This is a genomic window from Leucobacter sp. UCD-THU (assembly GCF_000349545.1).
Classification (GTDB): Bacteria; Actinomycetota; Actinomycetes; order Actinomycetales; family Microbacteriaceae; genus Leucobacter; species Leucobacter muris.
Genome location: NZ_KB714599.1, coordinates 156,953 through 213,773, shown reverse-complemented (window position 1 = coordinate 213,773; position 56,821 = coordinate 156,953). Strand labels below are relative to the sequence as shown.

The following is a 56,821-nucleotide window of genomic DNA, read 5'->3' as shown; positions in this document are numbered from 1 at the left end:
CGTCGCCGAGGTCGGCGAGCGCTACCCCGAGGTCGAGGTCGACTACGTGCACGTCGACGCGATGTGCTTCCACCTGCCGCTCGCACCCGAGCGCTTCGACGTGGTCGTCACCGACAACCTCTTCGGCGACATCATCACCGACCTCGGCGCGGTCATCCAGGGCGGCCTCGGCGTCGCCACGAGCGCCAACCTCAACCTCGACGGCAGCGCCCCGAGCATGTTCGAGGCGATCCACGGCTCCGCGCCCGACATCGCCGGCACCGGCCGGGCCAATCCCGCGGGCGCGATCCTCTCGCTCGCCCTCATGCTGGGGCACCTCGGCGAGGGCGACGCCGCGCGCGCCGTCGAGGCCGCCACCGTGGAGGTGCTGGGCGGGCTGCCCGCGCTCTCCGGCGCGGAGATGGGGCTCAGCACCCCCCAGATCGGAACCCGGATCGCGCAGATCGTGCGCGAGGGGCGCGCCGACGCGTCCCTCGTGCCCGACTCGCTGCTCGGCGTGCTCGCCTCGCTCGAGCCGTCGCGCCTCTGAGCGAGGGCTCCGGCCCCGCACCGGGGCCGATCCCGGCGATCCTCCGCTACCGCGCCTCGGGCTTCCTGAACCGCAGCCGCGCCACCGCCGCGAGCACCGTCACCACGACCGCACCCCAGATCAACCCGAACACCGCCGACAGCCCGCTGTCGATCAGCCAGATCACCAGGCCGGGCGCGTGCACCGAGTGGGTGATCGTGTGCAGCAACTCGTACGGCCAGAGCACCCCCACCTCGGCGAGGTTCACGATCAGGATGTGCCCGCCGACCCACAGCATCGCGACCACGCCGACCACGCTCAGCAGCCGGAACACCACCGGCATCGCCTTCACGAGCCACGTGCCGAGCACCTTCACCCAGCGGGGGCGACGACGGCGCATCCAGAAGCCCACGTCGTCCATCTTCACGAGCAGCGCCACGCTGCCGTAGACGATGGCGGTCATGAGCACACCCACCACGACCAGGATCGCGAGCCGCATCAGCCACGAATCGGCGTCGATGTTGGCAAGCGAGATCAGCATGATCTCGATCGAGAGCACCAGATCGGTGCGCACCGCGCTCGCGACGATCTGCTTCTCGTCGGTCTGCGTGCGCTCGACGATCTGCTCGACGGTGTGCTCGTCGCCGTGCCCGCGCAGCCTGCCGATCCAGTGCCACACCTTCTCGGCGCCCTCGTACGCGAGATAGGTGCCGCCCACCAGCAGCAACCACGGGAACACCCACGGCGCCCAGATGCTGAGCAGCATGATGCCGACGATGATGCCGGCCTTGTTGAGCAGCGATCCGCGCGTGATCTTCCACACCACGGGCAGCTCGCGCTTCGGACTGATGCCCTGCACGTACTGCGGCGACACCGCGGCGTCGTCGATCACCACGCCCGCCGACTTCGCCGAGGCCTTCGCCGCGCCGGCCACTACGTCGTCGACCGAGGCGGCCGCCGCCCGCGCGAGCACGGCGATGTCATCAAGCAGGGCGAAGAAGCTACCGGCCACTGGGATTCCTTGCTGGTCTCGGAGGACGTTCGCGGCGCGCCTGCGGCAGCGCACCCCGCACGGGCCTCTCTGCAGTTGAGGGGCGGATCGCCGATACGATCCGCCCCTCAACTCTAGGGCCAGAAACCCTCAGATCGCCGCTACTTCTCCTCATCCGGCGTCGGCGTCTTCTCGCCGGTCTCGGGATGCCGGACCAGACCCGGATCATCCATACCGTAGCGCGGGTTGTCGACCTTCGCCTCCCGACCGTAATCGACGGTGGATCCGTCGAGGATCGGGCGGTCCTGCGTGCCGCCCTTCGGCGGCGATGCCGCCGTGCCCTTCCCGTTGCTGGCCTCGGTCGCGGTCTCCTCGTGGACTTCGTTCTTGTCCGCCTCGGACATCTCTGCCTCCATCTCTATTCCTCTAGCCTGGGGGCCCACGCTACGCGGACGCGCGCGACGGAGAACACCCCGTTGACTCCGCGAGCAGCAGAGGTTACAAGACGAACGGGCGGCGGTACCGCCGCCCGGCTACGCGCGTCGGTACTCCGCGGTGATCGGGCAGTCGAACGGGTCGCGCGCCGCGAGGCCCACCCGGTTGAGGTAGTCGACCACGATCGCGTACGAGCGCCACAGCGAGGTCTCGGTGTAGGGCACGTCGAGCGTGCGGCAGTGCTCGCGCACGATCTCGCGCGCCTTCGACAGGTGCGGTCGCGACATGCTCGGAAAGAGGTGATGCTCGACCTGGTAGTTGAGGCCGCCCATGAGCCACGTCGCCCACCAGCCGCCGCGGATGTTGCGCGACGTGCGCACCTGCTTCGTGAAGAAGTCGAGCTTCGCGTCGTGCGCGATCACCGGCATGCCCTTGTGATTGGGAGCGAACGACGCGCCCATGTAGACCCCGAACACGGCCAGCTGCACACCCACGAATGCGAAGGCCATGCCGAGCGGCAGCAGCAGGAACACGGGCACGAGCACGACCGCGAAGCGGGCGGCGATGATCCCGAGCTCCGTCCAGCGGCCCTTCACCGGGCCGCGGCCGAACAGGTGCTTGAAGCTGTGGAGGTGGAGGTTCAGGCCCTCGAGGGTGAGCAGCGGGAAGAAGAGCCAGCCCTGCCGCTTCGTGATCGCGCGACGCAGACCCCGTGCCTCGACGGCATCCTCCTCGATGAAGGAGATCGTGTCGACCTCGATGTCGGGATCCTTGCCCACGCGGTTCGGGTTGGAGTGGTGACGGGTGTGCTTCGAGTCCCACCACGAGTAGCTCATGCCGATCAATCCGGCGAGCAGTCGCGCGAGGCGGTCGTTCGCCGGGCCGAGGGAGAGGATCTGCCGGTGCGCGGCCTCGTGCGCGAGGAACGCGATCTGGGTGAAGATGATGCCGAGGGCGGCGGCGATGAGCAGCTGGAACCAGCTGTCCCCGAGCAGGATGAAGCCGGTCACCGCGCCCCCGAAGGCGATCGCGATCGCCACTCCCACCATCGCGTAGAACCATGGGGCTCGGCGCAGCAGGCCCGACTCGCGCACGACCTCGGACACCCGGGTGTACGCCTTGGCGATCGGGGGGAAGTCTTCACGGCGGGCTCTCGTGGGCCGGAGGGGTCCCAGCCCGTCGAGACGGGCGGCCTGGTGGGTAGGAGCGTTCGACATGCGCGGCACCTTGTTTCTGCGTGAACCGCAGGAGAGCGATTCGGTGAAGCCAAGGGCGGTTGCCGATCGCTGCTCTCACGCTACCGGTCGCACCATACGAGGGCCTGCATGCGTCGGAATGCTCAGGGGATCCTCAGGGCGTCACTCGAGGCGATGCTCGTGGATCCCGGTGTTCAGCGCCGTCCCGCCCAGTTCGAGATACAGCTGCCCCTCGATCACCGACACCGTCATCGCGTTGCGCCGCTCGAGCTGCGCGACGGCCGCGTCGATGAAGCCGGGATCGAACGAGCGCAGCGGAATGTCGCCGATGCTGTGGATCGGCTTCCCGCGCCACGAGGCCAGCAGTCTCGACGGGTCTCGGTGGGTGTAGACGACCGCGCGGTCGGCGAGCTTGCTGCCGAAGTGCAGGCGCTGCGCGTCGGGCGCTCCGACCTCGATCCACGTCGTGATCCTGCCGGTGAGATCCCGCACCAGCACGGCGGGCTCCTCCGTCGACGAGACGCCGCCCGCCCCGAACGCGATGCCTTCCTCGTGCTCGAGGCAGTACGCGAGCAGCCGGGTCATCATGAACGGATCCGTCTCGGAGGGGTGCTTGGCCACGCGCAGCGAGAGATCCTCGTAGACCCCGCGATCCACATCGGCCAGCTGCACCTCGAAGGTGTGGATCGTCGCACCAATCGCCATGACTCAGGAGCCTACCGCGGCAGGCAAGGCGCTCGACGTCGGCCCGGCGCGAGGATTCGTCCTCGGCATCGGCCCGCAGAGGCGGGGCGCGAGGCGCTGGGCCGCGAGGCGAGTTGCTGTGAGTATTGCCGGTTTCCCCATCGGCGACGACGATCGGCGTATCGTGACGAGTATGTGGACAGTAATTCTCATCCTGCTCGTGCTATGGGCCGTGCTGTCGATCGTCGGATTCGTCTTCGAGGGCCTGCTGTGGCTGGCCATCATCGGAATCGTGCTCTTCGTCGGCACTGTGATCTTCGGAATCATCCGGCAACGCGCGAGGCGGCCGAAAGCCTGAGCGCGAGGAGCCACGCCTCCTCCGACTCCCGCGGCCGACGGAACACTTCCCCGTCGGCCTGTGGAAGCCGGCGTCTGACCGCACGGGTCAGCCCGCGGGTGCCGGATCCCGCACCTGGAGCGCCCCGCCGCGCACGCTGATCCGCACCCGAACCACGGAACCGAAACCGTCTCCGTCGAGCTCGATTCCATGGGGGCTGTCGAAGCGCGCCTCGAAGCGCTTTCCCTGTGCGTAGGCGAGCGCCTGGAGGGCGGGGGCGGATCGGAGCATCTTCCGACTCAGCCGAGACCGGCGCGCGATCCCCTGCACGGTCAAGCGGGTCCCGATCCGGGCCCACCCGAGCCTGCCCTTCGGGCGCATCATCACGACGTCGAGCAGCCCGTCATCGACCACCGCCGCCGGTATCAGCAGCATGTTCCCGGTGAGCGTCCCGCAGTTGCCGACAATGATCGTGTGGGCGCGCGTCGATCTGACGCGGCCGTCGTCCACCCGGTACTCCAGGTGGAAGAGGCGATTCGCGATGATCGACCGAGCGATCGGCGAAACGTAGGCGAGCCAGCCGAGACGTCTCTTGGCGGAGGCGCTCGTGCGCTCGGCCATCTCAGCATCCAGGCCGATCCCCGCCATGACGAGGAAGACGTGGCTGCTTCGAACCCCCGCCTCGTCTTCCAACTCGGCGACACCGACGTCGACCGCTCGGTTCGCCCCCGAGAACGCGGCGGCGACGCAGGCCTCGAGATCGTTCAGCGGCACACCGAGATTGCGGGCGAGCAGGTTCCCTGTGCCGAGCGGGACCAGGGCGACCGGGATCCCGCGCTCGTGCACCACCTCCGCCACCGCACGCACGGTGCCGTCTCCGCCCGCGACGATCACCGCAGCCGGCCCACCCGAGACCGCCTGTTCAGCGGCGCTTCTCCCTGCGTCATCGCTCCCGGTCGCATACCACCGTGTGGCGTCCCACCCGTGGCGCTGCTCCATCTCGGCGGCAGCGCGGCGTATCCGCTCGAGCGGTGTCTTGACCGGGTGGTACACCACGGCCGCATGCTTGGCCCGCATGCTTTCGAGACTATGCGACATCGCGGGTGAGCGCTGCGCACGACCGCGGCCCTCGATCCGCGAGAACCCCTCTCGCAGCGCGAAGCGCGACGCGAGCTGAGGTGCTCATGCAGACGGCGCGAGGTGACTGCGCTGCTCCATCAGCGGGCAGCTGAACACGTCTCGCTCGCCGAGTCCGACGCGATTGATGTAGTGAACGACGATCGCGTACGAGGCGAACAGCCCGACCTGCGCATACGCCACGTCGTGCGATCTGCAGTAGGCCTCGATGATAGGAGCGGCCTTTCGAAGATGCGGCCTTGGCATCGACGGGAACAGGTGGTGCTCGATCTGGTAGTTCAGCCCGCCCATCGCGGTGTCGAGCAGACGCGACCCGCGGATGTTGCGGCTCATCAGCACCTGGCGCCGGAGAAAATCGAGACTGGCGTCACGAGGCACGATCGGCATCCCCTTGTGATTCGGCGCGAACGACATGCCCATGTAGAACCCGAATATCCCGAGTTGAATCCCGAGGAACGCGAATGCGATACCGGGCGACAGCACGAGGAACACGAGAGTCGGGAACCCGATCAGGCGGATGATCAGCAGCCCGATCTCCGCCCATCGGCGCTCGAGCCGCCCCCGGGCCACCACCCGGCGGATCCCGGACGCATGCAGTGAGATCCCTTCCAGCAACAGGATAGGAAAGAAGAACACGCCTTGATGCGCGCGGATCCAGGAACGCAGACGGCCACTGGCAGCGCGGCGCCCGGGAGCCACGACGATCACCGGCAGTTCGATATCCGGATCCGATCCCAGCTTGTTCGGGTTATCGTGGTGCCGCGTGTGCTTGAACTGCCACCAGCCGTAGCTCATGCCCACCATCAGATCACCCAGGATGAGGCTGACCCAGTCGTTCCACTTGCCCGAGACGAAGATCTGCCGGTGCGCAGCGTCGTGGCCGAGAAACGCGATCTGAGTGAACAGCAGCGCGAGGAACGCGGCGGTGAGCAACTGCCACCAGGTGTCCCCGATCAGCACGAATGCTCCGAGCGCCCCGGCGAGCAGCAGCGGAAAGCCGACGAGCTTCGCCCAGTAGTACCCGTAGCGGCGACGCATCAGGCCGCTGTCGCGGATCGACCTCGCGAGTTCGGAGAACTCGTTGGGGCTCCGTCTACCCTTCGGCCGACCCTCCGCGGACGGCACCGTAGGACGGTACTCGTTCATGATGCATCTCGTCTCTTCCTGATATCACCGACGCCGTCAACGCCCGTGACCCCCTTCGTCGGCCCAGACGTTGATGCGAGCGCTCTCGTCGCGCTCGCCGAGAGAACCGTTCGACGACGGAGCGGACGCCGCGCGATCCGGGCTCGGTCTGAAACTTACTTCTTGCGCAAGAGCCGCCGCTGCAGCTGCACGGTCGTGCTCGCTCTCGGCGGTCTTCCGGAACTCCGCGGCCGCAGCCTCCTGGCGCCTTCGCACCTCGGCGGTGACCTCCGCGAGCCTGTCGGCGAGCACCCGTGCGAGCCCGTCCCGCAACTCTTCGAGGTTCGTGCCGCCGATCTCCAGGCGCCGGTCCGAGACGGTCAGCTCGACCCCAGCGTATCCGGCCCTCGTCAGCGCATCGCGCGTACCGGCCCCGAGAATACCGGCGACCTCGTCTGCTTCGGGACGTCGAGTGAACACCGCTTCTACCGTGTATCGCCGCGGCGCCCCAGCGGTCATCAATGTGGTCGGCAGGGAGTCGACCAGCACCGAACCCAGCCCCAGCGGCCCGACAGCGGTGCCGCTCGCTCGTGTGTGTGTCTCCATGACTGCACGATACGCCCGAAACATGTGGGACTCACAGCTTCGACCGAGACCCCCGTCGAGCGGCAGAGCACCGCGCCGCGGCATCTCAGGCTGGATCTGAAACTGTGGGGGTCCACATGTTGAGGGAGCATGCTTACGAGTCACAACACTATGCATGGAACGGGGCCCGATCATGAGCCTGCACGACGACACCGGCCGCAGCGATCTGGAGGCTCTGCAGGAGCGGCTCCGGAGACGCATGGAGAACGAACACCTGAACCACCCGTTTCCGGAGCCGCAAGCGGACAGGCTCGCGCGCGAGCGCCAGGAGAGATGGGACGAGGTGCTTTCCGAGACCTGGCACCCGTACGAGCCCTCGCCGGAGACCCGGCTGCGCAGACAGACCGAGCTCTTCAGGGCGGGTGCGACCGTCGAGCCACGCGCAGAATAGGGGCGCGAGCTCGGCTTCGCGATCCTGCAAAACTGCCCGGGCCGACAGCCTGCTGCGGGGAGTAACACACGAGTAGTCGGCGCACAACCGCCTTTCCCGGCGCGCCCTCGCACTGGAGACTGAGGTAGGAACAGCACCGCATGTGCGCACGGCGGATTCCGCCGGTTCTTCAGCGATCCCAAAGGAGCAGTATCGTGAAAAACTCACCCAACCGGCTCGTCGGCGTCATCTTCGGAGCGGTCTACCTGTTGGTCGGCATCCTCGGATTCACGGTCACGAGCGGCGTCGATTTCATCGCGACCGAGGGCGGTCTGCTGCTCGGACTCTTCGAGGTGAACCCCCTCCACAACGTCGCCCACCTGCTCATCGGCGCGGCGCTGCTGATCGGCGGCCTCGCAGGAGTGCGGGCCGCTAAGGCGGTCAACGGCGTCGTGGGCGCGGCCTACCTGCTGCTCGGCGTCGTGGGCTTCTTCATCGCCGACACGGGCGCGAACATCCTCGCGCTGAACACCGCCGACCACATCCTCCACCTGGGCAGCGCGCTCATCCTGCTGGGGGTCAGCATCGGAGCGGACAAGGCGCGCCTGACGGCCTCCCCCGCCGTGTGATGATCGGTCAACTCTGGTCCGCTCTTGCGGCCATCGGCTCGGGACTCGTCCTGACCGCCGTGGCCGCGGGGGCGGATCCGTGGGTGTCCGCGCTCCTGCTCGCTGCTGCCGCGCTCGAGGTCGTGTGGGGGCTGCTCGTCATGCGCGCCGGCAGGATCCTCGCCCCGGGAACCGCGATCGGCGTGTGCGCCGTGCTCGGTCTCGCCGCGATCCTCATGCTCTTCACCCGAACCATCGGGCTGGCCCCGTGCCTCGGGCTCGTCGGCCTGCACTGGATCACGGCCGTGTTCGCCGCGGTGAGCCTGCGCGGCGAACGCCGGAAGCAGCGCCCCGATCCCCGTCCGAGGGCGTTCCTGCTGACACTGACGGCTCAGGCGATGATCGTGGCGGCGATCACCACGCCCGCGCTCGCGGAGACCGAGCCCGGGGCGTCGGCCGTTCCGCACGGCGCCTCGACGCATGGCCACCACTGAGCGGCGGTCGGGCGAGGGCTCGCGGATCGCAGGAGCCTGCGCCCGCCCGCGCGCTTCTCAGCCGCGGAGGCCCCGGTTCCAGCGCCGCGACCACCAGACGACGGTGAACGAGACGACCGCGAACACGGCCGCGATGACCACGACGTAGAGCAGCACCGTCGCGTAACCCTGCTGCGGGTTCAGGAACGGATAGGGCACCCACCCGTCGGTGGCGCCCCGCACCAGCACGACAGCGGTCCAGACGACCGGGTAGGCGAGCTGCCACCATGCGATCCTCCAGGGCAGCGGCCCGCGATCCCGGGCGATCACCCAGTCGAGTGCCACGAGCACCGGCCCCGCCACGTGCATGACCCAGTTCGCCCAGGCGACCGGCACTCCGCCCGCAGCCCCGAGCGGGGCGAGCAGCACCGCGTAGACGAGGCCGACGATCACCATGCACGTGGTCGCGAGACTGCGCGATACCACCAGCCAGCGCGGCTGCGGGCCGGGCCGCAGCAGGCCGAGCAGCCCCGCGCCGATCGCCACCGCGACGAGCAGCGAGTTCGACTGAATCGTGAAGTAGCCGAAGAAGTTGAACGGGTTGACCGGGCCCCCGCTCGCGGTGTCGACGAAGGTGGCGACGATCGCGGCCAGCGTCGCGGCGCCCCAGGCGACCCTCGCTGCGGCGAGCAGGTACCCGCCGGGGTGAGACGACTGGTGCATGCCCCCAGCGTAGCGCCGCGGGTGCGGGCCCGGGCGCAGGCGCTCTCGGCCCGCGCCCTCGAGCCGGCCCCTCCCCCTCGCCGCGCACGGCGGCCGACGCGGCCTCGCGACGAATCCCGACGACGTGCTGGATGTGCAGGCCGAGAATTGGGATGATGGTCGCCATGAGGATCGCTGTTGCCGGAGGAACCGGCGTGGTGGGGAGTCTCACCGTGCAGGCCGCACGTGAGGCGGGGCATGACGCGGTCGCACTGAGCCGCTCCCACGGCGTCGATCTCGTCACCGGGCGGGGCCTGCATGCCGCAATGCGCGATGCCGACGCCGTGATCGACGCGTCGAGCATCACCACTCTCGACGGCGCGAAGGCCGTCGACTTCTTCACCGCGGCGACGGGCAACCTCCTCGCGGCTGCGCAGGAGGCCGGGGTGGGACACGTGGTGGTGCTCTCGATCGTGGGCATCGACGAGGTGCCCTACGACTACTACGCCGGCAAGCTCGCTCAGGAGCGCACGGTGGCTGCATCGGGGGCGCCGTCGACGATCCTCCGCGCGACGCAGTTCCACGAGTTCGCCGGGCAGATGTTCGAGCGAGCGAAGATCGGCCCCCTGCACACGGCGCCGACCGCGCGAGTGCAGCCCGTGGCCGCGCGCGAGGTCGCCGAGCGGCTGGTCGAGCTCGCGACCGGAGCTCCTCAGGGCCGGGCCCGCGATCTCGCGGGCCCCCGCGAGGAGCAGCTGGCCGACATGGTGCGCGCCTTCGCGCGCGCTACCGGTCGTCGCGGTTGGATCCCGTCGCTGAACGTGCCGACCCGGCAGATGAGAGGGATGCGCGCGGGCGGCGTACTCCCCGGCCCCGACGCTCAACTCGGCCGTCAGACGTTCGACGAGTGGCTCGCGCTGCTCTGAGGCGAACGTCGGCCGGCCCGCCACCCACCCACGGGGCTACGCCTTACTCAGTAGAAATTCCCGTTCAGAATATATTTTCTTTTCTGCTGGAACTGGGCTATGGTCCAGTCATGGCACATGCTTCTTGATCCACCCAGAGTCGACGAGAGGAGTTGATGTGTCCGGCAAGAACCGCGGCCAGAAGTCCGCGAAGAAGCCTGCTGCGCAGACGCTGAAGGAAAAGCGTACAGCGAAGCGGGAGAAGCTCGAAGCGGAGAACAGCCTGCTGAGCAAGCGCAAGTAGGGCGCGGCGGGTGCNGACCACCACGGTAAAAGGGTCGCGAAAAGTGCCCCCGTCAGCGATCGCGCCGCTGCTTCTTGCAAGCGAGGACGGCAGTCACGATGGCGGCAGCGACTCCGGCTGCGGTGAAGATGGTCCAGATGACGAGGGGCGCGGTCACCGCTTCACGATAGCAGCCGGCCTCTCGCCGGAGATCATCCCAGCAACCCGAACATCAGGATCACGACGCCCAGCAGCGGAAGGGCGCCCTGCTTCACCGCCGCGCCCCGCTTGCCGCGGGAAGAGAGGAACAGGACGAGGGCAGCCGCGAGCATCGATCCCGCACCTGCGAACACCAGGGCCGCACCCACCGAGGTATGGCCGCTCAGGTATTCGACGATGCCGACGCCCGTGACGATTGCGAGGAACAGGTTGTAGAAGCCCTGGTTGAACGCCAGCTCTCGAGTCGCGGCCGCCTCGGTCTCGGTGGTGCCGAACGTCGCTCTGACCCGCTCGCTCGTCCAAGCGATCGACTCCATGTAGAAGATGTAGACGTGCAGCAGGGCGGCGAGACCCGCGAGGATGAGCCCGATCATCGTCATGGGGCGAGTCTATCCGCCGTTGCCCTCCCCGGCGCCGATCGTCGCGATCCCGGATCATCAGGGCCGAACCGCCCCCGATTTCTGCGGCAGCGGGTGCGCCCGCGGATGAGCGCCGGGTCGCCGCTGAGATGACGCGACTCCTGCGACCGCGCGAACAACAGTGCATGATGAGCGAGCACTACTCGATGGATGAGGTCGCCGCCTGCGAGCTCAGCGACTGGTGCAGGGGGGAAGAATCATGACTAGGCTACCGGCAGATCTGCGCTGCCTCGCTCGGACCGCGCTCCGGGAGGCGCACGAGATGCGTGAGTACGGCGGACACTCCGAGGCCGACTTCGTCGACCTGCTCGCCAGGGCGCTCGACCAGGCGGCCGACCGCATTCTGGCGTTGAGTCGCAGCGATGCGGCAGCACGCGACATCAAGCGTCGGGGCCCGCTTCTGAGCTGTCGAGTCACGCAACGGGTCAGAGAAAGCATCCGGTGGCGACGGTGACCGGTCGCGACGGGGCTCGCCGCGCGACCGGACCCGACGCTACGCCCACGCCGAGGCTGTTCCGGGTGCGCGCATCACCTGCATCGCTTCCTCCTCCGAGAGGACGACCATGCCGCGCGGCGTGTTCGACATGTGCTCCATGACCCGCACCCAGTGCTCGTTCAGCGTGGGCCGACGACTGCCCGCGAACTGAAATGTGAGCGGAATCTCGGGCGACATCCAGACCGAGATGCGTCCCATGGAGTGCTCCGCCTGCACCCAGCTCATCAAGAAGCACTCGTGCATGCGCAGCTTGTGCTGCACCGCCGCCTTCACGTGCGCGAGTTGGCGGTCGTCGAACTCGTAGCGCTGCCATTCACCGTAGATCAGTAGCCCCATGGCCCCAGCGTGCCACACCCGTAGCCAAACGGGAAGAGGGAGCCGCCGAGGCGCGCGGCGGCCGGCGAACCGACACTCGCTCACACATACAAGAACCCCCGCAAGTAGAGGGCGACACCGCGGGGCTCTCGGCGTCCGGACCGGCCTTGCTCCCGTTTACTTTCACCATCGAGGCGCTGCGACCAAAGCCCTGGCTCGCCTTTCATCCGCAGGCAATCATTTCGAGCTACTTGAGAATTCGACCCCGAGTAGCACGCTGCATCGATATACATCTTCCCGACGAGAACTCGTGGACCTCTTCGAGCCAAGATCGGTGTTCGAAGGCGCCGCGGCCCGGCTTCTCGCCAGCCGCGGTGCCTGCTCGAAGCTCAAAGCACTCGAAGAGAACATCCGGCTCGCACCTCAACGCTAGCCGTAGGACTCTCTTCGTAAAGCTCACTGCAGCCGAGGAGGAGACTCACCCGACTGCGTCGAAGCGGAACCGGCCAAGCCCATGGGCCCACCCGTCGCCAGACGCGTCTGGTTCAAGACGTCGTGCTCGGAAGCGACTGCCCATCCGGGCGGTGCTACTCGACACCTTCGAGCAATTCGGAGAGGGCGTTCGGCTTCGCACCGGAAGCCTCTGCGAGTTCACCGAAGCGGGCATCAGTCGCCGCGTTCTCGACGTCGCCCGCATTATCGAAGAGCGATAGATATTCCGCATCGCCCCCGGTTTCCTCCACCGACTGCACGCGGATGAGCCAACAGGTCGCCTCAGGAGTGAAGCCCGCATGAACTTCCCATGCGAGTGCGAGCGCACCGACGCAAATGGTGTTGGCGTCAAGGAGATCGGTGGCCGTCGCATCGTCCTGCACCAGCGCGAGTTCGAACAGATCGGCCATGGTGTGTGTGGGTGAAATAGTCGCGTCGTTTGAGAGGAACTCGTCCGCGACCTCGCGGTGTTCCTCGCAGAGAAAGCGTGCTGCGAGCCACGTGATTGCCGGATCCTCGAGCTCTGATGCGGTGGCCGCGTCATCTGCCCGGATACAGGCGTCGAGCCCCATTCCCACCACGGTCTCTCGTACCGTGGGGTCAGCATCATCCCACGCTGCCGGCTCGACCGAGGCCCAGGATGATGAGGGATCAAGGCTTGCGACCATCGGGACCATGAGCATCACATTGTCGAAGAACTGCTCGTGCACGTCTGTATTTCCACGTTCATCCGCTGTACGTGACTCAGCTGGAGCGTCCGAAGAGCTCTCGTCCGTGAGAAAACTGGGTACCAATCCACATCCGCCCAACACCGTGGATCCGGCAATCGCTGCGATGGCGACCAGCGCCGCCGACCATGTCCGCCGTGATCGTGATGGTGACACTGTAGTTCTCCCCGTTCTTCGGCGATCCTCGTCAAAGATGACCTAGGAACCTCTTCTGGTCTCGTTTGCACTCTATCGTGGACGGCGTTGCTACTAATAGCGCACCCGACTACTGAGCGTGTAAGAAGTATGCCGCTCGAGATTCGTGAAGCGACGGAGCCACGCGTTCCCACACCGGGCCCTGCTGCCCGCGAGCTGGTACGACGAGGGCAAACCCAGGTGGCCCCTCGCCGAGGGGTCAGCCTTCTGGATCGCTGCCATCACCTCGAGCGTCACGGACGACGAGACCGGCGAGTCGCGACTGACCTACGGCATGGTCACCCGGGAGTTCCCGCCGACCGCTCCAACACCTCAAAGACGACCATGTTTCCATGCTTGAGCCGCAGGGAGTCAGCGATCTGCCGAACCCGCGAGAACCGCGGAATTATGCGGAAGAATAAAAGAACCCCCGCAAGTAGAAGCCTTGCGAGGGTTCAGTAGCGGTGTAATAGCCGCTACGTGGCTCCGACCGGCATCGATCCGGTGACCTTTCGATTTTCAGTCGAACGCTCTACCAACTGAGCTACAGAGCCAGGCAATCACTTTCATGGCGACCGCCAGAGACGAAGAAACCCTTCCGTAGAAGGGTTCTTCGACTGGCGACCCTGACGGGACTTGAACCCGCGACCTCCGCCGTGACAGGGCGGCGCGCTAACCAACTGCGCCACAGGGCCATGGTGTATTCAATTGTATTCGGTGTTTAGTGACCCCAACGGGATTCGAACCCGTGCTGCCGCCGTGAAAGGGCGGTGTCCTAGGCCGCTAAACGATGGGGCCGAAGCGATTTCTCGCTTGCTACCGAGATATGATCTTATGCGGAGAAACGGGTGCAGTGCAAATCGGGTTCGAGAACTGCGCATCCCTGGCGTGTCGCGCCCGCTGTTCCCCGCGGGGAGCCACTGACACCGGCCCGCGATTCCGAGGAAAACGCCGCGCCGACGCCCAATGCTTCAGTCGCGCCTCAGCCGCCGAGCGCGCGCTGCACCCGATTCAGCGAGATGTTCTCGTGCAGCATGACTCCCGAGCTGGTGCGCTGTTCGAAGTGGTAGCCCATCTTGCCGCGCGACAGCATGCCGATGAGGTAGGGCTCGGTCGCGTTCCACATGATCCACGTCGGCTGCCCCGCCGCGTTCGTTCCGAGGTAGGTGATCTCGATGTCGCGCTCCCCGATACGCTGCACGCTGGGCATCAGCGCGTTGTGCGAGAGGGCGACGCCGGTGTGTCCCGTCTGCTGCATCTCACTCATAGCACGATCCTAGCGAACGTGGCCCGGATTATGACAGGGTTGTGAAAAACGCGCCAGTCGCCCGGGCGAGACCGTGAAGGTCGTCGACGTGGGCGAGTTCGCGCGCCGAGTGCATCGACAGCAGCGGCACGCCGACGTCGGCGGTGCGGATGCCGAGGCGCGTCGCGGTGAGTGGCCCGATCGTGGAACCGCACGGCGACGTGTTGTTCGACACGAACTCCTGCGTCTGCACGCCGGCGGCCTCGCACACGCGCAGCCACAGGGCGGCGCCGTGGGCGTCGCTCGCGTAGCGCTGGTTGGCGTTCACCTTGAGCATCGGCCCCTGGCCGGCGAGCGGCTGCACTCGCGGGTCGTGCTTCTCGGGGTAGTTCGGGTGCACCGAGTGCCCGGCGTCGGCCGACAGGCACCAGGATCGGGCGAACGCGCGAGCGGAGTCTTCGACCGTCGCCTCGAGGCCCGCGCGGATGCGAGCCAGCACCTCCTCGAGGAACGGTCCGGAGGCGCCCGAGCGGGTCTCGGACCCGAGCTCTTCGTGGTCGAACGCGGCCAGCACCGAGATGGTGCCGGGGGCCGGCTCGGAGGCGAGCAGGGCGACGAGTCCCGCGACCGTCGAGCTGAGGTTGTCGAGGCGAGGCGAGGCGTACAGCTCGCCGTGCACGCCGATACGGGCGGGAGGCTGGGTGTCGTGCAGGCGCACGTCGGTTCCGGCGATCTCGTCGGCCGCGACGCCGGCCGCATCGGCCAGCAGCGCGAGCGCCGAGGGAGCGCCCGCTTCCGAGTCCGGATCGGAGCCCGCCCCAGAGCCCGCAGCGGGCACGAGCCCGATCACGGGCTGCGTGTGGCGCTGCCGGTCGAGCGTGAGGCCGGAGTTCGCCTCGCGGTCGAGGTGGATCGCGAGCTGCGGGATGCGGGCCACCACCCCGGTGCGCACGAGGCGCTCGGTGCCGTCGCGGGTGACGATGCGACCGGCCAACTCGAGGTCGCGGTCGAGCCACGAATTGAGCAGCGGCCCGCCGTAGACCTCGACGCCCACCTGGCTCCAACCGTGCGCGGTGAAGTCGGGGCGCGGCTTGACCGTGAAGCCGGGCGAATCGGTGTGGCAGCCGAGCACCCGCACGGGGCTGTCGGCCGACACCTTCTTGCCGACGCGCCACGCGATCAGCGCGCCGTCGCGGCGCACGAAACCCCGCGATCCGTCGATGACCGCCTGCCACGCCTCGGTCTCGTCGTGGGCGCTGAAGTCGGCGGCCTCGAGTGCTTTCTGGAGCGCTGCGGCGGCGTGGTACGACGACGGCGCTTCGGCGATGAACTCTGAGAGGTAGTCGATGTAGGCGTCGCGATCCTTGAGCAGGTGCTGCGGGGCGCGCGCCGAGCGCCCGCCCCGGCGGGCGCGCCGAGACGCCGAGGGAGTCGACTCACTCATCGTCGGCGTCCGCCTCATCGATGTCGGTCTCGGGTGCGTCGACCTCTCCGGCGGGCTTCACGAAGCCGGCGGCGAACTCGGCGAGGAGTCGAGCTCCGAAGCCGGTCGAGCCGACCGAGCGCCACAGGTCGTCGCTCTCGGCCTGCATGGTGCCGGCGATGTCGAGGTGCCCCCACGGCAGCCCGTCGACGAACTCGTTGAGGAAGAGCGCGGCGAGGATCACGCCGGCGTACTGGCCGCCGATGTTCGAGAGGTCGGCGACGTTCGACTTGAGCTGGTCGCGGTAGCGGTGATCGAGCGGGAACCGCCAGATGTTCTCATCGGTGGCATCGGCGGCCGCCTGCAGCTGCTCGGCGACGGAGTCGTTATTGGCGAGCATCGCAGCGGTGCGGGTGCCGAGCGCCATCATCGCGGCGCCCGTGAGGGTGGCGATGTCGACGATCGCGTCGGGCCGGCGCTCTTCCTCGGTGGCGAGCACAAGGCCGTCGGCCATGACCAGGCGCCCCTCGGCGTCGGTGTTCTTCACCTCGACGGTCTTGCCGCCGCGGATCGTGAGCACGTCGCCGAGCTTGGTCGCGCTGCCCGAGGGCATGTTGTCGGTGCACATGAGCCAGCCGGTGACCGCGGTGGTGGTGCCGAGGTCGCGCAGGGCGGTCATCGACGCGAACACCGCGGCCGCGCCCATCATGTCGAACTTCATGGCCGCGTGCATCGCGTTCGACGGCTTCAGGCTGATGCCGCCCGAGTCGTACATGATGCCCTTGCCGATGAGCGCGAGATGGCCCTCGGCGTCGGCGAGCGCGGCGCCCTCGGGGCGGTACGAGACCTTGATCATGCGCGGCTCCTCGACGCTGCCCGCGTTGACGCCGAGCAGGCCGCCCGTGCCGAGCTGCATGAGCGCCTCTCGGTCGAAGACCTCGACCTCGAGACCGAACTCGGGCGCGAGCAGCTCGACGACCTCGGCGAACTTGACCGCGCTGAGGTGGCGGGGCGGGGTGTTGGCCAGGTCGCGCGAGAGCGCGGCGGTGCGGGCGAGGATCAGCCCCCGCTCGACCCCGTACTCGGCGGCCTCGGCGTGCTGCTCGCCGATCTGCAGCATGAGCTCTTCGAGCGCGACCGTCTTCGGGTCGCTCTTCAGAGCGTCGTAGCGGTATCGGGCGAGCACTGCACCCTCGATCGCGGCCTGCACGGCCACCTCGGCGTCCCAGTCGCCCGAGGCCAGCAGCGCGGTGAGATCGACCCCGATCCGGGCCTCCTCGCGCGCCGCGCGCGTGAAGGCCGCGACGGCGTCGCGCAGGCGCGCGTCACTGTCGATGCCCGCCTTGCCGGTGCCGACGAGCACCCGCAGCGGGGTGCCCGGCAGCAGCAGCGTCTGGTTCTCCGCGCCGGTGAAGCCGGCTGCGGCGAGCGCGTCGCGGCCGATCTCGGCGATGCTCTCGGGCAGCTCGCCCTCGGCGGGCACGAAGACCGCGAGAGCGCCGGGGTCGACCGGCGGCTGCGACGAGACGCTCACGCTCGTGGCGCGGGCGAGAGAGGGGACGGGATCGAATGCGGGATCAATCACAACGGTCATGGCTTCAGCCTAGTCGCGGCCGCCGACATTCTTCCGAGACGTTCGCGGGCGGCGTTGGCCGCTTCAGCGGGATCGTCACGGCCTGCCTCGAGCCGGGGTCGCTTCTGGCCGCGTCGGGGGCCGACGCGCAGCCAGAAGCAGCCCCGATTCGCTCATGAGAGCGCGCAGCAGAACGGTGCGAGACGCGCAGCGCTCACTGCGCAGCGAGGGCGGCGATGGGAGACACCCGGATCGCGCGCCGGGCCGGTGCCGCCGCCGCGATGAGGGCGAGCGCGATCCCGCACACCACGATGCCGCCGATGATCGGCCACGGGATGGCCGGCGCCATGAGCCCCGTCTGGAACCCCAGCAGCGTCTGCGCCGCGGTCCATCCGTAGAACACTCCGAGCACGAGCCCGAAGACGAGGGCGGTGAGCGTCATCTGGGCGCTCTCGGCCAGCACCATGCGGCGCACCTGCGCCCCGGTGAACCCGAGCGCGCGCAGCAGGCCCAGCTCGCGGGCGCGCTGCAGCACGCTCAGCGAGAGCGTGTTGACCAGGCCGACGGCGGCGATGACTCCCGAGAAGCCGACGAGGCCCGTGAACACGCCGGTGGTGACGGCGAGGGTGGCCGTGAAGTCGGCCGCGAGGCGCGGGTCGCTCGCGAAGGCCTGCAGCGTCATCGTCTCATAGCTCGCGAGCGCCACCGCGAACATCGTGATGAGGGTCACGCCGATCACGAGGCCGATCGTGGAGCGGGCGCTGCGCTCCGGGAAGCGCACGGCGTTCGCCGCCGCCAACCGCCCCGACGGTCCGTTGCCCAGCGCCCGGCCCGAGATCCGCAGCAGCGGGGGCATCACGAAGTGGGCGCCGAGGGCGATGCCGGTGAACGAGAAGAGCCCGCCCATGAACGCGATGAAGAGCGCGAGCGGCGTCATGAGGCCGAGCACGATCCCGATCGCCAGCAGCGCGACCCCGATGATGAGCAGGATGACCGCCCACACCGTGCGCGCCGGGCGTCGTCCCGCGCGGTCGGCGGGCAGCTCGACGGCGGCCCCGGTCGCGGCGATCGGCGAGACGCGGCCCACGCGCCGCGATCCCGACCACGCCGCCACCCAGGTCGTGAGCGCGACGATCGCGACCGCGACGAGTGTCAGCGGATCGAACAGCGGATAGTCCCGACCCGCGGGAAGCCAGCCCGCGTCCGGCCCCCACGTCACCGCGGCGGCGCACAGCGCCTCGGCGATCCCGAACCCGAGCACCGCGCCGAGCAGCCCCATCGCGAGCCCCTCCCCCGCGACCCGCGCGCGCACCCGCGCCGCGCTCGCGCCGATCAGCCGCAGCAGCGCGATCGTGCGGGTGCGGCCCGCGATGATGGTCGAGAAGGTGTTGGCGGTGACGATCGCCCCGACGTAGAGCGCGATCAGGATGAAGATGAGCGCCACCATCATCAGCACCACGCGGAAGGTGCCGCCCGCCTCGATCACGGCCGGGTCGATGGCGGCGGTGAGGATCCCGGTGAACAGGATCAGCGTCACCGCGAACAGCGACGACAGCGCAGAGACGACGATGGTGGAGGCGTGCTCCCGGATCACGGCGATCATGCCGCGGCCCCGGATCCGGCGACGGCCACCGACTCGAGGTTCAGCATGGTCTCCGAGATCTGCTCGGCGGTCATCGCTTCGCGATCCGAGACGATGCGCCCGTCGGCGAGGAACAGAATGCGGTCGGCGTGGCTCGCCGCGATGGGGTCGTGGGTGACCATCGCGATGGTCTGGCCCGCGGTGCGGGTGGCGGATCGCAGCAGGCCGAGCACCTCGCGCCCGGTGCGGGAGTCGAGCGCGCCCGTGGGCTCGTCGGCGAAGATCACATCCGGCTGCGTGGCGAGGGCCCGCGCGATCGCGACGCGCTGCTGCTGGCCGCCCGACAGTTCGTGCGGGCGGTGCTTGAGGCGGTTCGCGAGGCCGAGCGTCTCGACGAGTGAACCGATGCGGTGCTGCTCCTCGGCGTTCGGGCGGCGCCCGTCGAGCTCGAACGGCAGCCGCAGGTTGCCCATGACGTCGAGCGTGGGCACGAGGTTGAACGACTGGAACACGAAGCCGATCCGGCGCCTGCGCAGCTTCGTGAGCGCGGCGTCGCCGAGGTTCGTGATCTCGTCGTCGCCCAGCCAGACGCGCCCCTCGCTGGGGCTGTCGAGGCCGGCCATGACGTGCATCAGCGTCGACTTGCCCGATCCCGAGGGTCCCATGATCGCGGTGAACTGGCCGCGCCTGATGCCGATCGAGACGTCGTCCAGGGCGGTGACCCGCTGCGGTCCCTCGCCGTAGTGCTTGCCGAGGTGGGCGACGCGCGCCACCAGTCCCATATCGCTCGAGTGAATCTCCATGCTTCGACGCTAGATTCGGCGCCCGGCGCGCGCGTCAGCCCTGGGTACCGCGGGGGTCGTCCCGCGGTACCGGCTTCGCGGCGCGCCCGTCGCGCGGGGGATTCGTGTCGCCAGGCGGGGCGGCGATCGATTTACATGCACGGGAATACAATTCGGGATCGGGTGTTGCACCCCGCATGAGAGCTTTCGGATTCCTGTCATTCGGGCACTACGGGCCGGTGCCCGGTTCGCGCGTTCGCACCGCGGGCGACATGCTGCACCAGACGATCGAGCTGGCCGAGGGGGCCGACGAGATCGGCGTGAACGGCGCCTACGTGCGCGTGCACCACTTCGCGCGGCAGGCGGCTTCGCCGATCCCGCTGCTCACCGCGATGGCCGCCCGCACCCGCCGCATCGAGGTGGGCACCGGCGTGATCGACATGCGCTACGAGAACCCCCTGTACTTCGCCGAGGAGGCGGCCGCGCTCGACCTCATCTCGGACGGCCGGATCGCGCTCGGCGTGAGCCGGGGATCCCCCGAGACCGCCCTGCGCGGCTACGAGGCCTTCGGGTACACGGGATCCGAGGATCCGCGCGGCGCCGACATCGCCCGAGACAAGTTCGAGCTGTTCCTGCGCGCGATCGACGGCGACGGCGTCGTCGACAGCGACCCGCAGATGGCGCCCCCCGGCAGGCTCGCGGTCGAACCGAGGTCGCCCGGGCTGCGCGACCGCATCTGGTGGGGTGCGGGATCGCGGGACTCCGCCGAGTGGGTGGGCCGGCAGGGCCTCAACCTCATGAGCTCGACGCTGCTCACCGAGGCGACGGGGCAGCCGTTCCACGAGCTGCAGCGGGAGCAGATCGAGCGCTTCCGCGCGGCGTACCGCGAGGCCGGGCACACCGGATCGCCGCGCGTCTCGGTGAGCCGCAGCGTGTTCCCGCTGGTGAGCGAGCAGGACGAGATGTTCTTCGGCGTGCGGGGCCGCGACGGGCAGGATCAGGTCGGGATCATCGACGGCATCCGGTCCACGTTCGGCAAGACCTACGCCGACACCCCGGATCGCCTGATCGACCAGCTGCTCGCCGACGAGGCGGTGATGGCGGCCGACACGCTCATGCTCACGATCCCGAACCAGCTCGGCGTGGAATACAACCTGCACGTGCTGCAGGCCTTCGCCGAGCACGTGGCGCCCGCGCTCGGCTGGAAGCCGAACACGGAGGGGCCGGTTCAGGGAGACGCGGTCTGAGCTCACCCCCTCTCACCCCGCGACGGTGGTGGTGTGGAGCGCTGACGCAGCCTCCAGGCGAGGCTGCGGAGTACGCAGACGGTCACGCGGGTCATAGAATCGGCCCATGCGAGAAGGAGCCGCTCAGTTGAACATCCGAGCCGGCCGCGGCCCGGAGGAGTACGAAGCACTCATTGAAATCTGGCGCAGCGCGGTCCGCGCCACCCACGATTTCCTGGACGAATCCGACTTCGCTCGAATCGAATCCCATCTTGCATCGGACTACTTTCCCGCCGTGACGCTCACTGTCGCCGAGAAGAACGGGCGACGCATCGGGTTCGCGGGAGTGCGTGACGGCGCCCTGGAGATGTTGTTCGTCTCCGATGCAGTCCGTGGCGAGGGCGTCGGCTCGGCGCTTCTCGCCGAAGTCATCGAGAACCAGGCAGTCTCGAAAGTGGATGTGAACGAGCAGAACAGCGGAGCTCTCGGCTTCTACCTCAGTCGGGGCTTCGCGCAGATCGGCCGTAGCGAGCTCGATGGGGATGGCCGACCGTACCCGACCATTCACATGGCGCTTCAGACCGCACCCTGAACAGATGAGGAGTCCGGGATCGAATCACTGTGCTGCTCCGATCCCGAACCGGCTCGGCGCGGCGTACAACCTGCGCGTGCTGCAGGCCTTCGCCGAGCACGCGGCGCCCCCGCCCGGCTGGCAGCCGCACACGGGGCCAGTTCGGGGAGACGCGGTGTGAACTCTCGCCGAGCGGCGGGTTTCGCATGCGCCGCTGAGCAGATGGGTGCGAAATCCGCCGCTCGGTCGATCCCCGCCAGGTCTCACCGAGCTCGGAGGCCTGCCCGCACGCACCGAGATCAGCGGCTGTGTCAGGGGCGAGCGGTCGAGGCCGCTCGCCCCTCGGCGTACCTCAACTTCAGCCGCTCGCAGACGATCGGCATGCGGGACTCGAACCCCCTCGGACTCGCGGAGTAGGCGCGCCAGTAGTGCTCGTGCACCTCGCGCCACTGCGCGAGGCTGCGGTCGCCCTCCCCCTCCGCGAAGGCGTGCGACTCGGACACCTCGTCGAACGCGACGACCTCGACCGCGGTCGTCTCGAGCAGCGCGCGCGGCACTCCGCGACCGTCGAGGATGATGCTCAGCTCGCCGACGCCGGGCACCGGATCGCCCGTGTGCTCGAGGTCCCAGAGCGACGAGGCCGTCGCGGTCTTCGTGCCCTCGAGCACGAGAGCCAGCAGACCATCGGCGTGATCCGGTGTCGCGCCGAACGCCCAGGCCTCGGGCACCGCCTCAGGCAGGCCCGGAAGCGCGGTGCGGACCTCGGCCCAGAACTCTTCAACGGTCGGGGATGCGCTCATCCCGGTCAGCATACTCGGCGACGCAGGCCCCAGCGCCGCGAGCGTGCGCCACGGCGCCCCCGCTAGGGGCGCATCGCGAGGTAGGCCTCGCGCATCGCCGGGTAGTAGCTGTCGAAGCTGGGGCGCTCGGTGCCCTCGGTGGCGGCGACGAGCAGGTCGAGGTAGTACTCCCAGCCCGGCCCGATCTCGCCGACCTCGTCGGTGGTGTCGAGGTGGTGCACGAGCGTGAGCAGCGAGTCGTCGCCGTCGCCCTCGACGAGCAGCTCCAGGTGCCAGCCGCCGACCTCGTCCTCGGCTTTGAGCACGAGCCGCTCGAAGGGGTCGCACGCGAGGATGCGCACGCCGATCGCCGGTTCGTGATCCTCGAACCGCATGCGCACGCGCACCGCGCCTCCGGCGCGCCCGTCGCCCTCCCAGGGCCCGAACCACTGCTCGGTGAGCTCCGAGTCGGTGAGGTAGGCCCAGGTCTCCTCGACGGGCAGCGCGAGCGAGCGCACGAGCGCGAGATCCGCGCCCCGCCCCGTCGGTTCGATCCGTCCGCTGGTGTCCATCGTCATGCCGCTCTCCCGTCGCCGTGCAGGTCTCCAGCGTACGCCGCCCCGGGCCGGAGGGCGCGCGCTGCGCCCGGGCCGATGGGCGCGCAGCGACCCGGGCGCTCCTGCTCGGCCGGTCACGCGTTCGGGCCCTTCGGCTCCGCATCGGTCGCCCCGCCGTCCGCGCACCGCCCGCGCACCGGTCGTGTGCGGTTCGCGCCCCGCCCGCACCGTCCGTGCGCCGTCCGCGCACCGATCGAGCTTCATGCACCTCGATCCGGGCGGATCCGGTGCGTGAAGCTCGATCGGTGCGGCTGGGTCGCTGCGATGCCGAGGGCCCAGGGGTCGGGAGGCCGGGAGGCCCGGGGCCGGTTCGTCGCGGCGACCGGATCGCGGCGTCCCGGATCCCGGCAGTGGCCCGGATCCCGGTGACCCGGGCCCCGGCGCCGAGCCGGGTCTCGGCGGACCGCCCCGAACCCGCACTTGCGCACCCGCACCCTGTCTGGCGTACACTCGGGGGCGTGAAGAACTAACGCAGCCTCAATCCCCGTTCCGGTTCCGCTGCGCGCTGAGCGCGCCAGGGTCGATGCCACGGGATGCTGCGTGATCACCTCGGGCCCGCCGCGCCGCGCGCGGCTGCAGCGCCCGCCCGCGCGATCCGAGCCGCCATACGCGCGCCTCACGACGCGGGATCGGCGACCCGTCTCACGCGCACCCCGGCCACCCTGCGGAGCACCCGATTCCGAGAGGCGGCCACCATGCCCGCATCGAACACCACCCCAGACCTCGCAGCCGCGACCCGTGCGGCGTCCCGCTCCGCATCCGACGGCGCGGGGTCGGCGCCCGGCACCGCGCACCTGATCGTCGACGGTGTCTCCCGCTCCTACGGCGACCGCCGCGTACTCAGCGATATCTCGTTCACCGCGAAACCGGGCGATCGCATCGGCCTGATCGGTGAGAACGGCACCGGCAAGTCGACCCTGCTGCGCATCATCGCGGCGGCGGGAGGATCGGCGGGAGGCCCGGCAGGAGACACAGCGGCAGGCCGGGCAAGCTCCGAAGACCCTCCGGCACGCACCGCGGGAGGCCCGGCTGACGATCCCGGATCGCGCCCCGACTCCGGAACCGTCGCGCTGCCGGGCTCGGTCGGCCTGCTCGCCCAGCAGCTGCCCTACCCCGACGAGACGCCGCTCGGCTCGGTGCTCGACGACGCCCAGCGCACCGCGCTCGACGCGCTCGAGCGCATCGAGCGGCTCGGGGAGCGCTTCGCCTCCCACCCCGACGACCCCGAGGTCGCCGACGCCTACGCTCTCGCGCTCGAGGACGCCGAGCGCACGAGCGCCTGGTCGACCGCGGCTCGCCGGGGCGAGATCCTCTTCGGGCTCGGGCTCGGCGGCATCGCCGAGGGCCGCCCGATCGGCGAGCTGTCGGGCGGGCAGCGGCTGCGCCTGGCGCTCGCGGCACTGCTGCTCACCGCGCCGCAGACCCTGCTGCTCGACGAGCCGTCGAACCACCTCGACGACGCCTCGGCCGCCTACCTCGAGCGGGTGCTCGCCGGCTGGCCCGGCATCGTGATCGTCGCGAGCCACGACCGCGCGCTGCTCGACGCGGTGAGCACGCGCATCCTCGATCTCGACGCGCTGCCCCTTCCCGCACAGGTGCTCGCGGACGCGGAACCGGTGGCGAGCGCCGGACGGGTCGGGGCGGCGGGACTCGCCGCGCACTCGCCAGACGGGGTTGCGATCGCGGGAGAGGCGAGCGCAGCGGAGACGCACGGGGCGGAGCGCGCAGTCGAGGGCTCCGGCGCCTCGGGGTCGGGATTCGGCGCGGCCGCATCCGGCATCGGCTCGGGCTCCGGGTCCCGCACGGGATCGGGATCCGGCACCGGCTCCCGATCCGGGTCCGCACCGAGCTCCCGTCCCCTCTCGGCGCCCGGGCCGCACGATTCCCTCCCGGCGGGTCCCGTGACCGACGACCCGGGCTCGGGTTTCGGCGTGCGGCTCTGGGGAGTCGGCTACTCGGCGGCACGCGCCGCGCGGCAGGCGGAGATGGAGCGCTGGCGCGCCCGCTACGCCGCCGAGACGGCCGAGCGCGAGGCGCTGATCCACGAGATCGAGGTCGGATCGCGCGAGGTGAACCGCAAGCACGAGTCGAAGTCGGAGGCGAAGATCACGCGCAAGTTCTACGCCGACAAAGACGCTCGCGTCACCGCCCGACGCGCCCGCAACGCGCGCGTGCGCCTCGACGTGCTCGAACGGGAGCGGGTGCGACGCCAGCCCGAGCCGCTGCGCTTCGCCGGGTTCGGGGCGGCGGCTCCCCGGGAACGCGGTGTACCGCACGGACAGGGTCTCGCACCGCGCGGCAGTTCATCGCCGGGTGACGGGCGGGCGGGAGGCGCGGTGGCGGAGCTCGATCCGACCCGATCCGCCAACGCTCGCGGCGAAGCTTCACCGTCCGCACTCATCCGCGCGGACCGGATCGCCCTCGCCGGGCGGCTGCGGCCGACCTCCTTCGAACTGCCGACCGGGGGCCGGCTCATGCTCACGGGGCCGAACGGCTCGGGCAAGTCGACGCTGCTCGCGATCCTCGCCCACCGCCTCGACCCCGATCGCGGCGAGCTCGAGATCGCGTCGCACGCGCGCGTCGGCTACCTGCCGCAGGAGGTCGAGTTCGAGCACGCGGACCGCTCGGCGGAGCGCGTCTACCGCGACGCGGTCGGCGTCGACACCGCCGACGCGCTGCCGCTGCACGAGACCGGCCTGCTGGCGAGGCGCGACGTCGGCCGGCCCGTCGGCACGCTCAGCGTGGGCCAGCGCAGACGGCTCGCCCTCGCGGCGCTCGTCGCCGATCCGCCCGACGTGCTGCTGCTCGACGAGCCCACGAACCACCTCTCCCTCACTCTCGTCGAGGAGCTCGAGACGGCGCTGCGCGAGTTCACCGCGGGCCCCGCGGCGAGCACCGGGCTCGTGATCGCGACGCACGATCGCTGGCTGCGCTCGCGCTGGGAGGGCGAGGTGCTGGATCTCGCCGGCGAGTGAGCCGGGAACCGCGGTCGGGCGCGCGGGCGCGCGCCGGTGCATCGACGGAACGCGTACCCGAGGGATCGAGTTCGTCTGGGCGAACTCGATCCCTCGGGTATTCGACCTTGGATCAGGGCTTCTCCCTCTCGTCGCAACCTTGCTACGGTTGCTGCGGTCGCGCCGAATCCAGCGCCGCTCAGGTCGCGCCGCACCCGGCGCGCACCCTCCCCACGACCCCGAGGTGTTCATGAACGACGGACCCATCGACATCGCCAACCCGCACGACTACGATCACACGCACTCGTCGTCGGCGGGGTCGGGCTGGCTGCGCGCATCGGTGTTCGGCGCGATGGACGGGTTGGTGTCGAACATCGGCCTCATCTCGGGCATCGCCGCGGCGGGCGCGAGCCCGGGGATCATCGCGATCACGGGCGTCTCCGGTCTCATCTCGGGCGCGATCTCGATGGCGCTCGGCGAGTACACCTCGGTGCGCACCCAGAACGAGCAGCTGGCGGTCGAGGTGCAGACCGAACGCGACGCGCTCGACCGCAACCCGGTCGGCGAGCAGGCCGAGCTCACGGTGATGTTCGAGCACCTGGGCATGTCGCCGCAGACCGCGAGCGACGCGGCCACGCAGGTGCACGCGAACAGCGAGCAGGCGCTGAAGGTGCATCTCGCGCACGAGCTCGGGCTGAGCCCCGACGACCGCCCCTCGCCGCTCGTGGCGGCCGGGTCTTCGTTCGCCGCGTTCAGCGTGGGCGCGATCATCCCGGTGCTGCCGTTCCTGTTCGGTTTCGGCACGCTCTGGTGGGGGCTCGTCTTCGGCGGCGCGGGCCTGCTGGCGGCCGGTTTCACCGCCGCCCGATTCACCGACCGCAACCCGTTCTCGGGCGCGCTTCGGCAGCTGGTGTTCGGCGGCATCGCCGTCGCGGCGACGTATCTCATCGGCACGCTGCTCGGGGTCTCCTCGCTCGGATAGCGGCCGGGGACCCCGGCCCCGCCCCGCCCCGCCCTGCCCCGAGTTCCTCCCCCATCGAGACGGCCGATTCGTATCGACCCGGCACGGAATTCGCGCGAATCGCAGGCCGACTCGATACGAATCGGCCGACTCGATGAGCTGCGAAGCACGGCGCCCCCGGTCGCCTCGAGCGCGTACCCTGGTGCCATGCCCAGTGCGGAGTTCGTCGAAGCCGTGCTCGACGTGGTCGAGCGCATCCCCGCCGGCCGCGTGATGACCTACGGCGATGTGGGGATCGCGATCGGCTCGGAAGCGCCGCGCGCCGTCGGTCGTGTGATGGCCCTGTACGGGCACGCGGTGCCGTGGTGGCGGGTGGTGCCCGCCAGCGGGCTGCCGCCCCAGGGGCACGCCCGGCTCGCCCACCCGCACTACGTCGAGGAGGGCACACCGCTCAGGCACGTCGAGTCTCCGGAGCGCTACCGCATCGCGCTCTCCACGGCACGGCTCCCGTACACGCACGAGATCTACGCGAAAATAGCGCTGTGAACGACGCCGAACTTCCCTCAGCCCCCGCCGACGACACGGGCGCGCTGCGCCTGGGCTTCACTCGGGGCACCGCTCCCAGCAAGTGGGCGAAGCGCTGGGAGCGGGCCAGCGGCGACCCCCTCGAACTGGTGCCCGTCGAGACGGCCTTCGGTCGGAAGGCCGAGGCGCAAGGGGTCGACGTGATGCTCGAGCGCACGCGCGCGGGCCAGCGCCCCGAGGGCTCGTCGGAGCCCGACCGCAGCCGCCACGCGATGCTGCTCTACACGGAGGCCGTGGCGCTCGTGGTGCCCGCCGACCACGAACTCGCCGAAAGCTCCGAGATCTCGGTGGGCGACCTCGAGCTGGTGCCGCTGCTCGACCACCCCGATCACTTCCCCCAGTGGCCCGCCGCGCGGTCGTGGGAGGACCCTTCCTGGATGCCGACCGGTGTGAAGGCCGCCCTCGAACTCGTCGCGACCGGCGCCGGCGCGATCCTGCTCCCCCTTCCCCTCGCCCGGCACCTGAGCGACAAGCGCGCCCATGCCGTGCTGCCGGTGACCGGAGAGCCCGAGCTCGCGGGCAGCGGGATCTGGGCGAGCTGGGACGTGGATCGCGACGCTGCCGATGTGCAGCAGCTCGTGGGCATCATGCGCGGCCGCACGGCCCGCAGCTCCCGGCCCGCGGCCGCAGCTGCCGATGGCCGGACGGGCGCCGACGGCACGAAGCCCGCGAAGCAGGCGCGCCCGAAACCGGCGGCGAAGAAGGCGGGCCCCAAACCGGGCTCGCGCGGCGCGCAGCTCGCGGCGGCGAAGGAGAAGGCCGAGCGCGCGAAGGCGCTGCGCCGAGCGGAGAAGAAGCGCAAGCGCCGCTGAGCACGATGCGACTCGCCGGGCGGGACCATCCGCTCGGGCCGGGCGAGCCGGGACGGGCTGTCGGTTCTCGATGGCCCGCCGAGCATGTCCGTGCGGAGCCGGGCAGGCCGGTGCGCAGCCGGGCGAGCCCTGCACAGCGTGCGGCGCGCCCGTCCGGCCTACAGCTCCGAAGCGGGCACGTCGAAGGTACCGCACGCGCCGGGGCCGCTGCGGTAGCCCTCCTGGAACCAGCGCTGGCGCTGCTCGGATGTGCCGTGCGTGAACCGCTCGGGGTTCACCGGGGCGCCGGCCGACTCCATGATGTGGTCGTCGCCCACGGCGGCCGCAGCGCTCATGGCATCGGCGATCTGCTGCTGCGTGACGGGCTGCAGGAAGGACACACCCGCGTCGTCGGTGACGGTGGACGCATTCTTCACCCAGGCGCCCGCGAAGCAATCGGCCTGCAGCTCGAGGCGCACCGACCCCGACGCGGGCCCGGATTCGCGGCCCGTCTGCTGCAGCGTGCCGATGAGGTTCGAGATGTGGTGGCCCCACTCGTGGGCGAGCACGTACATCTGGGCGAGCGACCCGTCCGACGCGCCGTAGTCGCTGCTCAGCGTGTCGAAGAAGGCGACGTCGAGATAGATCGACTCGTCGGAAGGGCAGTAGAACGGGCCCGTCGCAGACGAAGCGGCGCCGCACGCCGACTGGGTCTGGCCGTCGTAGAGCACCACTTCCGCGGGTGCACGGTAGCCGTCGACCTCGCCCGTCCAGAAGCGATCGAGGGAGTCGGCCGTGGCCGCCATGCGGCACTCGGCGTCTTCGTTCGCGTCGGCGCCGGTCTCGCAGCCGGGCAGCGCCTCGGAGCGCTCGCCCGAGAGGGAGCTGCCGCTGATCAGCTGGTCGACCACGGGCGCGAACGGCAGCAGGTTCACGCCGAACAGCTGCGAACCGAGCGCGAGCAGCAGCGCGACCCCCACACCGCCGCCCGCGATCAGGCCGCCTCGCCGCGCGCCGCTGCGCTTCGACACTCGTCCGGTATCGATGCGAGCGTTGTCGTTGAAGGTCATGCCCCACCTGCCCTGTGAACGGAACCGATCTGCCGTGCCTCCAACTCTATGCCGCGGGGCGGGCGTTCACGAGCCCGCGCGCTGCTAGTCGGCCTTCTTCTTCGCGCGGTAGAGATCCTTCTCATGCATCGGCCAGGTGCCAGCCGCGCGCTGCGCTTCGACGTAGGCGTGGGCCTCCTCCTGGCGCTCGGCCTCGATGCCCGTGGCGATCTCGGCGCGCAGCAGCTCGGGGCTGAGACCGAAGGCCTCGACGAGGTCGAGGGCGTGCGGGCGCAGCCGACCGATGAGGCGGTCGATGTAGGCGGTGACGGCTTCGGCGCGCTGGCCCGAGATGCGGCCGTTCACGAGGTACCAGGAGGCGTTGCTCTCGATGAGTCCGAAGCCGAAGAGATCGCGCAGCCAGGTCAGCACCTGACGGGAGCCCTCGTCGTCGATCTGCTCGACCGCCTCGGTGAAGGCCTCCCACTGCAGCAACTCGGCGTGGGCGCGGGCGGCCGCGATGAGCTTGTGCTGCTGCGCGTTGAAGGCGTCTTCGGCGGCGATGGCACGGGCGCGCTTGTCGTCCTTCGGCGTGTTCTTGGTGGCCTCGCGCAGCGCCATCGCGATCTCGGAGATCATGGTCTGCACGCGGTCGGCGAGCAGCTCCCGCTGCGCCTCGGGGCTGCGCAGGCTCTCGACCGATCGCGCCATCTGGCCGAGGTCGAAGATGCTCTGCCCCACCTGGCGCAGGCCGAAGCGGCTGACCCGCCCGCCCAGCTGGCTCGCGGCCGCCTTGATGAGAGCGGCCCGGTCGGCGCCCTTGAACTGCTCGGCGTAGTCGGTGAGCAGGCGCTTGCCGACGAGCTGCAGCAGCACGTTGTTGTCACCCTCGAAGGTCACGTAGATGTCGAGGTCGGCGCGCAGCCCGGTCACGCGATTCTTGGCCATGAAGCCGGCGCCGCCGCAGGCCTCGCGCACCTCCTGCAGCGTGTCGAGCGCGGCCCAGGTGGAGAGGGGCTTCAGCGCCGCGGCCAGGGTCTCGAGGTCCTCGCGGTTCTCGGGGGTGTCTCGTGCACCCGAGAACACCTCGTCGAAGACGGTGAGCAGCCGTTCGTCGGCGAAAGCCATGGCGTAGCTCTGGGCCAGCCGCGGCAGGAGCCTCCGCTGGTGCAGGCCGTAGTCGAGCAGCACGGTCTCGCGGCCGGAGGCCCCGGGGAACTGGCGCCGCTCGCTGCCGTAGCGGATGGCGATCGCGAGCGCGGCCTGCATCGCCCGCACCGAGGACCCGTCGAGGGAAACGCGACCCTGCACGAGCGTGCCGATCATGGTGAAGAAGCGGCGGCCGGGGCTCTCGATCGCCGAGGAGTAGGTGCCGTCGGCGGCGACGTCGCCGTAGCGGTTGAGCAGGTTCTCACGGGGGATGCGCACGTGGTCGAAATGCAGGCGCCCGTTGTCGATGCCGTTGAGGCCGCCCTTCACCCCGTCGTCTTCGCTGCCCACGCCGGGCAGCATCTCGCCGTCGGGCGTGCGGATCGGCACGAAGAAGGCGTGCACGCCGTGATTGACGCCGCGCGTGATGAGCTGCGCGAAGACGACCGCGGCCTGCCCGTGCAGCGCCGCGTTGCCGAGGAACTCCTTCCACGCGCCCGTGAAGGGCGTGTGGATCTCGAACTCCTCGGTCTCGGGATCGTAGGTGGCCGTGGTGCCGATGGAGGCGACGTCGGAGCCGTGCCCGATCTCGGTCATGGCGAACGCGCCGGGCAGTTTGAGGCTCATCACGTCGGGCAACCACCGCTCGTGGTGCTTGCGGGTGCCGAGGTGCAGGATCGCCGCGCCGAAGAGCCCCCACTGCACGCCGCTCTTGATCTGCAGCGACGGGTCGGCGAGCACCAGCTCTTGGAACGCCGCGATGTTGCCGCCGTGGTTGTCGCTGCCGCCGAGATCGGTCGGGTAGGCGCGCTGGATCGCGCCCTCCTCGACCAGGATGCCGAGCTGTTCGAGCACGCGCTCGCGGTGCTCGGCCATGGGCTGGCCGGGGATCGTGTGCAGGCGGGGGTCTTCGGCGAGCCGGCGCGACTCGAGCCGTTCCTTCTTCCAGCGGCCGAGCAGGGCGTCGCCGACCCGCTCGATGTCGATGCGGGCGCTGGTGGACTGCGGCGTGATGGTGACGCTCATCGATGCTCCTTCGACGTGATGCGCGGATGCGCGGCGCCGTGCGCCCGCGATCCGCTGACCTGCTGCCAGGCTAGGGGGCACCACCGACAGCGACAACCGGCCGCCGCGCTCCCCACAATCGGAGCCGCGGCCGACCCCGCACATCGTTGTGCGGTCTCTCCAAAAACAGGGTTCTGTTCCTGGAGATCATCTCCACTCTCGAAGCGTCCGCATGTTCTGCCCCACCCCCGAGTTCACGCAGCGGCACCGATCGAGCCGGCAGCACCCCGATCCGCCGGGAAGAGGTGCTCCGAGGTGGATCGGTGCGGTGAGCTGCCGCGGGAGCCCGCCCAGTGCCGTGTCCCGCCCAGCGCCGCCGCCCGCCAGCGTCGCATCGACCGCCCAGCGCCCCGCCCCGCCGGCCCGGCCCGCCGCCCGGAGCTACGGGGTCGTCGGATCGTCGCCGGGTTCGTGGTCGCCGAAGGAGGCGGGCACGATCTCGGCCTGCTCGAGCAGTTCGCGCGTGCGCTTCTGCCTGGTGCGCGGGATCACCGTGAGCACGAGCCCGTCGCGGCCTGCCCGCGCCGTGCGGCCCGCGCGGTGCAGGTAGGTCTTGTAGTCGTCGGGCGGGTCCGCCTGCACCACGAGGTCGACGTCGTCGACGTGGAGGCCTCGCGCGGCCACGTCGGTCGCCACGAGCACCGACGCCTTGCCCGAGGCGAAGCGCTCGAGGTTGCGCTCGCGCCTGGCCTGGCTGAGGTTGCCGTGCAGCGCGGTGACGCGCAGCCCGGCCTCGTCGAGCATCTCGGCGAGGCGCTCGGCGTAGGCGCGCGTGCGGCAGAACACCATGATCCGCCCGGGGCGCGACGCGAGTTCGACGAGCACGCGGTCCTTGTGCTCCCGCAGCACGATGAGCACGCGGTGCTCGGCCTCGCTCACCGCTTCGCCCCCGACCTCGTGCACGGCGGGATCGCGCAGGAACTCCGACACGAGATCCGAGACGCCGCTGTCGAGGGTGGCCGAGAACAGCAGCCGCTGCCCGCCGCGCACCGTGTCGCGCAGCACTCGCTGCACGGGCTCGAGGAACCCGAGCTCGCACATGTGGTCGGCCTCGTCGATCACCGAGACGAGCACCTCGCGCAGGTCGAGCTTGCGGCGGTTCACGAGGTCGCGCACGCGCCCGGGCGTGCCGATCACGATGTCGACGCCGCGCTCGAGCGCGTGCATCTGGGGGTCGAGGGGAACGCCGCCCACCAGCTGCGCGGTGAAGAATCCGACGGAGCGGGCGATCGGCTGCACCGTGCGGTCGATCTGCAGGGCGAGCTCCCTCGTGGGGGCGAGGATCAGGGCCTTCGGGTTGCGGGGAGGCCGCTTCGGCGCCCCCTGACGCTCACCGCGGCGGGGTCGATCGCGCGAGGCGGCGCCGTCGCCCGCGAAGGCGCCCTCCGCCTTCAGTTTCAGCAGCCGCTCGACCACGGCGGCGCCGAACGCGATGGTCTTGCCAGATCCGGTGCGGGCCCGGCCGAGCACGTCGCGACCGGCGATCGCGTCGGGGATCGTCGCGGCCTGGATGGGGAACGGCTGCTCGGCGCCGAGCTCGGCGAGCACGCGCACGATGTTCGGCCCGAGGCCGAGGTCTCCGAAGGCGACGCCCTTCGCGTCGGCGGCGGTGATGAGGCGGGCGTCGAGCCGCTCGAGCACGGGGGGCTCGGCGGGGCGGGGTCCGCCCGCCACCCGCTCGGCCTGTCCATCGGCTCCGAACGCGTAGACGCGCGCCTGATCGCGCCGTTCGCCGGGGCCCGGAGCTCCCTCGCGCCCCGCCCCGCCCGAGCCCGCCGCGCGAGCCGCGCGGTCGGAACGGTCCTCGCGCACCGGCCGGCTCTCCGCCGGCCGCCTCCGTCCCGCGGTCGTAGCGCGCTCTCCCGCCTCGCGGCCGCGCTCTCCCGCCTCGCGGCCGCGCTCTCCCGCTTTGCGGCCGCGCTCGGCAGCCCCGCGATTCCGCGCGTTCGACTGCCGCTGCCCACCCTGGGTGCTGCGCGGGTGTCCGGCGCCGCTGTCCCGGCCGGCGCCCCTGGCTCCGCGCGTCGGCTGCCCCTCGTCACCGGCGGCGGCGGCGCGGCCCCCGGCCCAGCGTTTGCCGGCACGACCGGGCTTGCGGCCCGGCTCGTAGTTCGACGGGGGTTTGAAGCCGCGTCGGCCCTTCTGCGCCACCGCTATCGCCCGCTCTCGTCTTCGGGCTGCTCGCCCTCGTCGCTGCCCGGTTCCGACGCGAGGGCGCGGGTGTTCTCGGTTTCGGCGTCGGCCCCGGCGCGCTGCTCGGCGGCCTCGACCTCCTGCGTGGCCTCCCACATGAGCTGCTCCCAGTCGAGCTCGCCGGTCACGGGAGGTGCCGCGGGAGGCGCGTCGCGGGCGTCGCCTCGGCTCGGCTCGTCCCCGGCATCGAACTCGGGGACGACACCGGCCCGCGGCTCGGGCTCGGGCTCGGGCTCGGAATGCTCCCCGGGATCCCCCGGCAGCACGAGCGGCGTCACCTCGTCGGCGGCCTCGGCGCTTTCGGTGTCCGCGACATCGAGCCCGGCGCCCGCGTGCCGCGGCGCCGTCTGCTCGAGGTCGTCATCGCCGACCTCGTGATCGGACTCGCCCTCGAGCTCGGGCTCCACTTCGATCTCGGGTTCGGGTTCGGGTTCGGATCCGGTCTCGCGATCGGCTTCCGCTGCCGCCCGCTCGGGCGCCTCGTCGTCGACGGGTCCGTCACCCGCCTCCAGAGGGTTGTCCTCGCCGGTGAATCCGAGGTCGGCGAGCGCGAGCGACATCTGCGCGGTCGCCGGACCCACTTCGCCCTCCGCATCGGTCCCGGCCGTCTCGTCCGTCTCGTCCGTCTCTGAGCCATCACGATCGGTCAACTCGGGGGCCGAGAGCCCCACCCGCATGAGCTCGCTGAGGATCGCACGCTGCGTAGCGGGATCGGCCTGCGCGGCGACGGGCGCCGGCACCGGCTCGGGCGTCGCGAGCTCGTCGGCGTCGCGAGCACCGTGTGCAGGCTCGGGATCGGTCACATGCGCGCCGCCGTCGGACTGCTCCTCGAGGGCGGGGAGCGCACCGGCCGGGGTCTCCCCCGTCGCCTCGGGATCGATGCCGTCGGCTGCGCGATGCGCGTCGCGGGCGGGCCCGGCATCCACGGTCTCGGGATCGACGGCCTCCGGCGCGCGCGGGTGCTCCGGCTCAGCAGCCGGGTCGGGATCCCTGTCGCCCGCGAACCGGTCGAGGAGTTCGCCGGGCGACTCCGCGGGGTAGCCCGTCGTCGTCTCGCGCGTGGTGTCGGCGCCGAGCACGCCCACGGTGCCCACCGCGCCGACGGCTCCCGCGAAGGCGAGCGCCTCGGGGCCGGCCGACACGGATGCCTCGGCGCCGGCCTGCGGGCTGCGCCTCGGGCCGCGCCGCCACGGCGCACGGACGCTCCCGCGACCTCCGGCCCCTCCGCCGTCCCCGCGGCGCCGAGCCGCGCGCCCGGCGCCGCCCTCGCGACGACGCTCGACCGCGTAGTACAGCGTGGGCAGCACGATGAGCGTGAGCACGGTCGACGACAGCAGGCCGCCGATCACGACGACCGCGAGGGGCTGAGAGATGAACCCGCCCTTGCCCGTGATCCCGAGCGCCATCGGCGTGAGCGCGAGAATGGTCGCGAGCGCCGTCATCACGATGGGGCGCAGACGCTGCAGGGAGCCGTGCACGACGGCGTCGTGCAGCGAGTCGCCGCGGTCGCGGTACTGGTTGACGAGGTCGATGAGCACGATCGCGTTCGTCACGACGATGCCGACGAGCATGAGCACGCCGATCAGCGACGCGACGCCGAGCGGGATGCCGGTCGCGATGAGCAGCAGGATCGCGCCGGTCGCGGCGAACGGCACCGACACGAGCAGCAGCAGCGGCTGCAGCAGGCTGCGGAAGGTCGCCACCATCACCACGTAGACGATGAGGATCGCGGCGAGCAGGGCGAGTCCCAGCTGTTCGAAGGCCTCGGCCTGCTGCGACATCACGCCGCCGACCGTGGCGGTGGCGCCGGCGGGCAGGTCGACCGCTTCGAGGGCGGTGTTCACGGCGGCGCTCGCGACGGTCAGGTCGTCGCCCTCGGGCAGCGCGGAGACGGTCACCATGCGCACGCCGTCCTCGGTGCGCACGGTCACGGGGCCGTCCGCGACCTGGATCGTGGCGAGGGTGTCGAGCGTTCGCGGACCGAGCGCCGTCATGATGGGCAGCGCTGCGACCCCGGCCTGGTCGACGGCTGCGACGCCGTCGGTCAGGTAGATCGAGACGTTGTCGGCGTCCAGGGTGATCTGGCCGATCTGGCGCGGCTGCATCTGCTGCGCGATCTGGGCGGCGACGGCGGCCTCGGTGAGGCCCGCCGTGGCCGCGGCGGTGCGGTCGACCGCCACCTGCAAGAAGGGGCGCGAGGCGCCGAGGTCGCTCTCGACCTGCCGCAGGCCGGGCTGCTGCTCGAGTTCGGCGAGCATCGCGTCGCTCGCCTCTGCGAGGGTCTGCTGATCGGGGGCCGACACGTTGACCTCGATGGCGCTCGACATGGTCACGCCGCCGCCCGACTGGCCGAGCGAGAACTCGCCCGCGTCGTCGAGGCCGTCGACGGCCGCGCGGATGTCGTCCTGAACCCTGGCCTGGTCGGCGTCGGAGTCGGTGGTGATCGAGTAGCTGACCGCTCCGTCGCCGCCGCCTCCGAAGATCGCGCCCATGCCGCCGCCGCCGCTGCCGATGGTCACCTGCACGGTGTCGATGTCGGCGAGCTCGGCGAGCGCGCCCTCGACGCGCTCGACCTGAGCGAGCTGGGCTTCGAGGCTGGTGCCGGGCGCGAGCGTCTGCACGAGGCCGATCGAGTTCTGCTCGTCGTCGCCCATGAAGTTCGTCTTCATGAACGGGGTGAGCGCGATCGTGAGACCGAAGACGAGCACCGCGGTGAGCAGCGTCGCCGCGGGGCGTTTGAGCGTCCAGTCGATGACCGGTCGGTACCCCCGCTGCAGGGCCGTGAGCGGCTCCGCTGCGACCGGCTGCTGCGCCGGCGCGTCCGCGGCAGCCGCGGCGGGAGCGGCTGCGGGCGCCTCGGCGACACCGTCCGCGTCTGCGCCCCGCTTCTTCCGATCCGGCCTCAGGAACCAGTAGGCGAGCACCGGCACGATCGTGAGCGAGACGAGCAGCGATGCGGCGAGCGCGATCGTCACCGTGAACGCGAACGGGCGGAACAGCTCGCCCACCATGCCGTCGACGAACGCCATCGGCAGGAACACCGCGACGGTCGTGATCGTCGACGCCGTGATCGCGCCGGCGACCTCGCGCACCGCCTCGATGATGGTCTTCGTGCGGTCGACGCCCAGGGCGAGGTGCCGCTTGATGTTCTCGATGACCACGATCGAGTCGTCGACGACGCGGCCGATCGAGATGGTGAGCGCGCCCAGCGTGAGCATGTTGAGCGTGTACTCGGCGAAGTTGAGCCCCACGAAGGTGAGCAGCACCGAGGTCGGGATCGAGATCGCGGTGACGAGCGTGGCCCGCACCGACATCAGGAACACGAGGATCACGAGTACGGCGAACACCAGGCCGAGCAGGCCCTCGGTGGTGAGCGTGTGGATCGACTGCTCGACGTACGGCGCCTGATCGAACACGACCGAGAGCTGCTCGCCGCCGAGCTGATCCTGCAGTTCGTCGAGCTTCTGCTGCACCGCGTGCGACACGTCCACGGTGTTCGCGGCCGACATCTTGGTGACGCCGATCGTGAGGGCGGGCGCGCCGTTGATGCGCGAGATGCTCTGCTCGGGGCCCGGCTCGAGGCGCACCTCGGCGACGTCGCCGAGGGTGAGGGGCGCGGGCGGGGCCTCGTCGTCGAAGGAGGAGGGATCGCTGAACGCGCCGGTGCCCGGCAGCGGGATCGCCGCGATGTCCTCGACCGAGGCGAGCTCCGTTCCCGCCTGCACCGCGAGCGTGCGGTCCCCGTCGGTGACGGTGCCGGCCGCCATGAGCACGCCGCTCTGCTGCAGCGCGTCGGCGATGGTCTGCGGCGAGAGCCCGTTCGCGGCGAGGGCCTCGGCCGAGGGGGCGATCGTGACCCGCTCCTCGCGGGCGCCCGAGAGCTGCGCGTCGCGCACCCCGTCGATGTCGCTCAGCTCGGGGATCGCCACGCGCTCGATGAGCTGCGCCGCCTCCTCCGGCGTCTGCCCGTCGGCCGGGGCGACCGCGATCTGGATCACGGGGAAGTCGTCGATGCTGCCCGACATCACCTGCGTATCGACGGCCTCCGGCAGCAGCTGCGAGATGCGGCTGATCGCGCGCTCCACCTTCTGCTCGGTCGCGGTGATGTCGACGCCGTAGGTGAACTGCGCGACGACCATGGAAGCGCCCGTGCTCGACGTCGCGGTCGAGGTCTCGAGCTGCGGCACGCTGCGCAGAGCCGTCTCGATGGGGCCGGAGACGTCGTTGTTGACGACCTCGGGAGAGGCGCCGGGGTAGGTGGTCACCACCGCGATCGCGGGGAACTGGACGGATGGCATCAGCTCCTGCTTGAGCGATCCCACGCCGATGAGGCCGAAAACCGCGGCGACGATGGTGACGAGCGCGATCAACGCGCGGTTCTTCAGGCTGAGCGCCGTGAGAAGGTGCATGGTGTCGATTATTTCATGCGGCTACCGGGAGCCCGCCGTGGAGGATAATACTGAGATGCCGTCGTCCCGCACCCGCCGCACCCTGGGGGCCGTGTCCCCCGCAGACTTCGAGCGGCTCGCCGAGCTGCGCCGCATGCAGCGCCTCGCGGTCGCCCTGCTCATCGGCATGGCGATCGTGTTCGTGATCTCCTTCGCGCTGCAGACCCGCTACCCGTGGTTGGGCTACGTGCGCGCGGCCAGCGAGGGCGGCATGGTCGGCGCCCTCGCCGACTGGTTCGCGGTGACCGCCCTCTTCCGGCACCCGCTCGGCCTCAAGATCCCGCACACCAACCTCATCTCGAGCAAGAAGGACGACATCGGAGAGGGTCTCGGGTCGTTCGTCGAGGAGAACTTCCTCGCCGACGACGTGGTGCACGACAAGCTCGCCGGCATCAGCGGCGCCAGGCACGCGGGCGAATGGCTGTCGCAGCGGCCCAACGCCGAACGCGTGGGCTACATGATCGCGAGCGCCGGTCTCGGAGCCCTCACCGTGCTCGACGACGGCGACGTGCAAGAGCTCGTCGAGATGCTCGTGCGCCGCCACGTCGTCGAGCCCGAGTGGGGGCCGCTGCTCGGCCGCGCGGCGGAGTCGTTCGTCGACGGCGGCCACCAGCAGCCCCTCATCGACATCGCGGCCTCCCGTGTCGAGGAGTGGCTGCTCGCGCACCCGGCGGCGTTCGACCGCGTCATCTCGTCGAGGCTGCCCTCCTGGGTGCCGAGCATCGTGGATCGCTTCGTCGACGACCGGCTGCACGCCGAGACCGTGCGGTTCGCCCAGCGCGTCGGCGCCGATCCCGAGCATCCGTTCCGCATCGCGATCGCCAGATTCCTCGCCGATCTCGCCCGGGATCTGCAGCAGCAGGAGCGCCTGCAGCAGCAGCTCGAGACGTTCAAGCACGAGGTGTTCGACAGCCCGCGCATCCGCGCCGTCGCCGCCAGCACGTGGGAGACGGCCAGGGCGGCGATCGTGGCGATGCTCGAGGAGCCCGGCAGCGAACTGCGCACGCGGATCGTCTCGGCGGTGCAGGACTTCGGCCGCAAGCTGCTCGACGATCCGACCCTGCAGTACAAGATCGACGTGTGGGTGATGGGCGTGGTCGAGCACCTGGTGCGCAACTACCGCCACGATATCGCCGGCGTGATCACCGAGACCGTGCAGCGCTGGGATGCGCAGGAGGCCGCCGAGAAGATCGAGCTGCAGGTCGGCAAGGATCTGCAGTTCATCCGCATCAACGGCACCGTCGTGGGCGCTCTCGCCGGCCTCGCCATCTACACCGTCGCCACGCTCGCCATCGCGCCGCTCGCGCACTGAGCCCGTCGCTCGGCACGAGCGGGCTTCGTCGTGACGGGCCGGCGCGCTACTCCCGCGCGAACGCGACCGGCAGCAGCATGTCCTGCACCCGATCCCGCGCCGCGGTGTGGTCTGCGCGGGTCGCGATCGCGCAGCGGGTCTCGCGGCAGTCGAGGCCGTCACTCGTGGGCGCCGGCACCGTGAGGGTGGCGGTGAAGGATCCGGACCGCGCGTCGTCGTAGCGCTGCGTGGCGAACGCCTGCCACGCCCAGTCGTCGGTGATCCAGACGCTCGCCAGCGCCGCCTGCTGCGCGTGGCCCTCCTCGGCCCCCTCCGGGATGCCCCCCAGGCAGGGCCCCGGCTTCTCGTCGGGACCGCTCGGGATCGCGCACACGGCCACGTATATTCCGATACCGGCATCAAAGCCGCTGCCCCGCACCACGAGGGTGTCGCCGGGCTGCAGAGCGTCGAGCTCGGCGGGCTCTCCCTCCGGCGTCTCGACGCTCAGCTCGCGCGTTCGCCCGTCCGATCCCTGCGCGCTCGTCTCGGAGACGAACTGCTCGGGCACCGTCTGACCCGACCCGCCGGCGCTCTGATGGGTGAGAATCGGCAGCAGCACGGCGATCGCGCCCACCAGCACGAGCGCCGCGATCACCAGCACCGCGATGAGCAGAATGCGGGTGGCGCGGGGGCGGCGGGAGGTCATGCCTTCATCGTAATGGCCGCGTCTCACCCGTTGCTCCGATCTGCTAGAATCTGCTCCATACGTCTATTTGTATAAGTACCTGCCTCGCGGAAGATCGCCCGCGAGGCCTGAATGTGTAAGGGGGTCACGCATGGGGCGCGGCCGTCAGAAGGCAAAGCACACCAAGGTAGCCAGGGAGCTGAAGTATTTCAGCCCCAACACCGATCTCTCGCAACTTGAGCGCGAGCTCGCGCAGAGGTCGCAGCGCGGCTCCGATGAAGATCCCTGGGCTGAGTACGCCAGCAAATACAACTCCGACGACGACCCCGTCGACGAAGACGACACCGACGATCCCCGCGGCGAGCACTGACTCAGCCTCGCGCCTCGCACATGTGAAGGGCCCCTCCTCCGAGGGGCCCTTCACGTTGCAGCCGATCCGCCCTCGGCGTCGGCTCAGTGCTTGCCCTGGTCGGCTCAGTGCTTGCCCTGCGCGGCGACCGCTGCGGCACCGGCGGCGGCGGCCTCCGGGTCGAGGTATCGGCCCGCACCCGCCGGGGTGCCGTCTTCGTTGATGTCGTAGACGAGCGGCATGCCCGTCGGGATGTTGAGACCCGCGATATCGGTGTCAGAGATGCCGTCGAGGTGCTTCACGAGGGCGCGCAGCGAGTTGCCGTGCGCGGTGACGAGCACCGTCTTGCCCGCGTTGAGGTCGGGCAGGATCTCGCCCTCCCAGTAGGGGACGAGCCGCTCGACGACGTCTTTCAGGCATTCCGTGCGCGGCCGTTCGCCATCGATGCCCGCGTAGCGCGGATCGTCGGATTGCGACCACTCGCTCGAGTCGTCGAGGGGCGGCGGAGGCGTGTCGAACGAACGGCGCCACTCCATGAACTGCTCCTCGCCGTACTTCTGCAGCGTCTCGGACTTGTCGAGCCCCTGCAGTGCGCCGTAGTGGCGCTCGTTCAACCGCCACGACCGGCGCACCGGGATCCACAGACGATCCGCGCTGTCGAGAGCGATGTTCGCGGTCTGGATCGCCCGGCTCAGCACCGAGGTGTGCAGCACGTCGGGCAGCACGCCCGACTCCGCGAGCAGCTCTCCGGCGCGGGCGGCCTCGCCTCGCCCCTGCTCGGTCAGTCGCACGTCCACCCAGCCGGTGAAGAGGTTCTTCTGGTTCCAGTCGCTCTGCCCGTGGCGGAGCAGGATCAGCTTGTTCGTCATGGTTCCAGTCTATGAGGTTTCGCAGTGCGGGCGGGGTGCCGGGCGGCGGGCGGTGCTCGGAGACTACAGCCGCTTGAGGCGCGGGATGTGGCGCGTCGCTCCGGCATCGGCGGGCACGATCGGCTCCTGCGCCGCGGCCGCGCGCTCGGCGGTGTCGGGCAGCTCGACCTCGAGCGGCGCGTCCTCGGGCAGCGCGCGCTTCAGCAGGGCGAGCGCGATGCCGCCCCACTCGTGATGCAGCGCGGCGCGGGTGATGCGGCCCACCGGTCGCGCCTCGGGATCCCGGTCCTGTCCCGGCTGCGGCGCGCGGAACACGAGCGCGCCGGGCGTCGGCAGCTCGCCCCCCGAGCCGTCGAGGTGCAGCATCGCCAGGCGACGCGGAGGATGCCCCAGGTTGTGTACCTTCGCGACCGTCTCCTGGCCGCGATAGCAGCCCTTCGTGAGGTGCACGGCCGTGCGCAGCCAGTCGAACTCGTGCGGGATCGCGCGCTCGTCGACGTCGGCGTGCTGCGCCGGCCGCCACGCGCGCACCTCGAGCGCTTCGAGCGAGAGCAGGCCCGCGGCGCGCACCTCGCCGCTCGCGTCGCTCGCCAGCTCGATCACCGCGGGGAGCTGCTCGCGCGCGAACACGAACTGCGACACCGACCACCCCTCGGCCGCGTGCCCCTCGGGGTCGGCGTACTGCACGCCACCGCCGGTCACCGCTGCCCACGGATCCTGCCACTCCACCGCGGGCGTCAGCCCGCGCAGCGCCTCCGCGGCGGGGCCCGCTCCGGTGAAGGCGAGCACGGCCGCGTACTCGTTCGAGACGTCGTGCACCTCGACGCGCAGGGCGAATCGCATGCGCTGCAGGAACGCCGCGAGCGGCTCCGACGAGCCCTCGTCGACGAGCAGCCAGCTGCGCTCGCCATCGTCGACCACGCGCATCGCACGCTCGATGCGGCCGTTCGGATCGAGCAGCAGCGTCTCGGTGCTCTCGCCCGGGCGCAGCCCCGTCAGCTGCTGACTCGTCATCGAGTGCAGCCAGCTCAGACGGTCGGGGCCGGAGACCGTGACGATGCCGCGGTGCGACAGGTCGACGATCGCGGCGCCCCGTTCGAGCGCGCGCTGCTCGGGCAACGGCTCGCCGTAGTGAGAGGCGACGCCCACCGGGTCGGCGACGGCGCCCGGAAGCTCGAGGAACGACTGCATCAGACCCTCCCGCTCATGAGACGTGAGGCGAGCGGGTGATTAGCGCTGGCCCTTGAAGAGCTTGTAGACGACGGTGCCCGAGATCCACGCGATCGCGACACCGGCGAGACCCAGCAGGCCGAGAAAGAAGAGTTCGAGAGCGAGAAGCATGACGCCAGTCTAATACAACGCGCGCATCGGGGTACGGCGCGATCCTCACCCCTCTGACCGCCCCCGAGCCCCGGCCGCGGCTCGGCCTGAGCTCGCGACTCAGCCTCAGCCTCAGCCTCAGCCTCAGCCGAGCAGCATGCCGATCACGTCGATCACCGCGATCAGCACCACCGACCCGGCCACGCTGAACGAGACCCGGGTGATGAAGCCCTCGCGCTGAGCGGTGCCCAGCTGCAGTGCGAAGGTGACGAGCGTGCTCGCCCCCACTGCGAAGGCCAACCAGGCGAAGCGACCCTCCTGCGGGACGAGCAGCGTGACGAGCGTGCCGATGAGGGCGGCCACGGCCCAGGCGATGATCATGCGCGGCAGATGCCACGACTGCACGTCGGGCATCTCCGGGGCATCGGACTGCACGGGATCGCTCACGCCCCCATTGTCCCACAGCACCCCAGGGCGCGGGCCGAGGCCCCTCTGCACGAGCTTCTTCTCCCGCTGTCTGGCGATGATGGTCGCTTTCGGGTGCGGCCGCGCGGCGCCGCGCGGCAGGCGGCGAAGCACTCGGCGCCGCGAGAAACACGGTCGAAACGGTCGCGAAACAGTGCCCGCAGTACTATTGCCTCGGGTTGAACGCACAGTGAAGGGAGCCGATCCATGCAGCTTCTCTGCCTCACCGATCGAGATCCCGCCGATTCCCTGCCCGGGCTGGATCTGCTGCCGCACGACGTGCGCACCTCGCCGCTGTCGTTGCGCGTGCCCGAGACGATGGCGGCGCGCTTCGACGCGATCCTCGTCGACGGCACCCTCGATGCCCGCCGGGCCCGCAGCGCGTGCCTGGCTCTCGCCGAGGGCGTGGATACGCCGCGGGTCGTGCTGCTGCCCGAGCTCGCGCTCGCCGCTCTGACGCGGGAGTGGGGCGTGAGCGAGCTGCTGCTGCCCACGGCGAGTCCCGCCGAGATCGAGCTGCGCTTGCGCCTGCTCGGTCGGCCCGCCTCGGCGGCCACTGCTCCTCCGCCCGCGGTCCAGGCCGCGGGCGTTGTCATTGACGAGTCCAATTTCACGGCGCGGCTGTTCGGCCGCCCGCTCGATCTCACCTACAAGGAGTTCGAGCTGCTGCACTTCCTCGCGGGGCACCCGGGACGGGTGTTCACGCGGGAGCAGCTGCTCAGCGAGGTGTGGGGCACCGATTACTTCGGCGGCACGCGCACGGTCGACGTGCATGTGCGGCGCCTGCGCGCGAAACTGGGAGAGCACGAGGGGCTCATCAGCACGGTGCGGGGCGTCGGGTACGGCTTCGCACGTGCCCGCGTCGAGGAGGAGTAGATGCCAGCACAGCTCGAGATCGCCGAGGGGGCGTCGGATCGGGCGCTGTCCGATGCGCGCGCGCTGATCGCCGAGGCCGAGGCCGCCGACGGTTCCTCGCCCGTGTCGGATCAGGCGCTGCTGGCGGCGGCGCAGGGGCAGCGGGCGCTGCTGCTGTTCGTCGACGCGGGCGCCGAACCGGATCCCGGCACCGGTGCGCGCGGTTCGGGCGATGCGGGCGGGCCCGTCGCGGTCGGGATCGTGGGGCAGGGCGAGGTCGACCTCGCGGTGCGCCCCGGGCACCGCGGCCGTGGCGTCGGATCCGCGGCGCTCGCGGAACTGCTCGCGCGAGATCCCGGCGAGCTGAAGGCCTGGGCGCACGGCGAGAACCCGGCCGCCGAGGCGCTGCTCGCGCGGGCCGGCTTCGCGCCCGTGCGATCGCTCTACCGCATGGCGCTCGACCCCGGGCTGCTGCCGGCCGACGGGCGCGACCCGCTCGCCCTTCCCGTGCCGCAGGGGCTGCGGCTGCGGGCGTTCGATCCCGAGCGCCCCGCCGATGCGGCCGCGTGGGTGCGGGCGAACGCGGCCGCGTTCGCGACGCACCCCGAGCAGGGGCGGATCACGGAGGCCGATTTCGAGCTCATGCGCGACGAGCCGTGGTTCGAGCCCGCCGATCTGGTGCTGCTCGCCGAGGATCCGGGCGACGAGCTCGCGGGATCGACCTGGATCAAGACCGTGCGCGGCGACGACGGCGTGGAGTGCGAGCTCTACGCCGTGGGCGTGCGCCCCGAGTACGCAGGGCGGGGCCTCGGCGGGCTGCTGCTCGACGTGACGCTCGCGCGCATGGCCCAGCACTCCCCCGACCGCGTGACGCTCTACGTCGACGGCGAGAACGAGCGGGCTGTGCGACTGTACGAGCACGCGTCGTTCACCGTCGATTCACGCAGCCGTCAGTGGGCGAGACCGGCTTCGTCAGGGGTCGATGACACAATGGACGCATGACCGAAGACACCCGAGAGACCGCCGTCGAACGAGCAGAACTGCCCGCCGACCGGTACATCGATCGCGAGCTGAGCTGGCTCGCCTTCAATCAGCGCGTGCTCGAGCTCGCTGAAGACCCCGGGGTGCCGCTGCTCGAACGCGCCAACTTCCTCGCCATCTTCGCCTCGAACCTCGACGAGTTCTTCATGGTGCGCGTCGCGGGCCTCAAGCGCCGCATCGTTACCGGCCTGGCCCTGCCGACCAACGTGGGCCGGGCCCCGACCGACGTGCTGGCCGACATCAATCGCACGGCCTACGAACTGCAGCTGCGGCACGCGCGCTGCTTCCGCGAGCAGGTGCAGCCCGGCCTCGCCGAGGCGGGTATCCGCGTGGTCGAGTGGGAGCAGCTCGACACGGCCGATCGTGTGCACCTCACCGACTACTACGAGCGGCACATCTACCCGATCCTCATGCCGCTCGCGGTCGATCCCGCGCACCCGTTCCCCTACATCTCGGGCCGCGCCCTCAACCTGTCGATCCGGGTGCGCAACCCGCGCACCGACAAGGTCGAGTTCGCCCGCCTGAAGGTGCCGCAGATGATCCCCCGCTACGTGCGGGTCGACCAGCGCGAGAGCATCGACGACGTGCGCTTCATCGCGCTCGAAGAGCTGATCGCCAACCAGCTCGACGGGCTGTTCCCGGGCATGGAGGTGCTCGACCACCACGTCTTCCGGGTCACTCGCAACGAAGACATGGAGATCGAGGAAGACGAGACCGAGAACCTCATCCAGGCCCTCGAGAAAGAGCTGCTGCGCCGCCGCTTCGGCCCGCCCATCCGCCTCGAGATCTCAGACGACATGGACGAGGCGACGCTCGAACTGCTGGTGAGCGAATTCGACATCGACGAGCAGCAGGTCTACACGCTGCCGGCGCCGCTCGACCTCAGCGGGCTCTTCGCGCTCTCGGGCATCCGGCGCCCCGATCTCAAGTTCAAGCCGCACATCCCGGTCACGCACCCGCAGTTCCGCACCAACTCGCCGAGTGAGAAGCCCGACGTGTTCGGCGCGATCGCCCGGCGCGAGGTGCTCGTGCACCACCCCTACGAGTCGTTCTCGACGAGCGTGCAGGCCTTCGTCGAACAGGCGGCCACCGACCCCGACGTGCTCGCCATCAAGCAGACCCTCTACCGCACCTCTGGCGACAGCCCCATCGTCGCGTCGCTCATCAAGGCGGCCGAGGCCGGCAAGCAGGTACTCGCCCTCGTCGAGGTGAAGGCCCGCTTCGACGAAGAGGCGAACATCACCTGGGCGCGCAAGCTCGAGCAGGCCGGCGTGCACGTCGTGTACGGCCTCGTGGGCTTCAAGACGCACTGCAAGCTGGTGCACGTGATCCGCGAAGAGCAGGGGCGTCTCGCCCACTACTGCCACATCGGCACGGGCAACTACAACCCGAAGACCAGCCGCATCTATGAAGACTTCGGCCTCTTCACGTCGTCGCCCGAGGTGGGCCGCGACGTGACGAAGCTGTTCAACGTGCTGTCGGGCTACGCGATCGAGACCGACTACGACCGGCTGCTCGTCGCCCCGCTGCAGCTGCGCAGCGGTCTGCTCGAGCGCATCGAGCGCGAGGCCGAGAACGCCCGCGCCGGCCTGCCGAGCGGCATCAAGTTGAAGGCCAACTCGATGGTCGACGAGGCCATCATCGACGCCCTCTACCGCGCCAGCCAGGACGGCGTGCCGATCGACGTGTGGGTGCGCGGAATCTGCTCGATCCGCGCCGGCGTGCCGGGCCTCTCCGAGAATATCCGCGTGCGCTCCGTGCTCGGCCGCTACCTCGAGCACTCCCGCATCTACGCCTTCGAGAACGCGGGCGAGCGCGAGGTGTTCATCGGCAGCGCAGACCTCATGCACCGCAACCTCGATCGCCGCATCGAGGTGCTCGTGCGCCTCGAGGACCGCGAGCACCTGGCCCGCATCGACCGCTTCTTCGGGTTCGCGTTCAGCGACGACGTATCGTCGTGGCGCATGCTGTCCGACGGCAGCTGGCAGCGGCGCGTGGTGAGCGAAGAGGGCGAACCGCTGCCCGACCTGCAAGATCTGGTGATGATCGACCGCACCCAGGCGCGTTCGCGGAGGAGCCGGTGAGCCCGACAGCCACGCAGAAGCGCGCGAAGAGGGGCTCCGCGTCGGCCGAGCCCGCGGCGAAGCCGACCGAGGTGCTGGCGGCGGGCACCGTCTGCTGGCGGCGGGTCTACGACGAGCACGGCGATCCCGGCATCGTCGTGCTGCTGATCCACCGGGCGAAGCAGCGCGACGTCTCTTTCCCCAAGGGCAAGCTCGACCCCGGCGAGAGCATGCCGCAGGCCGCGGTGCGAGAGACGCGCGAGGAGACGGGCTACCGGGTGTCGCTCGGAGTGAATCTGGGCACGATCCACTACGCGCTCAGCGGCGGCCGTTCGAAGACGGTGCAGTACTGGGCCGCGAAGGTGTCGTCGAAGGCCGAGGCGAGCGCCAAGTTCAAGCCCAACGACGAGGTGCAGGCCATCGAGTGGGTGCCCGCCGACCGGGTGCGCGAGCGTCTGAGCTACGACGCCGACCGCGAGCTGTACGACGTCTTCCTGCGGCTCGTCGACCGTGAACTGGTCGACACGTTCTCGGTCACCCTGCTGCGGCACGCGAAGGCCGAGCCCCGCAGCAGCACCTTCCCCGTCGACCATCTGCGCCCCCTCGCAGACGTCGGCGAGGAGCAGGCCGAGACGCTGGTTCCCACGCTGCAGGCGTTCGGGCCCCGCCGCATCTACTCGTCGACCGCGGTGCGCTGCCTTTCGACGGTGGCGCCCCTCGCCGAGCGCCTCGGCAAGCGGGTGCGCGCGAAGCAGGCGCTCAGTCAGGACACCTGGGACGAGGGCGACCTGAGCTCGCTGCGCAAGCTCGTCGCCAAGGTGATCGGCCGCGGCCGCAACGCGATCCTCTGCAGCCACCGCCCCGTGCTGCCCGACCTCGCGCGGCAACTCGCGATCGTCACCGGCAGCCCCCAGGGCCGCTACCTCGAAGAAGCCGCGTCGCTGCCGCCCGCAGGTTTCTCGGTGCTGCACTTCTCTCGTGCGCGCCCCGAAGCGGGCATCGTGGCGGTCGAGACCTACCCGCTCAAGCACTGAGGCTCGCGCGCACCTCTCGGCGGGCGCAGGGGCCCTCCGGCTCTCCCGAGCGGGTAAGAACTGCTGCGCGTCTCCGGAAACCCGACCGTTTTCGACCAGTCGGCATGCGCGCAGCCCACGCACCTGCGACGGGTTGGGCGCAGGCGCAGGCACAGGGGGCGCGACGCGGCGGAGCCGCGCGCCGCTACTCCTGCGTGATCAGCCACTCGCGGGCGCCGAAGTCGGCCGCCCCCATCGCGTTGGCCGTCGCGCGCGTGCGCTCGAGCACGCCGGCATCGAAGTCGGGCGACTGGCAGACGCCCTGCGGCTGATCCGGCATCACCGAGCACCACTTGTAGCGGCCGTCCTGCGTGTTCGTGGCGGCGTTCCAGGCGAGGTCGTTGGTGACCCACGTGCCGTCGGTCTGCTTCGCGAACTGCACGCGCGCCATCAGAAACTCGTTGTTCACCTGCTGTGCGGGCGGCGCCGACTCGCTGATCGTGTTGCCGGTACCGTAGAGGATCCACTTGCCGTTGTAGCTCTCGAAGGGCTGCACCGAGTGGGAGTGGTGCTGGTAGACGAAGTCGAACAGGCCACTGTCGTGCAGCTGATGCGCGAGCTCGATCTGGCCGCCGGTCGGCTCGGACCAGTACTCCTCGCCGATGTGCTGCACGCCGATCACGATCTCGGCGCCCATCTCGCGGGCCTTCTGGGCCTTCGCGATCGCCCGTTCGGGGTCGACGCGCGGCTCCTCCTCGCGGTAGTCGACCTGCCACTCGTAGTCGGCGTACAGGCCGTTGAGCGAGAACGTCGACGTGATGATCGCGACCTTCACGCCGTTGGCCTCGACGACGAGCGGCACGTCGCGCTCGCCCTCGGCCCGGTACGAGCCGGTGTGGGCGATGCCGGCCTGGTCGAGCACGTCGAGTGTGCGGACGAGCCCCTCGGTGCCCTGGTCGACGGTGTGGTTCGACGCGGTGGTGCAGACGTCGTATCCGATCGCCTTGACCGCGGCGGCCAGCTCGGGCGGCGTGCTGAAGGCCGGGTAGCCCGCGTAGGGGCCGCCGACCGGGGCGAGCGGGGTCTCCATCTGGCAGATCGCCAGGTCGGAGCGGTCGAGGTAGGCGCGCTGCCCCTCGAGCAGCGGTACGAAGTCGAAGTTCTGGCCCGCCTCGTTGGTGGGGATCGCGTACTGGCTCCAGAGCCCCTCGTGGAAGAGCAGGTCGCCCGACACGGCCACGCTCACGCAGTGGTCGGTGGGGCAGGCGGGGCCGACGCCGGGCTGAGGCTCGGGGGTCGGTTCGGGCTCGGGCGTCGCCGTCGGCTCGGGGGCCGCGACCGGGGCCTCCTCCGGCTCAGGCGCGCACCCCACCAGTCCGATGCCGCCGGCGATCACCGCAAGCGCCGCCCCGAAAACCACGATCCGTCTCTTCCCACTCACGCGCACCATGCTACATCGCATACGGCGACAGGCAGCGGGCACCGCGAGTTCACCCTCTGTTCACCTCCCGGCAGACCTCGCGTCACGAAGCCTCCCTAGCGTGGACATGTGGTCGTTCGCGATCATTCCCTCATTTCAGATTGAGATTGGAACATACTCGAAGTGAAGCTTTCAGCATTCGCAAAGGTCGCCGCCATCGGCGGCATCGCCGCGCTCACCCTCACCTCGTGCGCCGCGAACGAGGGCGGTTCGGCCGAGGGCGATGTCCAGGCCTCGTCGCTCTCCGGCACCCTTGTGGGCGGCGGCGCTTCGTCGCAGGGCTCGGCACAGGAGGCCTGGGTCGCCGGCTTCCAGACCACGCACGCCGATGTCACCGTGAACTACGATCCCGCCGGTTCCGGCGCGGGCCGCGAGACCTTCCAGCAGGGCGCCTCCGCCTTCGCGGGCAGCGATCGGGCGTTCAAGACCGACGAGATCGAGGCCGGCCCCTTCGACAGCTGCGCCACCGACGCGCTCGTCGAGTTCCCCGCCTACATCTCACCGATCGCCATCATCTTCAACGTCGAGGGCCTCGACTCGCTGAACCTCGACGCGGCCACCGTCGCGAAGATCTTCAACGGCTCGATCACCCAGTGGAACGACCCGGCGATCGCCGCGCAGAACGAGGGCGCTCAGCTGCCCGACCTGAACATCACCGCCGTGCACCGCTCCGACGAGTCGGGCACCACCGGCAACTTCACCGAGTACCTCTCGGCCACCGCGGCCTCCGACTGGACCGTCGGCTCGATCGAGAGCTGGCCGACCGAGTTCGGCGGCGAGGGTGCGCAGGGCACCTCGGGCGTCGTCGAGGCCGTGACCAACGGCGTCGGCACCATCGGCTACGCCGACGCGTCGCGCGCCGAGGGCCTCGGCACCGTCGCGATCAAGGTCGGCGAGGAGTACGTCGAGTACTCGCCCGAGGCCGCCGCCGCGATCGTCGACGCCTCGACCGTCGAGGAGGGCCGCACCGACCACGACATCGCGATCGAGCTCGACCGCACCAGCACCGCCGAGGGCGTCTACCCGATCGTGCTCGTCAGCTACCTGATCGGCTGCGAGGAATACGCCGATGCCGCGAACGCCGAGCTGGTGAAGGAGTACTTCAGCTACATCGTCAGCGAGGAGGGCCAGCAGCTCGCCGCCGACGCCGCGGGCAGCGCCCCCATCTCGGCCGATCTGCGCAGCCAGATCGAGCCGGCCATCGCCGCCATCAAGTAGCATCCGCTCGCGGGCCCGCTCCCTCACAATAGATAGGGGGCGGGCCCGCGTCCGCGGCGTCGTCCCCTGCGGCAGACCCAGGGGACGGGATCCCGATCCTCGCCCTCTTCCCATCGATCCAGGAGCCCGAGTGACCTCCACCTCCGCCACTTCCAAGCCCGTGCTGAGTCTCGGCGATCGCATCTTCTCGCGCTCCGCGGTCTTCGCCGGCAGCATGATCCTCGTCACCCTGGCGGCGGTCGCGATCTTCCTCATCGTGCAGAGCCTGCCCGCCTTCGTCGCCACCGACGAGACCGCTTCGCTGCTGCCCGACAACTTCTGGTCGTACGTCTGGCCCCTCATCTTCGGCACGATCTGGGCCGCCGTGCTGGCGCTGCTCATCTCGCTGCCGCTCGCGATCGGCATCGCACTCTTCATCTCGCACTACGCGCCCCGCAGGGTGTCGGCCGTGCTGGGCTACATCGTCGACCTGCTCGCCGCCGTGCCCAGCGTGGTCTTCGGCCTGTGGGGCATCGGCGTGCTGGCGCCCGCCGCTCAGCCCGTCTTCGTGTGGCTCAACACCTACCTCGGGTGGATCCCGTTCTTCGGCGGCACGGTGTCGGGCACCGGACGCACGGTCCTCACCGCCGCGCTCGTGCTCGGCGTCATGGTGCTGCCCATCATGACCGCGATCTGCCGCGAGATCTTCCTGCAGGCGCCCGTGCTGCACGAGGAGGCCGCGCTCGCGCTCGGCGCGACCCGCTGGGAGATGATCCGCCTCGCCGTGCTGCCCTTCGGCCGCCCCGGCATCGTCTCGGCCGCCATGCTCGGCCTCGGCCGCGCCCTCGGCGAGACGATGGCGGTCGCGATGGTGCTCTCGGCGACGGGCCTCGTGAGCTTCCGACTGCTCACCAGCGAGAACCCCTCGACCATCGCCGCGAACATCGCGCTCTCCTTCCCCGAGGCCTACGGTGAGAACGTCAACGTGCTCATCGCCACCGGCCTCATCCTCTTCATCGTCACGTTCCTCGTCAATGCGGTCGCCCGCTGGATCGTGAGCCGCCGCGCCGAGTTCTCTGGAGCCAACTGACCATGGCACTCACCGTCCGCCCCGTCTCCTCCGGCGCCGTGCTCACGGGCAACCGGCTGCCGAAGCCCACGACCTGGATCATCCTCGGCGCGAGCCTCGCCGCGTCGCTCGCCCTCTTCGGCCTGCTCTCCCTCGCGAACGGCGCCGAGTTCAACCTCGTCGGTGCCGTGCTGATCGGCCTCATCCTGCACCTCGTCGTGACCACCTCGATCTCGGCCGCCGTCGAGGGCCGCCGCCAGGCGACCGACCGTTTCGTCACCAATCTCGTCACGGGGGCATTCCTGCTCGCCATGGTGCCGCTGATCTCGGTGGCGATCACGGTCGTCGGCAACGGCGTGGCACGCCTGGACCCCGAGTTCTTCAACTCCTCGATGCGCAACGTCACGGGTGAGGGCGGCGGCGCGCTGCACGCGATGGTGGGCACGCTGATGATCACGCTCGCGGCCACGGTCATCTCGGTGCCGCTCGGCCTCATGACCTCGATCTACCTGGTCGAGTACGGCCGCGGTCGACTCGCGAAGACCATCACCTTTCTCGTCGACGTGATGACCGGCATCCCCTCGATCGTCGCCGGCCTGTTCGCCTACGCGGCCTTCGCGCTCTTCCTCGGGCCCGGCGTGCGCATGGGCATCATCGGCGCGGTCGCCCTCTCGGTGCTGATGATCCCCGTGGTCGTGCGGTCGAGCGAGGAGATGCTGCGGCTCGTGCCCAACGAGCTGCGCGAGGCCTCGTACGCGCTGGGGGTGTCGAAGTGGCTGACGATCATGAAGGTGGTGCTGCCCACCTCGATCGCTGGCATCACCACGGGCATCATGCTGTCGATCTCCCGCGTGATCGGCGAGACCGCGCCCCTGCTCATCACCGCCGGATTCACCGCGAGCATGAACTACAACCTGTTCAACGACCGCATGCAGTCGTTGCCGGTGTTCGTGTACACCCAGTTCGCGAACCAGGGCAATCCCGCGTGGGCGTTCCTCGAGCGGGCCTGGGCGGCGGCCCTCGTGCTCATCCTCATCGTCATGGCCCTCAACCTCGTCGCCCGCTTCGTCGCGAAGAAGTTCTCCCCCAGCACCGGGCGCTGACCGCCGCCCGCCCCAGTCTTACTCCACCGTCTCAGAACCAAGGGAACGCAATGTCCAAGCGCATCGAAGTCAACGACCTCAACGTCTACTACGGCAGCTTCCTCGCCGTCGAGGGCGTCTCCATCAACATCGAGCCCCGCAGCGTCACCGCGTTCATCGGCCCCTCGGGCTGCGGCAAGTCGACGTTCCTGCGCACCCTCAACCGCATGCACGAGGTCATCCCCGGTGCGCGCGTCGAGGGCGAGGTGCTGCTCGACGGCGACGACCTCTACGGCCCGGGCGTCGATCCGGTGCTCGTGCGCCGGCAGGTGGGCATGGTGTTCCAGCGCCCCAACCCGTTCCCCACCATGTCGATCCGGGAGAACGTGCTGGCCGGCGTCAACCTCAACAATCGCAAGATCTCGAAGAGCGACGCCGACGATCTCGTGGAGCGCTCGCTGCAGGGCGCCAACCTGTGGAACGAGGTGAAGGATCGCCTCGACAAGCCGGGATCGGGCCTCTCGGGCGGTCAGCAGCAGCGCCTCTGCATCGCCCGCGCCATCGCGGTCTCGCCCGAGGTGCTGCTCATGGACGAGCCCTGCTCGGCGCTCGACCCGATCTCGACGCTCGCCATCGAGGATCTGATCGACGAGCTGAAGAAGGAGTACACGATCGTCATCGTGACCCACAACATGCAGCAGGCCTCGCGCGTCTCGGATCGCACGGCGTTCTTCAACATCGCTGGCACGGGCAAGCCGGGCAAGCTCATCGAGTACGACGCCACTTCGAAGATCTTCTCGACCCCGTCCGTGAAGGCGACCGAGGACTACGTCTCGGGCCGCTTCGGGTAGGTCTCCGCGTCGAGGCCGGCGCGGCTGCCGCGCCGGCCTCCCGCACCGCGGAGCCCCGAACTGCACTGCCTCCGGGGCGCAGTTCGGGGCTCCGCTTCGTCGTCTCCGAGGAGGGGGCAGGGGACCCCGGCCGAGGAGCGGAGGCAGTCCCGGCTGGCGTGCAGCGGCGCGCACCGATCCGATAGGCTTATCCGGGTCCGCCCCTATAGCTCAGCGGTAGAGCTACGGACTTTTAATCCGCAGGTCGTAGGTTCGATCCCTACTGGGGGCACCACCGCGTCAGACGCTTCGCCGAGTGCTGCGACGCACCAGCAGCATGCACCCGAGGAGCAGCGCTCCGGCAGCGAGCAGCAGCCCCGACGGGTCCGCACCGGTGCTCGCAAGCCGTGCAGCCCCGGAAGTCGCGCTGGTGACACCGGGCTCGTCGGTGCGGGCCGCCGCCGCTGCGAGGTTGATCCTGAACGTCTGATCGGCGAACTGCCCGACCCGGTCGGTGGCCCGCACGACGAGCTCGTACTGCGTGTTCACCGCCATTCCTCGCGTGTCGACGGTCACGATCCCGGCCTCGTTCACGGTGGCGGGGCCCGTCGCGAGCAGCATCGAGAATGCCGAGAGTTGCCGCATCGCGGCGGCGGGGCCCGCTGCACCCGCCTTGGGGAGCGCCGTGGGCTGCTGCAGCATGGTGAAGGCCCCGGTCTCGGGCAGATTGCCCGGCAGGAGGGCCCCGGCGTCGAACTGCACCAGATCGCCGACTCTGGCGGTCTTGCTGACGAGGCCCGGCGCGGTGTGGGCGAACGCCGGCTTCGGCAGCACGGCGACGGTCACGGTGCCCGTGGCGGTGCCGCCCCGGGCATCCGCCACGGTGTAGGCGAGAGTGATCTCGTGCGCGGCCTCGCCCGCACTCCAGGCGTGGTCCGGCATCACCGCGACTGCGCCGGAGGCCAGGTCGGGCTGCACTGCCGCGTCGCCGGAGACGAGGCTGACCGCGGCGAGGGCCTTGCCCTCCCCGCCCGAGCCGTCGAGCAGGTCGAGCACGAACGCCGCGTCGGGCTGCTCCATCGTGATGTCGGGGGCGGCCGCGCCCTCGTACGCTTCGAATCGGACGTCGACCGTCTCGGACTGCCCGACCTTGTCGGTGACCCGCACGGTGACGCTGTCGATGGTGCCGAGCGGCATGCCGGCCGGGGCGGCGTAGGCGACCACGCCCGCGTCGTTCACCGTCGCCGTGCCGAAGCTCGGCGGTGCAACGATGCTGTAGCCGTCGGTGGCGGGGATCACTGGACCGTTCAGGACCTTGACCGCCGAAGTCGCGCTTCCCCCGACCGGCACGTCGCCCACGAGCGTCGGTGCGGTGATGACCGGAGCCCGCAGCACACGAACGTTGACCTGCGCCGTCGCGGGTCCGTTGTCGTCGGTGATCGTATAGGGGGCGACGAAACCGGTCGAGGCCTCCAGCGGGCCCCAGTTTCTCACGGGAGGCGTGAAGGTCGCGCCCGTGGCGTCGAACGACACCGCGGCGTTGCCGGGGTTCGCGAGCACACTGGTGAGTCGCGGGTTCACCCCTCGGGCGTGGTCGGGAAGGATCTCCACGCGAGTGCTCGTGTTGCCGTCGCCGGAGGGGATGTCGACGCCGAAGGTGTCGGCCTCGGCGGTGCCCTTGATCGTGAATGTCAGCGGCTGATAGGTCTCGCCGGTCTGGCCGTAATGGTCGGTGGCGAGGATCCGCACCGTTGCGGTGCTGTTGGGCACCGCGTTCGCGGGGGCCGTGTAAGTGACCACCCCGTCACTCGCGACGGCTGCGGTTCCCATCGACGGCTGGGCCTTCACCGAATAGCTGCTGCCGCCGGTCGCCGCGCCCGCCACGAACTCTTCTCCGCGCGCTTCGACTCGCAGTTGCACGGTCTCGCCGGCTGCGACGACGGCGTCGCTCAGGCCCGATGCGAACACCCACGGCTTGTGGACGAAGGTGAGGTCGATCTGCCCGCTGGCGGTCTCGCCATCGCTTTCGACCGTGTACCCCACCGTCGCCTGGGTGCGGTGGTTGGGGAAAGCCGGCGTCTGCGTCGGCGAGACCACGATCTGGGTGGGACCCTGAATGCTCACACTCGCACCCGCCGACGGGCTCACTGCGACGATCACGTTCCCCATACCGATTGCGCCCTGGAGCTCGACGAGTCCCCCGCCTGCGGGGAGCGTGAATCCGACCGTCGGGGCCGTGGGCGGCGCAGCCTGGGCGGGGGCGGCGATCCCGAGGAGTGCGCCGACGCCGAGCAGGAGCGCCAGCCCGCCGGCAACGAGCCGAGCGGTTCGCGAGCGGTGTTCGGCGCGCTGGAAATACGGTTGCAGCATCATCTGTGTTCCCCCGGAACAGATCGCCGCGCCCACTTCCCCAGCGAACTTGGACGGCGTCCACTCGAGGAGTGTATCAGGGCGTGTCTCGTAGCGAGACCCCGGAATCACCAATTTTATCGGGCTTTCCCGAACACCCGATCCACGCGGGGGCGGCGCCCGCGGCGTAGACTCGCGGGGCGCGCGGGATCCCGAACCCTTCTCCCGCCGTTCCGACCCGAGGAGATGTGTGACCCGAGACCATCAGCGCCCCGTGCTGCAGCCCACCGCCGACTTCGACTGGATCATCGGCTCCGACGAGCCGGGCGCTTCGCACCGCATCGCCCAGCAGACGTCGTGGGCGCTGCTGGATCGGGTGCGCACGGGCGCAGACCCCTCCGTGGTCGAGCGCGTGGTGGGGCTCGCCTCGACGGGCCCCGGCATCGACGACATCGCCGAGTTGTGGGCCCGCGAGGGAACTCACTCCCTCGCGGGGGTGCTGTGGCGCCTCTACCTGCTGCGGCGCGTGGTGGCGGGCGACGCCGAGGGGTCGGCGGATCTGTTCCGGCGCGGATCGGCGGCGGCGTTGACCATCGATCCCTTTTCGAAGATGTTTTTTTGTGGCGA

Annotated in this window: 52 protein-coding genes, 4 tRNA genes and 1 pseudogene (1 of these 57 only partly in view); 26 read left to right on the top strand and 31 right to left on the bottom strand. The window is 70.2% G+C overall.

From position 1 onward, the window contains the following. Positions 1–529, top strand: the 3' portion of a protein-coding gene (locus H490_RS18560; RefSeq protein WP_017882905.1) for a 3-isopropylmalate dehydrogenase. Its footprint begins 602 nt before the window's first position; 529 of the gene's 1,131 nt are visible here — the last part of the coding sequence; the start codon falls outside the window, past its left edge; it ends in the stop codon at positions 527–529. A 46-nt stretch (positions 530–575) separates the two neighbouring features. Here H490_RS18560 and H490_RS18555 read toward each other — a convergent pair whose 3' ends face one another. The 4 genes from H490_RS18555 to H490_RS18540 all read right to left on the bottom strand — a co-directional run bounded on the left by H490_RS18555 (position 576) and on the right by H490_RS18540 (position 3,835). After that, positions 576–1,520: a DUF808 domain-containing protein gene (locus H490_RS18555; RefSeq protein ID WP_017882904.1), complete on the bottom strand. Its 945-nt coding sequence runs from the start codon at positions 1,518–1,520 to the stop codon at positions 576–578. Positions 1,521–1,660: 140 nt separating this feature from the next. Then, on the bottom strand, positions 1,661–1,915 hold the full coding sequence (locus H490_RS18550; RefSeq protein WP_017882903.1) for a hypothetical protein: 255 nt from the start codon (positions 1,913–1,915) through the stop codon (positions 1,661–1,663). Positions 1,916–2,032: 117 nt separating this feature from the next. After that, complete coding sequence (locus tag H490_RS18545; protein ID WP_031289597.1) at positions 2,033–3,151, bottom strand: fatty acid desaturase family protein; 1,119 nt, start codon at positions 3,149–3,151, stop codon at positions 2,033–2,035. Between the two features lie 141 nt (positions 3,152–3,292). Further along, positions 3,293–3,835 carry a YaeQ family protein gene (locus tag H490_RS18540; RefSeq protein ID WP_017882901.1) on the bottom strand — a complete coding sequence of 181 codons (543 nt, stop codon included), beginning with the start codon at positions 3,833–3,835 and terminating at the stop codon, positions 3,293–3,295. A 118-nt stretch (positions 3,836–3,953) separates the two neighbouring features. On the opposite strand from H490_RS18540, the gene H490_RS32595 reads away from it, so the two are divergent. Next, the gene (locus tag H490_RS32595) at positions 3,954–4,172 is read left to right on the top strand and encodes a hypothetical protein (RefSeq protein WP_238560305.1); all 219 of its coding nucleotides are present in this window, start codon (positions 3,954–3,956) and stop codon (positions 4,170–4,172) included. 87 nt (positions 4,173–4,259) lie between these two features. Here H490_RS32595 and H490_RS18530 read toward each other — a convergent pair whose 3' ends face one another. The 3 genes from H490_RS18530 to H490_RS18520 form a co-directional block, all read right to left on the bottom strand. Next, entirely contained in the window at positions 4,260–5,228 is a 969-nt protein-coding gene (locus tag H490_RS18530; RefSeq protein WP_238560287.1) for a diacylglycerol/lipid kinase family protein, read from the bottom strand. Between the two features lie 105 nt (positions 5,229–5,333). Continuing rightward, entirely contained in the window at positions 5,334–6,434 is a 1,101-nt protein-coding gene (locus H490_RS18525; RefSeq protein ID WP_017882898.1) for a fatty acid desaturase family protein, read from the bottom strand. A 36-nt stretch (positions 6,435–6,470) separates the two neighbouring features. Further along, entirely contained in the window at positions 6,471–7,019 is a 549-nt protein-coding gene (locus H490_RS18520; RefSeq protein WP_041204953.1) for a hypothetical protein, read from the bottom strand. Positions 7,020–7,191: 172 nt separating this feature from the next. On the opposite strand from H490_RS18520, the gene H490_RS18515 reads away from it, so the two are divergent. From H490_RS18515 to H490_RS18505, 3 genes are all read left to right on the top strand, one after another. Beyond that, positions 7,192–7,449: a hypothetical protein gene (locus H490_RS18515; RefSeq protein WP_017882896.1), complete on the top strand. Its 258-nt coding sequence runs from the start codon at positions 7,192–7,194 to the stop codon at positions 7,447–7,449. A gap of 194 nt (positions 7,450–7,643) precedes the next feature. After that, a complete protein-coding gene (locus H490_RS18510; protein WP_017882895.1) occupies positions 7,644–8,057 on the top strand; it encodes a DUF4383 domain-containing protein in 414 nt (137 codons plus the stop codon). An 83-nt stretch (positions 8,058–8,140) separates the two neighbouring features. Beyond that, on the top strand, positions 8,141–8,530 hold the full coding sequence (locus H490_RS18505) for a hypothetical protein (protein WP_152424160.1): 390 nt from the start codon (positions 8,141–8,143) through the stop codon (positions 8,528–8,530). A 57-nt stretch (positions 8,531–8,587) separates the two neighbouring features. Here the strand turns inward: H490_RS18505 and H490_RS18500 are convergent, their stop codons facing one another. Beyond that, entirely contained in the window at positions 8,588–9,232 is a 645-nt protein-coding gene (locus tag H490_RS18500) for a Pr6Pr family membrane protein (protein ID WP_017882893.1), read from the bottom strand. Positions 9,233–9,396: 164 nt separating this feature from the next. On the opposite strand from H490_RS18500, the gene H490_RS18495 reads away from it, so the two are divergent. Beyond that, positions 9,397–10,137, top strand: a complete 741-nt coding sequence (locus H490_RS18495) for an SDR family oxidoreductase (protein ID WP_031289594.1) — start codon at positions 9,397–9,399, stop codon at positions 10,135–10,137. 157 nt (positions 10,138–10,294) lie between these two features. Then, a complete protein-coding gene (locus H490_RS32800) occupies positions 10,295–10,420 on the top strand; it encodes a hypothetical protein (protein ID WP_017882891.1) in 126 nt (41 codons plus the stop codon). Between the two features lie 191 nt (positions 10,421–10,611). On the opposite strand, the gene H490_RS18490 is transcribed toward H490_RS32800, so the two are convergent. Further along, positions 10,612–10,998 carry a DUF1304 domain-containing protein gene (locus H490_RS18490; RefSeq protein WP_017882889.1) on the bottom strand — a complete coding sequence of 129 codons (387 nt, stop codon included), beginning with the start codon at positions 10,996–10,998 and terminating at the stop codon, positions 10,612–10,614. A 301-nt stretch (positions 10,999–11,299) separates the two neighbouring features. Between H490_RS18490 and H490_RS18485 the strand changes: the two genes are divergently transcribed. Beyond that, positions 11,300–11,491: a hypothetical protein gene (locus tag H490_RS18485; protein WP_152424159.1), complete on the top strand. Its 192-nt coding sequence runs from the start codon at positions 11,300–11,302 to the stop codon at positions 11,489–11,491. Positions 11,492–11,530: 39 nt separating this feature from the next. Here H490_RS18485 and H490_RS18480 read toward each other — a convergent pair whose 3' ends face one another. From H490_RS18480 to H490_RS18435, 10 genes are all read right to left on the bottom strand, one after another. Next, positions 11,531–11,869 (bottom strand): hypothetical protein, encoded by a 339-nt coding sequence (locus H490_RS18480; protein WP_017882887.1) that lies wholly within the window; start codon positions 11,867–11,869, stop codon positions 11,531–11,533. A 566-nt stretch (positions 11,870–12,435) separates the two neighbouring features. Further along, the gene (locus tag H490_RS18475) at positions 12,436–13,050 is read right to left on the bottom strand and encodes a hypothetical protein (protein ID WP_017882885.1); all 615 of its coding nucleotides are present in this window, start codon (positions 13,048–13,050) and stop codon (positions 12,436–12,438) included. Positions 13,051–13,723: 673 nt separating this feature from the next. Then, positions 13,724–13,796 (bottom strand) — tRNA-Phe (locus H490_RS18470). Positions 13,797–13,860: 64 nt separating this feature from the next. Next, positions 13,861–13,937: transfer RNA gene (locus H490_RS18465), tRNA-Asp, on the bottom strand. 30 nt (positions 13,938–13,967) lie between these two features. After that, positions 13,968–14,040 (bottom strand) — tRNA-Glu (locus tag H490_RS18460). Between the two features lie 184 nt (positions 14,041–14,224). Next, the gene (locus H490_RS18455) at positions 14,225–14,509 is read right to left on the bottom strand and encodes a hypothetical protein (protein ID WP_017882884.1); all 285 of its coding nucleotides are present in this window, start codon (positions 14,507–14,509) and stop codon (positions 14,225–14,227) included. A gap of 28 nt (positions 14,510–14,537) precedes the next feature. Then, entirely contained in the window at positions 14,538–15,932 is a 1,395-nt protein-coding gene (locus H490_RS18450) for a M18 family aminopeptidase (RefSeq protein ID WP_017882883.1), read from the bottom strand. Continuing rightward, positions 15,925–17,505 (bottom strand): leucyl aminopeptidase family protein, encoded by a 1,581-nt coding sequence (locus H490_RS18445; protein ID WP_017882882.1) that lies wholly within the window; start codon positions 17,503–17,505, stop codon positions 15,925–15,927. Before H490_RS18445 ends, H490_RS18450 begins: the two co-directional genes overlap by 8 nt. 193 nt (positions 17,506–17,698) lie before the next feature. After that, entirely contained in the window at positions 17,699–19,087 is a 1,389-nt protein-coding gene (locus H490_RS18440) for an ABC transporter permease (RefSeq protein WP_017882881.1), read from the bottom strand. Next, on the bottom strand, positions 19,084–19,869 hold the full coding sequence (locus H490_RS18435) for an ABC transporter ATP-binding protein (protein WP_031289590.1): 786 nt from the start codon (positions 19,867–19,869) through the stop codon (positions 19,084–19,086). The genes H490_RS18440 and H490_RS18435 overlap by 4 nt, the downstream gene beginning before the upstream one ends. A gap of 176 nt (positions 19,870–20,045) precedes the next feature. On the opposite strand from H490_RS18435, the gene H490_RS18430 reads away from it, so the two are divergent. Together H490_RS18430 and H490_RS18425 are read left to right on the top strand one after the other, a co-directional pair. Beyond that, a complete protein-coding gene (locus H490_RS18430; protein ID WP_031289588.1) occupies positions 20,046–21,095 on the top strand; it encodes an LLM class flavin-dependent oxidoreductase in 1,050 nt (349 codons plus the stop codon). 106 nt (positions 21,096–21,201) lie between these two features. Then, positions 21,202–21,666 (top strand): GNAT family N-acetyltransferase, encoded by a 465-nt coding sequence (locus H490_RS18425; protein ID WP_031289586.1) that lies wholly within the window; start codon positions 21,202–21,204, stop codon positions 21,664–21,666. A 290-nt stretch (positions 21,667–21,956) separates the two neighbouring features. Here H490_RS18425 and H490_RS18420 read toward each other — a convergent pair whose 3' ends face one another. After that, entirely contained in the window at positions 21,957–22,445 is a 489-nt protein-coding gene (locus H490_RS18420; RefSeq protein WP_031289584.1) for an ASCH domain-containing protein, read from the bottom strand. 62 nt (positions 22,446–22,507) lie between these two features. Further along, entirely contained in the window at positions 22,508–23,002 is a 495-nt protein-coding gene (locus tag H490_RS18415) for an SRPBCC family protein (protein WP_017882876.1), read from the bottom strand. A gap of 734 nt (positions 23,003–23,736) precedes the next feature. On the opposite strand from H490_RS18415, the gene H490_RS30955 reads away from it, so the two are divergent. The 4 genes from H490_RS30955 to H490_RS18400 all read left to right on the top strand — a co-directional run bounded on the left by H490_RS30955 (position 23,737) and on the right by H490_RS18400 (position 28,353). Then, positions 23,737–26,016 carry an ATP-binding cassette domain-containing protein gene (locus tag H490_RS30955; protein WP_193743371.1) on the top strand — a complete coding sequence of 760 codons (2,280 nt, stop codon included), beginning with the start codon at positions 23,737–23,739 and terminating at the stop codon, positions 26,014–26,016. A gap of 229 nt (positions 26,017–26,245) precedes the next feature. After that, positions 26,246–26,977 carry a VIT1/CCC1 transporter family protein gene (locus H490_RS18410; protein ID WP_017882874.1) on the top strand — a complete coding sequence of 244 codons (732 nt, stop codon included), beginning with the start codon at positions 26,246–26,248 and terminating at the stop codon, positions 26,975–26,977. 186 nt (positions 26,978–27,163) lie between these two features. Next, entirely contained in the window at positions 27,164–27,502 is a 339-nt protein-coding gene (locus H490_RS18405) for an MGMT family protein (protein WP_017882873.1), read from the top strand. After that, positions 27,499–28,353 (top strand): LysR substrate-binding domain-containing protein, encoded by an 855-nt coding sequence (locus H490_RS18400; protein ID WP_017882872.1) that lies wholly within the window; start codon positions 27,499–27,501, stop codon positions 28,351–28,353. Before H490_RS18405 ends, H490_RS18400 begins: the two co-directional genes overlap by 4 nt. A gap of 158 nt (positions 28,354–28,511) precedes the next feature. On the opposite strand, the gene H490_RS18395 is transcribed toward H490_RS18400, so the two are convergent. From H490_RS18395 to H490_RS18380, 4 genes are all read right to left on the bottom strand, one after another. After that, entirely contained in the window at positions 28,512–29,402 is an 891-nt protein-coding gene (locus tag H490_RS18395) for a neutral zinc metallopeptidase (protein WP_017882871.1), read from the bottom strand. 84 nt (positions 29,403–29,486) lie between these two features. After that, positions 29,487–31,556, bottom strand: coding sequence for an acyl-CoA dehydrogenase (locus tag H490_RS18390; protein WP_017882870.1), 2,070 nt, complete (start codon positions 31,554–31,556; stop codon positions 29,487–29,489). A gap of 420 nt (positions 31,557–31,976) precedes the next feature. Then, on the bottom strand, positions 31,977–33,407 hold the full coding sequence (locus H490_RS18385; RefSeq protein ID WP_238560286.1) for a DEAD/DEAH box helicase: 1,431 nt from the start codon (positions 33,405–33,407) through the stop codon (positions 31,977–31,979). Positions 33,408–33,748: 341 nt separating this feature from the next. Next, positions 33,749–38,197, bottom strand: a complete 4,449-nt coding sequence (locus H490_RS18380; RefSeq protein WP_017882868.1) for an efflux RND transporter permease subunit — start codon at positions 38,195–38,197, stop codon at positions 33,749–33,751. A gap of 55 nt (positions 38,198–38,252) precedes the next feature. Here H490_RS18380 and H490_RS18375 point away from each other — a divergent pair, with 55 nt between their 5' ends. Further along, a complete protein-coding gene (locus H490_RS18375; protein WP_017882867.1) occupies positions 38,253–39,548 on the top strand; it encodes a DUF445 domain-containing protein in 1,296 nt (431 codons plus the stop codon). 46 nt (positions 39,549–39,594) lie between these two features. Here the strand turns inward: H490_RS18375 and H490_RS18370 are convergent, their stop codons facing one another. Then, complete coding sequence (locus H490_RS18370; protein ID WP_017882866.1) at positions 39,595–40,233, bottom strand: hypothetical protein; 639 nt, start codon at positions 40,231–40,233, stop codon at positions 39,595–39,597. Positions 40,234–40,363: 130 nt separating this feature from the next. Between H490_RS18370 and H490_RS18365 the strand changes: the two genes are divergently transcribed. Beyond that, positions 40,364–40,582: a DUF3073 domain-containing protein gene (locus H490_RS18365; protein ID WP_017882865.1), complete on the top strand. Its 219-nt coding sequence runs from the start codon at positions 40,364–40,366 to the stop codon at positions 40,580–40,582. Between the two features lie 104 nt (positions 40,583–40,686). Here the strand turns inward: H490_RS18365 and H490_RS18360 are convergent, their stop codons facing one another. The 3 genes from H490_RS18360 to H490_RS0115440 form a co-directional block, all read right to left on the bottom strand. Continuing rightward, complete coding sequence (locus H490_RS18360; RefSeq protein WP_017882864.1) at positions 40,687–41,430, bottom strand: phosphoglyceromutase; 744 nt, start codon at positions 41,428–41,430, stop codon at positions 40,687–40,689. Between the two features lie 63 nt (positions 41,431–41,493). After that, on the bottom strand, positions 41,494–42,621 hold the full coding sequence (locus H490_RS18355; protein WP_017882863.1) for a YgfZ/GcvT domain-containing protein: 1,128 nt from the start codon (positions 42,619–42,621) through the stop codon (positions 41,494–41,496). A 273-nt stretch (positions 42,622–42,894) separates the two neighbouring features. Continuing rightward, on the bottom strand, positions 42,895–43,197 hold the full coding sequence (locus H490_RS0115440; protein ID WP_228407222.1) for a hypothetical protein: 303 nt from the start codon (positions 43,195–43,197) through the stop codon (positions 42,895–42,897). Positions 43,198–43,422: 225 nt separating this feature from the next. Here H490_RS0115440 and H490_RS0115435 point away from each other — a divergent pair, with 225 nt between their 5' ends. The 4 genes from H490_RS0115435 to H490_RS18335 are packed head-to-tail and all read left to right on the top strand — an operon-like array spanning position 43,423 to position 48,208. After that, complete coding sequence (locus tag H490_RS0115435; protein ID WP_017882860.1) at positions 43,423–44,091, top strand: winged helix-turn-helix domain-containing protein; 669 nt, start codon at positions 43,423–43,425, stop codon at positions 44,089–44,091. Then, the gene (gene mshD / locus H490_RS18345) at positions 44,092–45,072 is read left to right on the top strand and encodes a mycothiol synthase (RefSeq protein ID WP_017882859.1); all 981 of its coding nucleotides are present in this window, start codon (positions 44,092–44,094) and stop codon (positions 45,070–45,072) included. Beyond that, positions 45,069–47,195, top strand: a complete 2,127-nt coding sequence (locus H490_RS18340; protein WP_017882858.1) for an RNA degradosome polyphosphate kinase — start codon at positions 45,069–45,071, stop codon at positions 47,193–47,195. The genes mshD and H490_RS18340 overlap by 4 nt, the downstream gene beginning before the upstream one ends. Next, the gene (locus H490_RS18335) at positions 47,192–48,208 is read left to right on the top strand and encodes an NUDIX hydrolase (RefSeq protein ID WP_017882857.1); all 1,017 of its coding nucleotides are present in this window, start codon (positions 47,192–47,194) and stop codon (positions 48,206–48,208) included. Before H490_RS18340 ends, H490_RS18335 begins: the two co-directional genes overlap by 4 nt. Before the next feature lie 184 nt (positions 48,209–48,392). Here H490_RS18335 and H490_RS18330 read toward each other — a convergent pair whose 3' ends face one another. After that, positions 48,393–49,628, bottom strand: coding sequence for a CapA family protein (locus H490_RS18330; protein WP_238560285.1), 1,236 nt, complete (start codon positions 49,626–49,628; stop codon positions 48,393–48,395). Positions 49,629–49,790: 162 nt separating this feature from the next. On the opposite strand from H490_RS18330, the gene pstS reads away from it, so the two are divergent. From pstS to H490_RS18305, 5 genes are all read left to right on the top strand, one after another. Further along, positions 49,791–50,885, top strand: coding sequence for a phosphate ABC transporter substrate-binding protein PstS (gene pstS, locus H490_RS18325; RefSeq protein WP_017882855.1), 1,095 nt, complete (start codon positions 49,791–49,793; stop codon positions 50,883–50,885). A gap of 130 nt (positions 50,886–51,015) precedes the next feature. Continuing rightward, entirely contained in the window at positions 51,016–51,954 is a 939-nt protein-coding gene (pstC, locus tag H490_RS18320) for a phosphate ABC transporter permease subunit PstC (RefSeq protein WP_017882854.1), read from the top strand. 2 nt (positions 51,955–51,956) lie between these two features. Then, positions 51,957–53,036, top strand: coding sequence for a phosphate ABC transporter permease PstA (pstA, locus tag H490_RS18315; RefSeq protein WP_017882853.1), 1,080 nt, complete (start codon positions 51,957–51,959; stop codon positions 53,034–53,036). 50 nt (positions 53,037–53,086) lie between these two features. Continuing rightward, a complete protein-coding gene (pstB, locus tag H490_RS18310) occupies positions 53,087–53,866 on the top strand; it encodes a phosphate ABC transporter ATP-binding protein PstB (RefSeq protein WP_017882852.1) in 780 nt (259 codons plus the stop codon). A gap of 199 nt (positions 53,867–54,065) precedes the next feature. Then, positions 54,066–54,140, top strand: a tRNA-Lys gene (locus H490_RS18305). A 5-nt stretch (positions 54,141–54,145) separates the two neighbouring features. Here H490_RS18305 and H490_RS18300 read toward each other — a convergent pair. Further along, positions 54,146–56,218: an Ig-like domain-containing protein gene (locus H490_RS18300; RefSeq protein ID WP_017882851.1), complete on the bottom strand. Its 2,073-nt coding sequence runs from the start codon at positions 56,216–56,218 to the stop codon at positions 54,146–54,148. A 226-nt stretch (positions 56,219–56,444) separates the two neighbouring features. On the opposite strand from H490_RS18300, the pseudogene H490_RS31930 reads away from it, so the two are divergent. Next, a pseudogene (locus H490_RS31930) lies at positions 56,445–56,821 on the top strand (hypothetical protein); the annotation flags it as partial.

Coding starts and splice junctions, on each gene's coding strand:
- H490_RS18550 (WP_017882903.1), bottom strand. CDS start 1,915: ATGGAGGCAGAGATGTCCGAGGCGGACAAGAACGAAGTCCACGAGGAG.
- H490_RS18545 (WP_031289597.1), bottom strand. CDS start 3,151: ATGTCGAACGCTCCTACCCACCAGGCCGCCCGTCTCGACGGGCTGGGA.
- H490_RS18540 (WP_017882901.1), bottom strand. CDS start 3,835: ATGGCGATTGGTGCGACGATCCACACCTTCGAGGTGCAGCTGGCCGAT.
- H490_RS18530 (WP_238560287.1), bottom strand. CDS start 5,228: ATGCGGGCCAAGCATGCGGCCGTGGTGTACCACCCGGTCAAGACACCG.
- H490_RS18525 (WP_017882898.1), bottom strand. CDS start 6,434: ATGAACGAGTACCGTCCTACGGTGCCGTCCGCGGAGGGTCGGCCGAAG.
- H490_RS18520 (WP_041204953.1), bottom strand. CDS start 7,019: ATGGAGACACACACACGAGCGAGCGGCACCGCTGTCGGGCCGCTGGGG.
- H490_RS18515 (WP_017882896.1), top strand. CDS start 7,192: ATGAGCCTGCACGACGACACCGGCCGCAGCGATCTGGAGGCTCTGCAG.
- H490_RS18500 (WP_017882893.1), bottom strand. CDS start 9,232: ATGCACCAGTCGTCTCACCCCGGCGGGTACCTGCTCGCCGCAGCGAGG.
- H490_RS18495 (WP_031289594.1), top strand. CDS start 9,397: ATGAGGATCGCTGTTGCCGGAGGAACCGGCGTGGTGGGGAGTCTCACC.
- H490_RS18490 (WP_017882889.1), bottom strand. CDS start 10,998: ATGACGATGATCGGGCTCATCCTCGCGGGTCTCGCCGCCCTGCTGCAC.
- H490_RS18485 (WP_152424159.1), top strand. CDS start 11,300: ATGCGTGAGTACGGCGGACACTCCGAGGCCGACTTCGTCGACCTGCTC.
- H490_RS18480 (WP_017882887.1), bottom strand. CDS start 11,869: ATGGGGCTACTGATCTACGGTGAATGGCAGCGCTACGAGTTCGACGAC.
- H490_RS18455 (WP_017882884.1), bottom strand. CDS start 14,509: ATGAGTGAGATGCAGCAGACGGGACACACCGGCGTCGCCCTCTCGCAC.
- H490_RS18450 (WP_017882883.1), bottom strand. CDS start 15,932: ATGAGTGAGTCGACTCCCTCGGCGTCTCGGCGCGCCCGCCGGGGCGGG.
- H490_RS18445 (WP_017882882.1), bottom strand. CDS start 17,505: ATGACCGTTGTGATTGATCCCGCATTCGATCCCGTCCCCTCTCTCGCC.
- H490_RS18440 (WP_017882881.1), bottom strand. CDS start 19,087: ATGATCGCCGTGATCCGGGAGCACGCCTCCACCATCGTCGTCTCTGCG.
- H490_RS18435 (WP_031289590.1), bottom strand. CDS start 19,869: ATGGAGATTCACTCGAGCGATATGGGACTGGTGGCGCGCGTCGCCCAC.
- H490_RS18430 (WP_031289588.1), top strand. CDS start 20,046: ATGAGAGCTTTCGGATTCCTGTCATTCGGGCACTACGGGCCGGTGCCC.
- H490_RS18425 (WP_031289586.1), top strand. CDS start 21,202: ATGCGAGAAGGAGCCGCTCAGTTGAACATCCGAGCCGGCCGCGGCCCG.
- H490_RS18420 (WP_031289584.1), bottom strand. CDS start 22,445: ATGAGCGCATCCCCGACCGTTGAAGAGTTCTGGGCCGAGGTCCGCACC.
- H490_RS18415 (WP_017882876.1), bottom strand. CDS start 23,002: ATGACGATGGACACCAGCGGACGGATCGAACCGACGGGGCGGGGCGCG.
- H490_RS30955 (WP_193743371.1), top strand. CDS start 23,737: ATGCCCGCATCGAACACCACCCCAGACCTCGCAGCCGCGACCCGTGCG.
- H490_RS18410 (WP_017882874.1), top strand. CDS start 26,246: ATGAACGACGGACCCATCGACATCGCCAACCCGCACGACTACGATCAC.
- H490_RS18405 (WP_017882873.1), top strand. CDS start 27,164: ATGCCCAGTGCGGAGTTCGTCGAAGCCGTGCTCGACGTGGTCGAGCGC.
- H490_RS18395 (WP_017882871.1), bottom strand. CDS start 29,402: ATGACCTTCAACGACAACGCTCGCATCGATACCGGACGAGTGTCGAAG.
- H490_RS18390 (WP_017882870.1), bottom strand. CDS start 31,556: ATGAGCGTCACCATCACGCCGCAGTCCACCAGCGCCCGCATCGACATC.
- H490_RS18380 (WP_017882868.1), bottom strand. CDS start 38,197: ATGCACCTTCTCACGGCGCTCAGCCTGAAGAACCGCGCGTTGATCGCG.
- H490_RS18375 (WP_017882867.1), top strand. CDS start 38,253: ATGCCGTCGTCCCGCACCCGCCGCACCCTGGGGGCCGTGTCCCCCGCA.
- H490_RS18370 (WP_017882866.1), bottom strand. CDS start 40,233: ATGACCTCCCGCCGCCCCCGCGCCACCCGCATTCTGCTCATCGCGGTG.
- H490_RS18365 (WP_017882865.1), top strand. CDS start 40,364: ATGGGGCGCGGCCGTCAGAAGGCAAAGCACACCAAGGTAGCCAGGGAG.
- H490_RS18360 (WP_017882864.1), bottom strand. CDS start 41,430: ATGACGAACAAGCTGATCCTGCTCCGCCACGGGCAGAGCGACTGGAAC.
- H490_RS18355 (WP_017882863.1), bottom strand. CDS start 42,621: ATGCAGTCGTTCCTCGAGCTTCCGGGCGCCGTCGCCGACCCGGTGGGC.
- H490_RS0115435 (WP_017882860.1), top strand. CDS start 43,423: ATGCAGCTTCTCTGCCTCACCGATCGAGATCCCGCCGATTCCCTGCCC.
- mshD (WP_017882859.1), top strand. CDS start 44,092: ATGCCAGCACAGCTCGAGATCGCCGAGGGGGCGTCGGATCGGGCGCTG.
- H490_RS18340 (WP_017882858.1), top strand. CDS start 45,069: ATGACCGAAGACACCCGAGAGACCGCCGTCGAACGAGCAGAACTGCCC.
- pstA (WP_017882853.1), top strand. CDS start 51,957: ATGGCACTCACCGTCCGCCCCGTCTCCTCCGGCGCCGTGCTCACGGGC.
- pstB (WP_017882852.1), top strand. CDS start 53,087: ATGTCCAAGCGCATCGAAGTCAACGACCTCAACGTCTACTACGGCAGC.
- H490_RS18300 (WP_017882851.1), bottom strand. CDS start 56,218: ATGATGCTGCAACCGTATTTCCAGCGCGCCGAACACCGCTCGCGAACC.